Raw genomic sequence first — 57,671 nt, 5'->3', positions numbered from 1 at the left:
GGCCGCCACAGCGGCCAATACCGTGATCCGCAACACGGTCACGGTCAATTTCAAAGACACCGCGGGTACATCGATGACCGCCGTAACCGACACCGTCGATATTACGGTTGAATTAGTTTACGCTACGGCGACGCTGAGTGCGCCTGGAGACGGGACAACAGATCCCAACACAGCCGAAGTTTACAATTACACCATAACTTCCAATGCCAATGGTCCTGATACGTATGCGCTGAGCGCGGCTGTCACCACCGACGGCACTAATACGACCGGTTCTACCGCTGCGACCTCAGTGGCCAGCGTAACTCTGGGAGCCACCACTGTGGCAGCAGCTGTAAGTAGCAGCACGACTATTACCGTGCCCAGTGACGGAACTTCCGACTCATCGATTAACGGGATAGAGGACGAAGATACTGTCGTCATCGGTGGTGCTGAATACCACGTCGATTCTATTACCGATAACGCTACCGGAACATCCACAATTGTTTTACTGACTGCTGTTACCGCTTCTGCCGGTGACGGAATCTTTGAGCGGAAGACCTTCACCACGACGGTAACTCCCGGTACGATCGCCGCCGGTGCAACCGCCGATCAGACGATTTACGTTACAACCACAGCCGATGGAGGAGGAACGCCTGCCTCCGCGACAGACGAGACCATAACCACGGTATATATCGCGAAAATTACCGTAGATAAGAAGGTAAATGACGCCAAGACGACCTCATGCAACGGATCCTGGATGGACACCCAGACTTCTGTGAAATTTAAGAAGGATGATTATGTCTGTTATCGCGTTACAGTAACCAACAGCGGAAGCAGTGCTGTCAATACCGTGGTTATTACCGACCCGCAGCCGCCATACACCACCTACGAGGCCGGGACTGCCAGACTGGCCGCCTCCGGGACGGGAAACAGTTACGGAGGGACAACTCTTACTGACTCAAACGCGGCCGACGATGGCTATGATTACAATATTACAACCGGCAATACTGTTACATATAGTGTCAGCACCCTTGCTGCGGGCGCGTCGGTAGAGTTGTTTTATATTTTCAAGGTCAACTGATCTTGGCCCTATGCGGGACGGCCGGTAATCCTGCCGTTCCGCAACCTGCACGATTTTGTATTGTGTAAGGATTAAACTGTGTCTATCCGGAGACTACGGACAAGACACGATGAGTTTGTAATTAGGAAAGAAGGTTTTTTCTCCTTGGCCGATAATTTATGGATTGTGCGTAGGTGTACTTTAGTACGCCTACGCACTAATTTCGTAGATTAACATAGGCGGAACGGAAAAGAATCCTTGTTTGAGATTTAAACCAACTAAGGTTGACCATAACCTTGGCTGAACAGAATAAGCCATTGAGCGTTTAATGAAACTGGCTAGAAACATTATATTGATTCAACTGGCGTTGCTATGGACATTGCTGTTCATATCCGCACCGGTCTGGGCCAACACGGCCGCCAATACGCAGGTTACCAATCAGGTGCAGGTGACATACTTTGACGGTACTGCCACCTATACTGTCACTGCCAGTGTTACCATCACCGTCGACCTGGTTGCCGCCGCGCCGAATATTGTCACGGGATCGGCTCAAAGCACCTCGTACGCCGGCGCCGGGACGAACCTTACAGACAGTTTTGCCATCACAGCATCATCCAATGGTCCGGATACCTATAATATTATTGTACCGACGCCAGCTGTTACCAACACCACCGGCGCCACAGTCACTACATATGTCAATGGTGTTCCTGCCTCCAGTGTTGTCCTCGGTGCTTCGGTTACCACTTCCGGCAGCACGGTTACGAACATTGTAGTTCCTGCAGATGGAGCATCTAACACTAGTATCAACGGTATAGAGGTCGGCGACACGGTAGTCATCAACGGTGAAACAAGAATGGTTCAGAGTGTCACCGATAATACCACGGGAACTTCAACCATTGTTCTGGCCTCTGCTTTGCCATCTGCACCTACTGCGGGTGTGCTGGTGGCTGAACAGAAAATTGTTACCGCTGCGGTTACCGCAGGAACCATCGTTACCGCTGGAACCGATGTGACAGTTTCCGCGGCTATTACTGCCACATCAGTCAGTTCATCAGGGGCTGCGAAGACATCAGACGCTATCCTTAACACCTTTTATAGCGGTCAGGCGACGATTGCCAAGTATGTCCGCAACATCACGACATCCGCCGCCGGCACAGGCACTGTCTACTCTTACAACTCGATTAACTACTATCCGGCCGGTGTCACAGCAAAACAGGGCGATATTCTCGAGTATATTCTGGTTTCCACCAATACATCGGGAACTATCTCGGCTTCTGTTGTTACCGATGTTCTGCCCGCCAGTTTCGTTGTCCTCCGGGACAATGCCTATGGCAGTGGCAAGGAGGTTAAGTATGTGAGTGACACGAATGTTGTCACAACCCTTACTAAAGTTTCCGATGGAGACCAGGCCGATTACAATATAACAATGCCAAATACTCTCACGATATATGTCGGTACGGGAGCGACAAATGTCGCTGGCGGGACGATTCCCACCGGCAAAAGGGTTCTTGTCCTTTACCAGGTTAATGTTAATAATCCGGTACAGGGGGATAAGATTGTCAACAGCGCACAACTTTCTTCACCGGATACAACACCGGCAACATCAGCGGTGGCAGTCACTACTGTCATCCGGACAGCATCTGTCCTGGAATTGCTCACCTATGCGCCGGTTCTTCCTGCAGCCGAGCTGGTCAATGTGTCGCAATCGGCGTACCGGAATGGCAGCGTCACTGGTCCGTTTGTCAATTATACTTCGTATCCGGTTCCTGTAGGAAGCACAGATCCTATTGACTTCAGCCATCCGGTGCCGCTTACAGCAGCCACCCAGATCCATCAGGGAGATCAGGTCTTCATCCGTTTAACCGATGGTGATCAGAATCTGGATAAAATAGTTGCTGAAACGATATTTGTTACAATTACAAATTCCGCTAACGGCGATGTGGAGATCATCCGCCTGACGGAGACCGGCCCCGATAAAGGCGTATTCACAGGATATCTGCTCACCGACGGTGGTCCGATTAACTCATACAATGGTAACCTGTCCATCAAAGCGGGAGATAATCTTACTTTCAACTATGTTGATATAGCGGACAGCAGCGACCATCCTCCTGCGAAAACCATAATGGTTGATCCTTACGGAATTGTGTTGGACACCAGTACCGGTCTGCCGGTCAATGGCGCCACCATTACCATGCTCAATAACGCCACGGGACTGCCGGCTATGGTTTATGGCGATGACGGGGTCAGTACTTACCCGGCAACAATCATCAGCGGCGGATCGGCTACCGACAGCAGCGGGAAGGTGTATCATTTCCCGACAGGCGACTACCGTTTTCCCTTTTTACTGCCCGGAAGTTACCGGTACCAGATTACGCCGCCGGTTGGCTACGGTTATCCCAGTACCGTAGCGACCGCAACGATTCAGGCTCTGCCCGGCGGGCCGTTCACAATTCTTGACGGCTCCCGCGGTGAAGTATTTGTCATAAATGCAGGTCCAGCAAAGCGCATTGACATTCCACTCGATCCGTCTACCGCTTCCTCTTTATGGCTGCAGAAGAGTGCCAGTAAGGATTCTGCGGGACACGGTGATTTCATTCCCTACCGATTGATTGTTAACAATACAAACGCGCAGGTTGCTGTCGGTGGCGTACGCGTGGCAGATACTCTGCCGGTTGGTTTCCGGCTCCGCAAAGGATCGATCAGATTAAACGGTGTTGCTACCGGCGATCCAAGTATTTCGGCTGACGGTAGAACCCTTACTTTTAATATCGGAACTCTGGCGGCCAGTACTTCAGCTACAATAGATTATATAACTGAAGTAACTGCAGGAACGCACCTCGGTGATGCGATTAACAGCGCCATAGCCAGTTCCGCTGCCGGAGCAAGATCAAATACCGCCAGGTTCACAGTTAAGATCAAAGACGATTTTATGCAGACCAAATCGATCCTGATGGGACGCGTCTCCACCGGAGCATGCAATGAAAAAACCGGTGACGGACCGGACGGTGTTGAAGGTGTGCGGATTTATCTTGAAGATGGGTCTTTCGTTATTAGCGATAAACGAGGAATGTTCCATTTCGAAGGCGTGCGTTCCGGTCTGCATGTGGTGCAGATGGATCTGGATTCACTGCCGGAAGGTTACGAAGCCTTTGCCTGTACCGAGAACAGCCGTTTTGCCGGGCGGGCATTTTCGCAGTTTGTCGAAACACAGGGCGGTACATTGTGGCGCACAGACTTTCATATCCGTAAAAAACAAGTTGAAAAAAAACAGGCTGTTTCTGAACAGGCAAAAGGAGAACTGGTTCTTCAGCTTGCCAATACAATAGAAAAAGGAAACATTACTTACGCGGTTTCCATGCGCAGCAGCACTGTTCCTGTTACAGCGGCAAGATTAAATGTAATTCTTCCGGAGGGCGTACTCTATGAAAAGGGCAGTTCTATGATGAACAGCGCGGCGATTGCCGATCCGCAACCGGTAGGAAAAACAGGAATGATTTTCAAGCTCAATGATCTGCCGGCCGGCTGGAGTAGTGAAATTACTTTCCGGGTAACACCGTCTGGCGATATTAAAACCGGATCGCTTGTCACACAGGCCTATCTTGCCGCTGACGGCAATGGCACAGCGCAAGTTCTGACGCCTCCGGCTGAAACAGTTATCCACCTGAAAAAAAATGTAGAGGTATCCCGGATGCCCAAGATTGCTCTTACTCTACGGCCGCGATTCCCGATTCGCAGTGCTGAATTGAATGCTGAAGACCGTAAAAAACTGGATGAAATCGCCAAAGCGCTGTCCAGTCTGCGTACAGAAAATATTCAGGTGACAGGATACACGGATAATATGCCTATCGCACCGCAGAACCGCATTTATTACGCTAATAATCAGGATCTATCTCTGGCGCGCGCTAAAAGCGTCGGCCATTATCTGATGAACAAACTTCAGCTTCCTCCGGAAAAACTTTTGATGGAGGGAAAAGGAAGCGAAAATCCGGTTGCCGATAACCTTACAGTGGAAGGAAGAGCGCTCAACAGGCGTGTGGAAATTAGCATTATCTCCAGTCGCATTATTGATCATTCCAGTTTGAATGTTGTTAAAAAAATAAGTGGAGAAAAACGGACGGAAATTTCCGCGGTTATAGTTCCTCCGCAGTCATTATCTCCGGAAGTTGGAATTTCTACCGTAGCGAAAGGATCGGAGAAAGCCATCAAGGAGAAGGAGGGGATACTTTCTCCTGCAGACAAAGCAATTCTTGTTAACAAGATAAATGTAGTCCAAATCTGTCTGGCTTCCAAGCTGACGCCGCGGCTGCTGGTGGATGACAAAGAAGTGCCAGCAAAGCAAATCGGCTTTAGGATGATAGATGCAAAGTCTGGCCAAGCTATATACAGTTATATCGGCGTGGACTTTGGAAAAACAGGGAAGCATATTGTTGAAATTCAGGGCATTGATCCTTTTGGCAATACACGATTCAAGAAAACAATATCCGTAACACGCAGTGGAGAGATTGTTTCCATCCGGTTTAAATCGGCCCAGGGTAATGTCGCTGACGGTAAGACGCCTGTAAAAATGCGTTTGGAACTCTATGATGCCAATAACACTATTATCCCTGCCGGAGCGGAACTGGAAATTCGCGAAGGTACGCTCAGTCCGTTAAAACAACCGGACATTTTTGCAGCACCGCCTGCCGTAGGCAGTCATCCCCGCGTCCAGATAAGCAGGGAAGGAGAGGTCCTGTTTCAGCCGGTTAGCCAAAGCGGTCCCTATCGTGTCGTTCTCGGTTATAACAATGCCACAGTCGAAGCGGAAACATATGTGCAACCCCAGATGCGCGACTGGATTCTGGTTGGTTTGGCCGAAGGAACAGCCGGTTATAATACTGTGTCGGGTAATATGGAAAACCTGACAAGCGCCGGGGTTGACGAAAATCTTTATAAGGATAGTCGTGTAGCTTTTTATGCCAAAGGTCGTATAAAAGGTAAGTGGCTTTTGACCATGGCCTACGACTCTGCCAAGACAAAGGGAAACGACACTAACGGATTGTTTCAGACGATCAATCCCGATACCTATTACACGCTCTACGGTGACACATCACAACAGCAATACGACGCGGCCAGTTCCAGAAATCTTTATATTAAGATTGAGAGGGAACAGTTTTATGCCATGTTCGGAGACTATGACACAGGGCTTACCGTGACGGAACTTTCACGCTACAGCCGCCGCATGACCGGTATTAAAACAGAATTTCAGAACAAAAACTTTGAAATCAACGCTTTTGCCAGCGAAACTGAACAGATCTATGCCCGGGATGAAATTCCCGGCGATGGTACTTCCGGCATTTACCGGCTGTCCCGTCACAACATTTTGTCCAACTCGGAAAAAATCACCATTGAAGTGCGGGATCGTTTCCGCAGCGAAGTGCTGATATTATCCAGAATCATGACCCGCTTTACGGATTATTCTATTGATTACGATGCCGGAACGATAATCTTCAAGGAACCGGTTTACAGCAGGGATGAAAAATTCAACCCGATTATGATAGTCGCGGAATATGAAACCATTTCTGAAGGCGGCAAAGATTATACCTACGGCGGCAGAGCCGGAGTTAAACTGATGGACAATAAACTGAAGGCGGGCGGAAGTTATATTCGTGAAGGGCAGGGCGACCGCAGCAGCAATCTTTATGGAGTGGATGCATCGTACAAACTGGGTCAAAACACCAAAGTACGTGGTGAGTATGCGAAAAGCGATTATGATGCCGGTTCCGCGAGCCGCAGCGGCAACGCTTATCTGGTGGAAGCGTCGCATTCCAGTAAGAAAATAGAAGCGAAAGCCTATATCCGTGAACAGCAGGAAGGCTTTGGGATGGGACAACAGCCGGGCAGCGAGGCAGGCACCCGTAAAATAGGCGCTGAGGGAGCTTATCGTTTTACTGATATTATCAATGCCAGCGCGAATGTCTATCGTCAATATAACTTAATGACTGACGCGACACGGGATATGGCCGAAGGCAAGTTCGGCTATTCCGAAAAGAACTATGGCGCGTCTGTGGGCTTTTTGCATGCCAATGACAGTTTAGGAGACGGCAGCAGGAAAGAATCCAATCAACTGACACTGGGCGGGAAAGTGCTGACCCTGTATGACCGTCTGACCTTGTCGGCAAATCACGCTCAATCCATCGGAAGCAACGACAACATCGATTTCCCGACCCGCACTACAGTTGGCGCCGAATTTGCTGCAACCAAAAACCTGATCCTGCTGGCTGCTCATGAATTTACCTGGGGCTCGGGAGCCAATACACAGAACACCAGAGTGGGCATGCGTTATTCACCCTGGAACGGCGCCACCATCAACAGCAGTGTTGAACGGCAGTTCAACGAAAATGACGAACGTGTTTTTGCAAATGTCGGAATGAAACAAAACTGGCAGGTGAACAAAAACTGGAAAGTCGACGCGGGAGTGGAACGAAGTCAGACGGTGGCCAAGTCCGAGCACTATCAGTTCAACACAAATGTTCAACCCGCGTCAGGCAATGTCACTTCAGCGTCGGGCAACCATGAAGATTTTACCGCTGTTTCCGGAGGTGCAACCTATCAGATCAAAAATCTTACATGGGACAACCGTCTGGAGTTCCGTTTTGCCCAGAGTGAGAATAAATGGGGTTTAATAAGCGGTTTTGTGAAAGAGGTGAACAGCAACTGGGCCTTGTCGGCGCGTCTCCAGTACTTCCAGACTTCCGCTGTCACGGGGATGAACACAGTCAAAGCCGATTTACGTCAAGGCCTGGTTTACCGTCCGCCGCAGACCAAATTAATTGCTTTGAATCGACTGGATTTTATTATTGATAATCAAAGCGGTTCCGGCACCAATTACGATACCTGGAGACTGGTGGACAATTTGATGGTTAACTATCATCCAAGGAAAGACATGGAAGCTTCGCTGCATTATGGCGCCAAGTATGTGCAGGAAAAAATATACGACAGTGACTACAGCGGCTATACAGATCTGTTCGGAGCGGAAGGACGCTACGATATCAGCAAAAATTGGGATATCGGTGTACAGGGAAGCATACTTCATTCATGGAACGCATCAGTGTTTGATTACTGTACCGGTGTTTCCATTGGCTATAACATAGCACAAAATGCCTGGCTTAGTCTGGGTTATAATCTGACAGGCTTTGAAGATAAAGATTTTTCCGATGCAAATTATACTGCCCAGGGTCCTTTTGTCCGTTTCCGCTTCAAGTTTGATCAGAACTCTGTTCAGGATGCCGCAAAATGGGTTAACGGAAACTGATTCCACCTATAAAGATTTGCATTTTGACTTCATTGAAAACAAAAAGCCGGTTGATGATAATATCATTCAAGCTTCCGCGAGAAATGTGAGGATACACTTTTAAAAGTTAGTCGCTAATGCGAGTGTAAGTTTTCCACCCTTCTTTCATGCCAACTTGCTTATATATCACGCGCATTTGGTCGCTGGGGAATTTAAAATAATACTGGTAACTTCCTTTCTTGATTTTGCGAACTTCCACTTTTGATGGTTCTTTCGTTATCCATTCGCCGTTTTGGGTGATGTCGCGTGCGTAAGTATCATAGGATACCAGTTGTTTATTCTCTATCTTGAACTTACCTTTAATTTCTTCGACGGCCACGCCATTATTAAAGTTTGTCGCTTCAAAAGTCCCGTTGGAGTTATACCGTACTCTTTGTTTGGCTGAGAGTGACTGCCCTCCATAATCGAGTTTGAACTCAATTTCATACAGACCGGGATTTATCGACGGCAGATCCTTATCACCACAGGAGACAATAGCTAAGACTATCGCGATAGTTAAAAAACAATATAGCATTTTTTTCATAGGTATTTCACTCCTCGGAAAATACTATATATCAGTGCGTGTTAAAAAAACAAACAAATGTATATTTGTCAAGAATTAATTTGGATGATGTTCTTTGATATACGGTTAATGATCAGATAATTATTTCAGATTGATGTGAGTATCGCGCAATTGTTAAAAAATCGTTTCGACTTGTTCTTGTAAAATCAGTTTAAATACTTTAATTTTCAATAAAGTACTACAGTCAATCTGTACAATACAATTTCTAAAGGAAGTTTTCGCCATGCTGGCGAAAATTCTCGGCAATGAAATTTTTTATTTAATATGCGCCCCCTAAAGGGGGGGGGGATGCGCTCCCGATTAAAGATGATATTGAGACGGCTAGACGGAGGCGACGAGGCGTATTATACATACGTTGAGGAAGCCGACAATCCCGATAGATCGGGACCAACAAAAATAGTGCTTTGATTTAGAATTGGTATTATTAAACAATTTGCTTTTTGCCGTTTAATGTAATAAATTTTCCAAATAAATTAAACTTGACCCAAGTACTGCCATGTGCAGTAAAGAGACTTTATGTCAGCTTTTATTTAGGAAAATTCCGTGTATCAAAAAATAATTATAGTTAGTGGCGGCCGTCTGGTTGATCCTGTATTTTTTCAGAAGAAGATTGCGGGAATGGAGAATCACCTGGTTATTTGCTGCGATGGCGGTGCGCGTAATTTTCAATATTTGGGAATTAAGCCCGATGTAATCATCGGTGATATGGATTCGATTGATCCTGCTCAACTGGCAAGTTACTCTGACCAGGGAATAAAAATTATAAAATATTCCACAAACAAAGATTTTACCGATACAGAATTGGCACTCGATTACGCGTTGAATTTGAATCCGGAAGAAATATTTATATGGGGTGCTTTGGGCGGCAGGGTTGATCACACCCTGGCCAATGTGTTCTTGCTTTGCAAGGGACAGGAAAAGGGAATTAATACATATTTGATTGACGAATACGGTGAAGCTTTTGTGCTGGATAAAAAAGCTATCTTTATAAACGAATCAGGGAAAACAGTTTCTCTTCTTGCACTCAGTCCCCGTGTTACAGGAATAACTCTAAAGGGTTTTCTTTATTCTCTGGAAAAAAGTACTTTGAAAATGGGTGAAACCCGTGGTGTAAGTAATATTATTAATGAAGATCGTGCCAGCATTAGTGTACGGTCGGGAAAACTTCTTGTCATTGGATATTGGCAAAAAGATACTTTCCCGGAGGCGCTTTAATATATGGTGCCGGTTAAAGTATTATGTATAGGCGGTTCCGATTCCAGCGGCGGCGCGGGAATTCAGGCGGATTTAAAAGCCGTGAGCGCCTGTGGTTGCTGGGGACTCGGTGTGATCACGGCAGTGACTGCGCAGAATACTCAAGGCGTACAGTGTATTCATCCCGTCCCGCAAAAATTTATTTTGGCGCAGTTGGATTCAGTGCTCAATGATATTGGTGCTGACGCGGTAAAAACAGGAATGCTTTTGACAGCGGGGGCTGTAGAATCTGTTGCCAGGAAGGTAAAAGAATATCATCTGAATAAGCTGGTAGTTGATCCGGTGATGGTTGCCAAGGGTGGTCGGTCTTTGATGCAAGACCGGGCAAGGAATGTGCTTATAAAAAAATTACTGCCGCAGGCTTTTATTCTGACGCCGAATATTCCAGAAGCGGAAATTTTAGCGCAATGCAGAATTAATTCAGCTGTCGCAATGGAAAAAGCGGCCGTCAAAATTCATAAACTGGGCGCTAAAAATGTGCTGATTAAAGGAGGGCACCTTGCGGGAGGCAAGCGCTTAGGTGCCTTGGATATTCTCTTTGACGGCGATCATTATTATAAGTTTTCGTCTCGCTGGATTAATTCGCGAGATACTCACGGTACCGGTTGCACTTATGCATCGGTTTTGGCCTCAGCGCTTGCCCGGGGAAAAAATATTGTCGATGCCGCTTGGCAGGCAAAAAATCTGGTTACTGCCGCTATTGAAAATGGCTTAACTCTGGGGAAGGGGTATGGATCGGTCAATATTATTGGAAAAATATTTTAACAAAAAAACGCGGATGAATTTCGCGATTTAAGAAGTTGCTTTAATGTTTTGGAGGACATCATGACGCAATTAGAGAAAGCCCGCAAAGGCTTAATTACTAAAGAAATGAAAATAGCGGCCAGGGAAGAAGGGGTGACGCCCGAATATATACGCCGGGGAATCGCAAAAGGGACAATCGTTATTACCCGCAATGTAAAACATACTACCATCAAACCGCTGGCAATCGGGAAGGGATTGCGTACCAAGGTTAACGCCAATATCGGAACATCAAAAGATCATATGGATTTAAATCTCGAACTGAAAAAACTGCGGGTTGCCGTTGATGCCGGTGCCGACGCCATTATGGATCTTTCCACCGGTGGACATCTGGCCGCAATCAGAAAAAAAATCATGAAAAAATCAACGGTAGCTATCGGAACTGTGCCGATTTATCAGGCCGCAGTTAAAATTATAGAAAAAGGCAAAGCCATATCGGAGATGACAGCCGAAGATATATTCGATGTCATCGAAGAAAACGGCAAAGACGGAGTGGATTTCATTACCGTCCACTGCGGTGTGACCCTCCTTAGTGTTGCCGCGTTGAAAAAGCAGAAAAGAATTTTGGGAATTGTCAGTCGTGGCGGCGCGATGCTTGCCAATTGGATGAATTGCAACAAAAAAGAAAATCCTCTTTATGAAGAATATGACCGGCTTTTGGAAATAGCCCATCGCTACGATATGGTCTTGAGTCTCGGCGATGGACTGAGGCCGGGAGCAATAGATGACGCCACGGATCAGGCGCAACTGCAGGAATTGATAATCCTGGGGCAACTGGCTACCCGCGCCCGTGCCGCTGGAGTTCAGGTGATGATTGAAGGCCCCGGTCATGTTCCTTTAACCGAGATTGAAGCCAATATCGAGTTGCAAAAAGAAATCTGTCAGGGCGCGCCTTTTTATGTGCTGGGACCTCTGCCCACTGATATTGCGCCGGGCTATGATCACATTACTTCGGCTATCGGCGGAGCGATTGCCGGAGCTGCCGGAGCCGATTTTCTGTGTTACGTTACGCCTGCCGAACATTTACGTCTGCCCACCCTGGCTGATGTTCGCGACGGAGTCATTGCCGCGCGCATCGCCGCTCATATTGCAGACATAGCCAAAGGCGTGAATAAGGCGCGCGAAAAAGACAGAAAAATGTCCCAATGCCGAAAAAATTTTGACTGGCAGGGGCAGGTGGATTTATCCATCGATCCTGAAAAAACAGTTTCGCTTCTGGAGAAAAGCAAAAGCGCCAGGGATGAAGGCTGCACCATGTGCGGCGAACTCTGTGCTATAAAATTAGGGAAAAAATAATCATAAATGCTTCCGCATTTAAAGAAATGAATAGTGAATGGTGAAGAGTGAAAAGGGGCAATGAATCGGGCAGTGACACCTCATTTTAGTCATTCCGTCGGAGGACGGAATCCAGGAACGTTTAATGATTTTTAGCGGATAAAAAATAATGGGAAACGACAATCGTTGGAATGCGGAAGCAATCGTCCGTCTTTTGAAACAATCGGGTTATGAGGCTTATTTTGTCGGCGGTTGCGTGCGGGATTTTATTCTTGGTTCTGTTTCCAGTGATTACGACATTGTTACTTCGGCGCGTCCCGATGAAATAGTTTCCCTGTTTCCCAATACCATAGCCATCGGCGCGCAGTTTGGCGTAGTTGCCATAATTGTGGAAAATCATCTTTACGAAGTTGCCACCTTCCGCGGCGATGATGCATACGAAGACGGCAGGCATCCTTCCCGAATTCATTTTTCTTCAGCCAGAGAAGATGTGTTCCGGCGCGATTTCACAATCAACGGGCTTTTGATGGACCCGGACTCCGATAAGATAATCGACTATATAGACGGCCGGACTGATATCGAAAAAAAAATAATTCGTACTATCGGCGATCCCGAAAAACGCTTTAATGAAGATTTTCTGCGGATGCTCAGAGCAATTCGTTTTGCTGCTAATCTTAATTTCGTCATCGAACCGGCCACGCAACAGGCAATCAGCAAAAACGCAGCGAAAATAAAACAAATCAGCGCCGAACGCCTGCGTGAAGAACTCGGCAAAATTCTTACGCGTGGCGGCGCACGCCACGGCTTTGAATTAATGGCCGGCACGGGTATCTTGAAAGAAATTCTTCCCGAAGTGTATAAATTGAAAGGAGTGGAACAGCCGCCGCGTTTTCATCCGGAAGGCGATGTCTGGCGACATACAGTGAATATGCTGAATCTGTTGCCTCAAAGCGGAGAAACCGATGAAAATCTTTGTCTGGCCTGGAGTGTGCTTTTACATGATGTTGGTAAAGCTGTAACCAGAACTGAAGATGAAAATGGTGTGCATTTTTACGGACATGTTCAGCAGGGAGAGAAAATCGCTGACGATATAATGCAGAGGCTGAAGTTTTCCCGTGCGCAGAAGGAAAAAGTGCTTAATCTTATTCACTATCACATGGTATTTATGAATGTTCAAAAAATGCGTCCGGCTCGTCTCAAACGATTTTTACGCATGCCGGATTTTGATTTACATTTGGAACTGCACCGTCTTGATTGTCTGGCCAGTCACGGCATGCTGGACAATTATGAATTCTGCCGTGATCAGATTCAGTCTTTGGATCAAAACGATTTGCACCCCCCGCGCTTATTAACCGGTGATGATTTAATTCTCATGGGCTTTGCTCCGGGAAAAGTTATCGGGAAGATTCTGCTGGCTTTAGAAGAAGAGCAGCTGGAAGGAAGAATAGTTACAACTGCAGAAGCCAGGGATTATGTCCGCACAAAATGGATGAAACAATGAGAAACTACAAAACGATCATAATCTTTTTTCTCATTACTTTGCTAATATTGTCATGTTCTCATGCTCGACGTACTGCGCGTTGGGTACGGCCATCTTCTCCTCCGCCAGTGCGGCAAAAACTTGCGCTGGAGTTAATGGGGTATACGATTCAGGCTGGAGCGTTTAAAAAAGTGGAAAATGCGGTGCGTTTAACGGAGAGATTAAAAAACAATCATGGTCTCGACGCTACATACTTCCTTGCCTCCGATAAATTCTTCAAAGTTCGCTTCGGTAATTTTACGACAAAGGAACTGGCCAGAAAAAGAGCGCAAAGTCTGAAAGAGGCAAAAATAATTGAAGAGTTTTATATTGTCCAGCCTGAAGATTATTCAGTTGCCAGACAAAAGCAATATGGTACCAATTATCTGAGAGACGCTTTAGTGAAGACTGCGAAAGATTTCATCGGGGTTCCTTACCTCTGGGGTGGCGCTTCTTTCGATGACGGATTTGATTGCAGCGGATTGACAATGACGGTATATCAATTAAATGGTCTTAATCTTCCCCGCAACTCAAGGAAACAATTTGATGCCGGCGCTTCCATCGGTAAAAATGATCTGCAAAAGGGTGACCTTGTGTTTTTTTCTTTGAAAGGAAGAAGCAGTGTTTCTCATGTTGGTATTTATATAGGAGAAGGAAAATTTATTCATGCTTCATCTCAGGGCAAAAAAATACAGGTTGATTCTCTTTCTTCCAATTATTTTACGAATCAATATATCGGCGGAAGAACTTATCTCTGATTAAAACAATGCTGAAGCATTCGTGAGGATAATATCTGTAATTTTGTGTCGAATATTAAAAAAATTGAAATAAATATTTTTGCTATGAGTGAAAATAAAAAATATTTTTACTCGGCATTTTAAATTATTTATAAAATATAATCACTGTTCGTTGCATAATCATGCATATTATTCTTTGTATTAATTTTTATCATCACCGGGAAACCATTGCCAGCACTGGATTTCATCAACTATCGTTGCGATATTAAAAAAGCATGATGTTTTGCCAACGGTTGCGGGATTATTCTTTTTTGTAAAAATAAACAGCGATATGCCATAAGAAATAAATTAAAAATATTTTATATTTTATTGTCTTTTTTGTTGACGAGGTGAAAAAAATAAAGTAAAATTTAATCAAGAGATGGAATTGGAAGTATTTTTAATCCAACAATTTTTATAAAGGAGGCTTCACCTAATGGCAACGGCAAAGAAAAAAGTGGTAAAGAAAGCAGCGCCAAAGAAAAAAGCGGTTAAGAAAGTTGTAAAGAAAAAAGCGGCTCCGAAGAAAAAAGTAGTTAAGAAAGTTGCAAAGAAGAAGGCTGCTCCCAAAAAGAAATAGCAAATAAATTATTGTTGTTTAAAGTGTAAACGGGACAATTGGCGGTAACTGTGCATTAGACGGTTACCGCCATTTTTTTGTCTAATTATAAATAGGCTCTCTGACGTTGTAAATAAAGCTCCACCAGCGGAAGAATACTTCATTGTTTATATTACATCATAATATTTGAATGGAAAAAACTTGCAAGTGCATAAATAAAAGTATTAAAAGATTAACAGAAGATTGGATGCACGGTATGAATTATACGGGATTCAGTACATCTTTCATCTATGCCGGCATTCCTTCTGTTGTATCAATTATCCGGAACGTTAAGGATAAGTCCAAGGCTAACTTTATGGATATTATTTTTAGTATTCTTAAAAAGAATAAAGTTATTGCCGATTCATTAAGCGCTGCTCAAATCGAATCCGTAATGACTAATAAAAAATAGTTGGCAAAGCTTTTTGTTGACTCCGGCTATGATTAAAGATTAGTATTTGACACCAGTGCTAAGGAGCAGTTAAAGATGAAGATCAAAAACAGAAGTAAAATTGAGCTCAAGAATTTGTTGGTAACGGGTGGCAGCGGATTTATCGGCAGTAATTTTATCCGTTATCTGATTAACAAAAAAGATTTCTACGGCAGAATAATTAACATGGATTGTTTGACATATGCCGGCAATCCGGAAAATCTGGCTGATATAGCCGCTGATTATTCAGAGCGATATATTTTTCAAAAAGTTAATATAGGCGATGTCGAAAAACTTCAAAAAATATTTGCGAAATATGATGTAGACGCTGTCTGCCATTTTGCTGCCGAATCACACGTTGACCGTTCCATAAAAACTCCCGGTGATTTTATCCAGACCAATATAGTAGGAACCTTTAATCTTCTGGAGGCTGCCAAAGCTCGTGGCCATAAATTCAAAATCTTCCACCATGTAAGCACAGATGAGGTTTACGGCAGTCTTGGAGCCAAAGGCTTTTTCCGTGAAGACACGCCGTATCGTCCCAATAGTCCATATTCGGCATCCAAAGCGTCTTCCGATCATCTCGTACGCGCTTACTATAAAACATTTAGCTTGCCCGCAACTATTTCCAACTGCTCCAACAATTACGGACCCTATCAGTTTCCGGAAAAACTCATTCCGCTGATTATTCTCAACGCTCTTGAGGGAAAATCTCTTCCGGTTTATGGTGACGGGAAAAATGTCCGCGACTGGCTTTATGTTGAAGACCATTGCAAAGCAATCTGGAAAATTATGACAACCGGAAAACATGGCGAAACATACAATGTCGGCGGTAATGCAGAAATGGAAAATATTATAATTGTGCAAATGATCTGCGATATTCTCGATGAAATCAAACCCGCCAGGGATGGAAAGCCGCGGCGTAATTTGATTACTTTTGTCAATGACCGTCCCGGCCACGACCGCCGTTACGCGATTGACTTTGCCAAATTAAATAAAGAACTGGGATGGTCTCCGCGGGAATCATTTAACTCCGGTTTACGAAAAACTGTCGAGTGGTATTTACATCAGAAAAAATGGATAAAAAATATTAAAACCGGCGCTTATCAGGCGTGGATTAAAGAACAATACGGTTCATAGCGTTTCACGATATTAATGAGACCCATGCTTCAGAAACAGAGTGCTCTGTGTATTATAAAAAAATAGGAGGTAAATTGTATGTCTAAATCAGAAGAAAATTTGAAAGAAGCTTTTGCCGGAGAGTCGCAGGCAAACCGTAAATATCTGGCTTTTGCCATCAAAGCCGATCAGGAAGGATTTTCGCAGGCGGCGAGGTTGTTTAGGGCGGCAGCAGAGGCGGAAACTGTTCACGCTCACGCTCACTTGCGAGCATTAAAAGGAATTAAATCCACTAAGGAAAATCTGCAGGAAGCGGTAGCCGGAGAAACTCATGAATTCAAAAGCATGTATCCGGCAATGATTGAAACAGCCAAGGCCGAAGGAAATAAAGAAGCGGAGCGAACTTTCCATTTCGCCAATGAAGTGGAGAAAATTCATGCCGGACTCTATCAGCAGATGCTTGATAATCTGGATGGCGCGAAAGAAACATACAGCTATTACGTTTGTCCGGTATGCGGTTATACATCAGAAAAGGAAGCTCCAGAAACTTGTCCGGTATGCGGTGCTAAGGGGAAAATGTTTAAAAAAGTTGATTGATATAGAGTTGCTTGGTGAATAACTAGTTAATGAAAGAAATCATTATTGTTATCAGTGGCATTATTTTATTTCTGATCGGCATGATTAATCTTTCGTCTGCCGTTCGAAAATTAATTGATGTCCGCATAAAAGAATACATTAAATATGCCGTGGAAAAACCCCTGTACGGGATTCTCACCGGCATAATATCGACCATTATTTTTCAAAGCTCCTCTGCTTCGACAGCGCTGACCGTAGGATTAGTAAGTGCAGGATTGATCAGTTTTTATAATTCTCTGGCGATTATCTTAGGTACAGATATCGGTACTACTTTGACTGTTCAGTTTGTTGTTTGGCATTTCACAGAAATATCGCCGCTTATTATTTCCGTTGGTGGACTTTTGTGGTTAATTTCCCGGGGTAGATGGCAAATTACCGGCCAGATAATATTTTACTTTGGATTGCTCTTCTTTGGCCTAGACTTGATTAGTCAATCAATAGAGCCCTTAAAAAATTCTCCGGCTTTTTTGAATTTGTTTACACAGACCCAAAATCCATTTTTAGGCATTGGTTTGGGAATTGTCGTTACCGGCATTATTCACGCTTCGGCTATACCTATCGGCATTATGGCGCTTTTAGCACAGCAGGATCTGGTTTCTCTGGAAAATGCCCTGCCCGTGGTCATGGGAGCAAACATCGGTACTACTGTCACAGCTCTGTTGGTCGGAACGGTAGCAACGGTAAGTGGTAAAAGAACCGCCGTATCTCACTTGATCTTCAAATGTATCGGCGTTTTTCTGTGCCTTATTTTGATGCCATATTTACTGGTTATATTGAAAAACCTTTCTTCCAGCGTCGCTCAGCAAATTGTTCTGGCGCACTTTTTACTTAATTTTGTTATTATGGTCACCTTTGTTTTCTTTCTGAAGCCTTTTGCTGCTTTAATGCAGAGAATATTAAAGGGAGATGATGAAACGCTGCCTATCTGGCCGGAATTTCTTGATCGCAGAAATTTATCCAACGAGGAAAAAGCTCTTGATAATGTAGAAAAAGAATTGCATAGAGAAATCAATCTTGCGCAAAAAATGTTTTTAATCGCTACAAAAATGATTGTCTTCGTTGAAGAAGGCAGGAAAAGAGACATTTCCTATATCGAAATGGTTGTCAACAACTTACGTGCGCAAATAGTAAGATATCTGAGGAAAATATCGTCACAAAATAAATCAACTCAACTTTCGAAAAAAATATTTGCTTATACGGCAATCGCCGGCGATATCGAAAGCATCGGCAATCATGTGGTGTGGATAGCCGAATTAGCCACGCAAAAAGCCGAGAGAAAAATCAAGTTTACTGAAAACGGTAAAAAAGAATTGCAGGAAGTCATATCTTTGGTGAGCCGAAATATTGATGAAGCTATATCTCTGATCGATGTTTCCGATAAGGGGAAAATCGTTAGTATTATTCAACGGGAAGAAGAAATAGATGATAAAGTGAAAGAAGCTCGTAATAATCATCTCAAGAGATTTCATAATCGTCTATGCAGCACCGAAGCGGGACTGGTTTTTGTCGAGATGCTTATTCATCTGGAACGAATTTCCGATCATTGTAACAACATCGCCGAATATGTCTTAGATATTAAGGAAAAATTTGAATAAAACTGACTGCAATGTCTTGGAATCATCCGCCAAGAGTTGCAGGATTAAATGACATTCTTACCTATACATTCAATATAATATAAATACGTATTGCTCTAATCATTAATATCTTCTATAATAATACCAATGTATTTATTTGAACATTCGCGTAAGGAGGCATCAAAATGAATAAAAGAATGAATGCCCTTAAATTCGCTCTGGAAAATGAACAGAAAGAAAGGGATTTTTATCTGGCTAATGCCCGCCGGACAAAAAATATGGCCGGTAAGAATATGTTCAAACAAATAGCCGATGAAGAAAAAGAACATTACGAAGTATTAAAAAAATTACATGATCAGTGGGAAAAGAAAAAGAAATGGCCGGCAACTGTTCCTCTTAAAGTAAAAAAATCATTAGCTGGAAGTATTTTAAAATCACTGTCGGAGAAAAAAGCCGCCCGTATCAAAGGCAATGAAGATGACCTGAAAGCGATTCGCACGGCAATTGATTTTGAAGCAAGGGGTGTGGCTCTTTATACTAAATTGGAAAATGGGAGCACCGATCCCAAGGAAAAAGATTTTTTTAATTTGCTAGCCAGCATTGAGCGTCAGCATTTTCTTTCTCTGCGCGATACGGAAGAATTTCTGACAGATCCGGCGTCCTGGTATCAGAATGTGGAAAAAACAACGATGGACGGGGCTTAGAAAGATAGCCTCTCACTGTTTTTCAGTATTTGACAGAGTTATCTTTTCCAGATCCGAATTCAGTTTCGTCCAGATGTTATAAGAGCGTTCCAGTTCCTCGTTAATGTTTTTCAATTCCAGATTAATGGTTTTAATTTTAACTGAATCCCTGTGTGTTTCCGGATCGCACAATGCCGTTTCGTGCTGATTCTTTTTTGTTTCCAGCAATTCTATCTTTTGTTCTATTGCCGTCAATTCTTTTTTGCAGGCACTCTTCATTTTCGACAGCTTGTTTCTGTCTTCCGCTTCCTGTCTCTTTTGCTCTTTAGTTTTAAAAACTGTCTCTTTGGTGTTCTTCTCATTTGTTTTTACATTATCTTTTTGCGTCGCTATTGTCTGGCCGCGTTTTTCGATAAAGTATGAATAATTGCCGTGATAGTCGTTGATTGCCCCATCCTTCAACTCGAAAACTTTATTGACCAGATGATCAAGAAAATAGCGATCATGCGAAACGATGGCCACAGTGCCGTGATAGTTGATCAGCGCGTTTTGAAAAATATCTTTGGTTTTTATATCAAGATGATTAGTCGGTTCATCAAGAATCAGAAAGTTGGTGTCGAGAAGCATGATCTTTAAAAGAGCCAGACGTGATTTTTCTCCGCCGGAGAGCACGGATATTGATTTGAAAATGTCATCTCCCGAAAACAAGAACGCGCCCAGAAGGTTGCGTTTTTCCTGATCTGAAGCTTTGGTCGGCATGGAATTTATTTCTTCCCAGATGGTGTTTTCGTAATTTAAGTTTTGCGAACTTTCCTGAGAAAAGAAAGCCATATTGACGCCGTCGCCGTATTTTACTAATCCGTGAGAAGGCTGTTCGGAGAGGCTCAGCAGCCGTGATAAGGTTGATTTACCGGAACCGTTCACACCGACAAAAGCCACTTTGTCACCGCGGAATAAAGTAAAATTAAGACTGCTGAAAACATTTAAATCGCCGTAACTATGACCCAAATCAATTGCCTTAACGACCTCCCTGGCGCTTTTTTTCCCCTCGGGAAATTTCATGGCGACGCTTTTGCTTTTCCCTTCGAGAGTTACGGTGGAAAATTTTTCCAGCATTTTAACGCGGCTTTGCACTTGAGAGGCTTTTGTGGCCTTGTAACGGAATCGTTCCACAAATTCTTCGATTTTTTTGATTTGCGCCCTTTGCAGTTCCATTTCTTTTTTCAAAGCGGCGTGCCGCTTATCTTTTTCAGTCAAATAGTAGGAATAGTTTCCTTTATAAATATGAATGTTGCATGAGGAAAGCTCGGCAATCTGCATAACTATTTTATCGAGAAAGAAATGATCGTGAGAAATAACGATAATTGTCCCGGGGTAATCCTTCAGATAAGATTCCAGCCACTCCATGCTTTCCGTATCCAGATGATTTGTCGGCTCGTCCAGAAGCATGATGTCCGGCTTGGCCAGGAGAATGGATGTCAGCAGAATGCGCATTTTCCAGCCGCCGGAGAATAGTTCGCAATTTTGAGTAAAATCGCTTTCCTTAAACCCGAAACCTTTGAGCAGTTGTTTGGCCCGGGCTTCAAAAGCATACCCGTCCATGGCGCTGAAATGAGCCAGCGCGTCGGAATATTTTTGTGAAACCTCGCCGTACTCAGCTGTGTTTTGTTTTATCCGCGATAGGCGATGCTCCAAATCCCTGATAGATTCTTCAATAGCGGCTATTCCGCTTTTTTTCTTGAGGAACTCGATCAAAGGTACAGGTTCAAGCTCCACCAGATCCTGCGGCAGATAACCGAACACTTTCTGTTTTCTGCCGGGAATTTCTATCATGCCGGAATCAAGATGTATCTGATCAAGTATCGCCCGAAACAGAGTCGTTTTACCCGTGCCGTTATCACCGACCAGGCCGATGCGGCTTTTGGGATGAATTGTCCAGTTGATATGGTCAAACAGTTTTTTATCTAAAAAAGACAAACTTACGTTGCGGAAATAAATCAAAAACCAATCCTCCATGATATACTTTTACTTTCGTTGGCGAACTTTGTTGGCTGCGTCGTCTGCTTCCTCAACGTATTATCATATACGCCTGCGGAACCTCCTCCTTGCCGCCTCGGTATCTTTTAAAAGCAAAAGGATATAAAGTGCGGCGGCTATATTGACAAATTTATTTTAAAACTACAAGGTCAATAATTGACAGGGGATAGATTAGAATAAGTGACTGGTATAAGATGTAATGACTCAACCTACAGTTCATCACCATGAATGCAAACTTAAAACTTAAGATAACAGGTCCAAGTAATCAGGGCCCATTATTTGTAATAGATAAAAATTAATTACAATACTTTAAGGTCATACAATTTATTAAATTACCTTATTCCAGGATAAGGGCCTCTTTATGGAGACATCGCGGAAGATTAACTTAAACTTAATATACAGCAAAAGTCAGGAACAGCTACCAATTAAAATGTTACTGCTAATTTACATCCAATTTCCGTAGAGTTATTACTCGGCTCTATACCATAAACCACAGGTGTTCCGTAATAAGTAAGAAGTTCAATACCTGAATCTTCAATGTTCCAGTATCTTATATAAGGTTCTACTACAAACCCAGCATTTTTATATTTCTTTGTAATAGATATTGAGCCCCTGAAACCATAACCACTCGTTTGCTTATTTTCGACGTCATTAAAACCAGGATCAACATCACTAAGATAAGATTTTTGTGTTCCCCATAAAAAACAATCATATTCTACATTAGCTCCCAAAAACCAATTATTGCCTAGATCGGCAACAGCTTCTATACCTGCCGGAATATAGAAATAATTTGCTTCTCTTTTATAGCCAGAGGGAGATTTATTTTGCGAATTGTCCTGTAGCCATCTATATCCAATCCCTAAATGGGGAGTAATCGTGATGGTTTTTACAAAGTAATTATAACCTACTAAACCTCTGAATTCCAACATGTAATCGGGTATACCTGATATTGTCAACGGGATGTCGTCCCAGGTGGAGCCGTTATAATCTACCTCTCCATAGGCGAACTTTCCTTCTGCTTTCATCATTAGTTTGTTGTTGTGATAATTATATGAACCTACTAGACCGTACATCATACCCTTTTCTTCCACACCGGTTTCTTCATATTTGATGTAAGATATTTCTGTGCCCAAAGCAAAAAAATGCTTTGGTGGCTTTTTTTCTTCGTCAGCCTTATTGATGAAAAAAGCAACATCGTTAAACTTCCTTGTAATGGAGTTATTATCCTTTGTTACTATGATCACTTGATCAGAATCTATTTCAATGATCTTGCCATATATTATGCTTCCATCTTTTAATTGAATGCCGCCTAAATTATCGGCTATTATGAAATTTTCTACGTCATCAAATTTACGGGATATTATTTTGCCATCTTTAGTTTGAATTTTGATCTCATCAACACTCATTTTTATAACTTTTCCGTATATTGTACTTCCATCTTTAAACTGAGTAGCTTTAATCTCTTCGTTTTGCGCAAAAGACAACGTATAATAAAACAAAATGAACACAGTTATCACCAAGCTAGTTAGAGCAATCTTACGGCATGATTTCATATCCATTTACACCCCTTTATTTAATTGATTACTGAAATTATCTTATGGCTTAACAATACGTTAATTATTACCGCGTTCAATTATGCATATTTCTTAAAGAAGTTCCAGCAAAAAAGTAAGACTAACGCTTCTAAAAATAAATTAATAATCGACCCTCCAAAAAATTGCGGTTATAAAAATGGATTTAATTTAAAAACCACAAAAATAATAAGCGGGGTTTTATACGGCAGGAACCGGAGGAATTTCATTAGTAAGTATTATGTGTGTTATACCAATTCCAAAGGAAGTTTTCGCCATGCTGGCGAAAATTCTCGGTAATTAAATATTCTATTTAATATGCGCCCCCTAAAGGGGATGCGCTCCCGATCAAATATGATATTAAACTGACAGCGACGCCAGCAAAAATAGCGCTTTGATTTAGAATTGGTGCTAGTATTTTGCGAGCCAATCGATCACCATAGGGAAGTGGTCTTTTACCGCATCCTTATGCGTGAGCATGGTGACATGATCATAATTGTGAAGATTCCCACATTTTTTGCCAAGCAATACATATTTAGACATGTGTTTACCGGATTCATTTATGGTTAAAAGCACATCTTTTCGATGTCCAAGACATTGGTCATTTAGAGCTGCAAAATATAATGTCGGAGGAAGAACTACATCCTGTGCGGCTTTGCCGTAATTAAAGCCGTCAAATGGATCCACCCAGTCTTTCATCCTTATCCAGATCGCTGTGCCCTTGCGAGTTAGTGCCGGCTCGTCCTCGCTCATAAAGCGAGATGAAGGGAAATACCCGTGTTTACGAGCTAACAAACTGCCCAGAAAAGTATAAACGATGTCGATTTGAAAGATTCTTGTTAGATTGATGGCGCTTACTCTTCGTTTTGATCCGAAGTAAACCATACACTTCACGAGGTCACGATATTTTGGAAACCGCAGCAGATGCGAAGATGTTAAAACTCCCCCCCATGAATGGCAAACCCAACGCTGCGGCGTATTTCCGCGAAGAGAAATAATCATTTCAATAAAAGCCGGTATATCTTCGGTAATTGCTTCCGTTTGTCCGTATTTTGAATTCCTGCTAACGTGCGGTTTACTTTCGCCCCTCCCGCGCAAATCTCCCACATATACATCGTATCCGTATTTTGCTAAATACGGCCCGAGTCCGCCGCTGCCGGTGTTTGAATAAAACATCCGGCCGTTTTCTACAGAACCGTGAAGCATGAATATTGGAGGACCATCGGGATTGATATAGATGTGTTTAAGATGAAGATTATCAGTAGAATTAACAGGTACCATCAGCGATTCCATCTTGAGATCGCCATTGATTTGCTCTGTGAGAGGGCGTTGTTCCTTCATGTATAATTTATAAAAATTATGGCCCTGTATGTCAAGAAAATATTTACCAGAAAATGGGGGATAAGATGCTTTTAAACACCATACGCATTATGAAAATAACCAATCCAACACTTGATAAAAATTATTTGTAGTGATAATCTCACGCTAAATAATCTGGAGACTGATAACTTGATTACCAACAAGATAATTCAGATAATGAAGTCTTCTGTTGAGAAACTGGAAAAGGAAAAGAATTCTCGAATATTCAGATATTTCCTTATCAGCGCCTCTTTTGTTTTTATTATATTTGTTGCTTTTTTGATTTATTTTTTTATTAAATATGGTCCCATTGTACTGAGTTTATATGAACAAAGATATATTTATAAGAGAATCATAACGGCTACTGTCGATTCCAACCTCCCGGTTTCAGCTTCTATCGATCACACGTTCCATATTCCCATTAAGAATGAATTCGATTATGCTGTACCTGTGAAGACGGTCATCAAATTACCGGTAAATCAGAAATTTAATGTTACTTTTGATAAACCTTTAAATATTCCCATTGATCATGTGTTTCATGTGGATGAAAAACTTAATATAAAAACAGAGTTTCCTTTTGAAACCAAAGTTACCATTAAAATTCTTGGCATAAACACGGACGTGCCTGTGAAAGGAGTAATTCCTTTGAGCCTGGTTATTCCTTTAAAGCATGATTTCCATATTAAAGATACCCTTGCAGTCAAACCTCAAGAGGCTCTGCCCTTTCCAATTAATAGTGTCTTCGATGTGCCTCTTGATTTCGTGTTGCGGGGGAAGGTACCAATTGACGGAATGATGTCTGTACCGATTAAAGATAAGGTCAATGCAGACGTGATATTGAGAGACAAGCTTCCGGTAACACTACAATTTAGTTCTTTTTTCGATCAGAAAAAAATGATTGAAAGCGATAATGTCAAACAAAGTATACCAGTTGTTCCGAAGGCAAATGTAAAAGGTCAATAACAATAACGTAATTTCTTTGTTAACACAAAAGAAAATCCATTAGCGAAAAGGTAACAGTCTCGATTGACTTTACAAAAATCCTTGTAGATAGATCGAGCAATTGTTTCTCAGGAAATAAAATCTAACAAATCTTTAATAAATGCATCGTGCGCCTGACTAATAAAGCCATGACTGCAGCCCTCGTATTCTATTAATTTCGCGCCTGGTATACGATCAGCAAGAATCCGGGAATTCTGATGTGGTATGAGAGGATCATCCGTACCGGTTGCGATCAGGGTGTGATTCTTAATTTCAGGCAGACGATCATAGGTGTCGGCTTTTGCGCAGGCTATAAATTGACGCAGAGTGTTTGCATCGCTGATGGGTGCCCTTAAATAACGCTCTTTAAAATTTTTCACGTAATCTTCATTAGCATCAAGGAAGTCTTTTGTGAACATCAGCTTAAGCGTTCTGTCAAACAGGCCGTCAAGGCCTCCACTAAGGTCCGTCATTATTTTCATAACCTCGTCACTTGCCTGGACCATGTGTTGTCCACCGCAAAAAGTACAGGCGAGGATAAGGTTGTTTACTCTCTCGGGATATTTAATCGTCAGTTCCTGGGCGATCAATCCGCCCATAGACATGCCCAATATATTCGCATGCGTTATTCCCTTGGCGTCCATCAATGCGACTGTGTCGTCGGCTAACATTTCGCAGGTAAACTTTCCTTCATCAGGAGTAACTGTGCGCCCGGAGCCACGGTTGTCGAACATCAGTACCCGGTATTGCCTGGAGAGTGCAGTAATCAATTCAGGATCCCACCAGTTCATATTGGCGGTGAGTCCCATGATAAGAACTATCGGGTATCCATTGCCTACAGACTCACAGCAGATTTTAAGATCTCGAACTGTTATCAGTTCCATTATTGCCTCCCATCATTAGATAAACTATTCTTAATCTATTCGCCTGGTGTGCCCTTTTTCATGAACAACCATTGCACATTTAATTGATGAATTATTACGTGCTTTCCGTATATTATAAGAATGGAACGGGGAGAAAAGAGGCCAACTTGCCGGTGAAATAATCGCCTCTTTAGGACATTTCATCTCGCAGTAGAGACAAAACAAACAATTGCGTCCCCAGACCAGATGTCCTTTCTGATTTTCTTTTATATTCCCGGCAGGACATATCTTCATACACAGCCCGCAGGAATTACATTTTTTCGATTTCACGAAAAACAACAAACTTAAATTGAATTTAATAAACCATCTGTTTGTCAAAAAACGCTCAAGACGGTATACAAACGATGGAGAATCATCATCTTTTTGTCTATTGTATTGGGCACCTGCAATTCTGTCAGAAACAATTCTTCCAAACTCCTTGGCAGCATCCAGTTCCGTGGTAATCGGATTGTCCGGTGAAAACAGATATCCTTTTTTAAGATATCCCACATAGTAGTCTGCGCCTCGTGCTTTGAAATAACCTGTATCTTTTCCTCTTTTACGAGTCAAACCCCTCCTCACTATATTACCGGCATCTCCCGGAAGAGTGCCGTATAGCAGGAAGACAAAAAACGGTAATCCATTGAGTTCAGGCAGGCTTTTTATATAATCCATTACCTTAAATGGCGGTCGATAGATATATGTCGGTAATCCAACGCCGAGCAAATCATAACCATCAATTCCTGGCGGTTTCCCATCATTCATGTTGTGCATATCCACTTGATGATTTTTGCTGCGCAAACCGGAGGCAATAGCTTCAGCTACTTTAGCTGTTGTTCCACCCTGGGAAAAGTAAACAATCAGGATTTTTGCCATAGAATCTGTTCCTCCTTTTCATTTCAATTTATCTTTTGGTGTTTTCCGATAATTTATCGTTTTTTCCGGAAAATAAGCTTCAGCGGCACACTGTCAAAGCCGAAAGTTTCGCGGATTTGATTCATAAGGTATCGCTCGTAAGAAAAATGGATGCCTTTGGTGTTGCTGATAAAGAAGACAAACGTGGGCGGTTTTATATCTGTCTGGGTTGCATAAGAAATATGCATCTGTTTGTTCTGATAACGCGCCATAGGGTTTCTCTGCATGGACTTTTCCACCAGATCATTTAAAGGGGAGGTGCCGATCCTCTTTGTATATTGATCGTAAACTTTATCAATCACCTCAAAGATCTTGGGCGCACGCTGTCCTGTGACTGCCGAGATAAAAATAATGGGAGCAAAATCCATGAATTTGATTTTATCTTTAATATCCTCAACAAATTTCCCCACTGTGGAGTTATCCTTTTCAATTTTATCCCACTTATTTACTACAATGATGCAGGCTTTTCCCCGCTCATAAGCGAGGCCGATAATCTTTGTGTCCTGATCGGTCAGCCCATCTTCGGCATCAATTAAAACAAGCGCTATATCACAGCGATTGATTGATTTGAGTGCCTGAACAACGCTGTATTTTTCCAAGGTCAGGCTGATTTTACTTTTTCTGCGGATTCCCGCCGTATCAATTAGCAAATAATTTTTGCCTTGAACTTTTACCGGCATGTCAATAGCATCACGAGTTGTACCGGGAGTTGGGTTGGCGATGCTTCTTTCCTTACCCAGGATTCTGTTGACGAGTGATGACTTGCCCACATTGGGTTTGCCGACGATGGCTATCTTAATTTGTGTATCTTTTTCGTCTTTATCGTCTACCGCTTGGGGGAAATCACGGACAATGATATTCAATAGTTCATCAACCCCCGCGCCATGCTGCGCGGAAATCGGATAGATTTCATCAATACCCAGACGGTAAAAATCGGTGAGCATTTCTTTGTGGCGGTCTCCGTCAACTTTATTAGCAACATAAAAAACCTTTTTACCCTTGCCTCTTAGTTGTTTGGCAATTTCCATATCCGAGTGGATAAGCCCGTCTTTTCCATCCATTAAAAAAATAATGACGTCTGCTTCTTCAATAGCCAGATTACTTTGTTCGCGCATTTGTACCAGGATTTTTTCTTCCGATGCCGGTTCAAATCCTCCGGTATCAATAAGCGTAAAAGCTTTATCCCGGAAAACACAATCCATGTAGTTGCGGTCACGGGTGGCTCCGGGTTCGTCAATTACGATAGCCTTTTGTTTTCCTGCAATTCTGTTGAAAAGCGTTGATTTGCCGACGTTGGGACGGCCGACAATGGCTATAACCGGTTTAACTTTCATCCATTCCTCTTAATGTTTTAATAAGCCGAACTCTTCAAGCATTTTATCAGAACTGGTCCATTCCTTTTTCACTCTAACAAACAATTCCAGATAAACTTTGGCGCCGAATAATTTTTCCATTTCCAGTCTGGCCTGGGTGCCGATTTTTTTGAGCATCGTTCCTTTTTTGCCGATCATAATCGCTTTCTGCGATTCTTTTTCCACATTGATTGTTGCGCTGATACGAATTAGATTTTTTTCTTCATCTTCTTTAAACAAATCAACCTCAACGGCGGTGGAGTAGGGGACTTCCTGCTGAGTAAAAAGAGTTATTTTTTCACGGATGAATTCGGCAGCGATAAATCTTTCGGTTGCATCGGTAATAATATCATCAGGATAATATTTAGGCCCTTCCGGTAGAATTTCTTTAATGGCGTTTAGCAAAGACTCAATGCCGTCTCCTTTTAACGCGGAAACCGGAAAAATTTCCCGATAGTTGTATAGAGTGCGGAATTTATCAATAAGAGGTAAAAGAAATTTCTTTTCGATAAGGTCAATTTTATTGATAACCAGAAAAACAGGCACTTTGACCTGCGCCAATGATTCGATTAAAAAAAGATCATGAGGATGAACGTCAGTATTGGCTTCAATAAGCATTAACAATACTTCAACACTGCTGATTGTTTCCCGTGTCGTCTGTACCATCGCGCGATTCATGGGAGTTTTTGGTTTATGCATTCCGGGCGTATCCAAAAAAATGAGCTGCGCGTCAGGGCAATTTCTAATGCCTGTTATTTTATTTCTGGTCGTTTGCGGTTTATCGGTGATGATGGAAATTTTGTCGCCGACAATAGCATTGAAAAGTGTAGATTTTCCCGCGTTAGGGCGGCCTATAATGCCGATAAATCCTGATTTAAACAATTAAATTATCTCCCTTGAATTAAATAATTCCCGGAATCTTAAGATTAAAAGATTTCCCCGAATCGGCAGTCACGGAAATTTCGCCGCGCTTCTGACCGATGTTTGATTCTACAATTAAATTTGTGCGAGGGTAAAGCTTTTTTATTGCCCTTATGTTCATGTTATTCAAACCACGAAAATTAGAAATATCACGCTCAGATAAGCTGAAGCGAAGTTCTTTGGTATCCGGATAAACCTTGTCTAATAGATTAATTGTGTGATCATAGAAAATAGAAGAGAGAACAAGATTCCCCAAAGCAGGATGAACAGGGCCTGCCAGTACCGCGCCGTCTTTTTCCATTTCCTGAGTCAACTGCACGCCCATTCTGATGACGCGAATGTCCGCTATGGATAGTTTTTCCCAGGCTATACGGCATAATTCAACGGCTTCGGAAATTTCCAAAGGTCTATATTTCCCTTTTTGAAATTCTTCCGCGAGAAGTGTGCCGCTTAAGACAATTACCGGATGAATCCTTACGGTATCAGGTTTGAGTTCAATTGTCTTATTGAGGGAATAAATAAAGCCTTCTTTTGTGTCTTTAGGTAAACCGGCCATAAGATGCAACCCGGTCCGGAAGCCATTGTGCTTTAAAATAGTCAATGCCTTGACTATTGCATCAGCATTATGGCCTCTTTGAGCAAATCGCAGCACTTCATCAATAAACGACTGTGCACCGATTTCTACTGTGGTAACCCCATATTTATTTAGTGCCGGCAAGTTATTCTCTTCAATATAATCCGGCCTTGTCGAAATTCTGATGGAAGTAACAATACCTCTTTGAATAAAAGAGTGTGCCCAGGAAAGAAGTTCCTCCTGATAAACCGAATCAATTCCGGTAAAACTGCCGCCATAAAAGGCAATTTCCGCCTTTCTGGATTTGTCTTTGTTCCAGGACAGATAAGAGTTGACTTCCGCGTCGAAGAATTCCTTTGTTATTTTACGAGGAAAATTTCCGGCGGTAATTTTTTGATTGCAAAAAATACAACTATGCGGACAACCGCTGTTCATGATGAAGATGGGAATAATTAAAGGGTTATTGTTACTATTAGATTCATGATTAGTCTTCTTCATTGTGCAGTATTTCCCAAGCTTTTTGCGCAGCTTGTTTTTCGGCTTCCTTCTTGCTTTTGCCGGTTCCGGTTTCCGTTAATTTATTCACAATAACTACTTTTACTTCAAAATTTTTATCATGATCGGGGCCTGTGGAACCGGTAACCGTGTATAGAGGCGTTGTTCTATACCTTTTTTGACAGAGTTCCTGCAGAGCGGTTTTATAGTCGAAATATTCAGAAGATGAATTGTCATCTTTCAATAGCGGTTCGATTAATTTTGTTATAATTATTTTTGCGTTGTCAAAATCAGAATCAAGATATATAGCGGCAATAACCGCTTCAAAGGCGTTAGCTAAAAAAGAATCCTTGGTGCGGCTGCCGGAACTCTCTTCACCGCGACCCAGTAAAAGACAGTCGCCAATTTGTAAATTGCGGGCGAGCTGGGCTAACTGTTTTTCGTTCACCAGCGCGGCGCGAATTTGAGTAAGTGTACCTTCAGGAAAAGTAACATATTTTTTAATAATCAGGTCACTTACGCAAACGCCTAAAACAGAGTCACCTAAAAACTCGAATCTTTCATTATCGGAAACAGCCAGTTGCTTATTTTCATTGACATAAGAACGATGAGTAAGCGCGGTAGAGAGAAGATTAATATCGCGGAAACAGTAAGAAAACTTTTCTTCTAAATCGTGTAAAGTATTAAGTCTATTTTGATCCATTGACGATCTTTTCCTTTGTTTGAACCAGAAGAGTTATATTTCCCACGGCAAAACCGGCAAATAAATCTGTGAAAATAATTATATTATATCCGGTTTTTTATTCTTTGCTTTTTCAAGGGGACATTAAGCTTTTGATTTAAAAAACATAAAACAAATGATCCTTTTGTGTATTTGTATAAAATACGAAAAAAAGCGCAGATAAGCAACAGATAAATTATGAAGGTTAAATAATAATGGATTTCATAATAAAATTAATATAAATTAGGTCTTACCAGACAAATGCAAAGGAGATTTTATAATGGATGCAATTACCGGTTATATATCTGCTCACCCGGGAGTACTTATAATGATCGTTGTCTTCATTATAATATTAATTCTGCATTTTATGTTTAAAAGCTTGATTAAATTAGCGTTGATCTTATTGCTAATTTTATTAGCGGCTTTCGGTTATTACTATCTGGAAGATCCAAATAAAATGCCGGAAAAAATTGATAAATCAATTAACATGATGAAGTCCGGTGCCAATGAAATAGTGGATAAAAGTAAGGGCTTTTTTAAAGACACCAAGGAGCTATACAAAGAAAGTAAGGAAGTTCCTGGCGATGTCAATAAATTACTAAAAGAATCCAACAAGCAAGCAGGGAAATAATACTCCGGTTTTCTTCAATGCTCTAATATGTCAACTTCATCAAAAACGATAAGCTGGGTATTTTTATTATTACTGGCTATCTTTATTGTTCTGATTCTCATTTCTATTCACAATTCTAATCCCTGTAATGTGCCAATAACCTACCGTTTAGGCAAGATTGATGAAAGGTTTAATCTAAGCCGTGAAGAATTCAATGCAGCCGTAAAAATGGCGACGGCAATGTGGGGAAAACCGTTTAATCGCGATTTATTCCTTGAGGATGTTGATGGCGAGATAGAGGTAAATATTATTTACGATTATCGGCAGGAAGCTACCGACAGATTGAAGAACCTCCATTACAAAATGGACCGTTCCAGAAACTCATACGAAGAATTAAAATTACGTCTGAAAAGTTTAAACGCTGAATATGAGACCAAAAGAGTAGAGTTTGATAGCATTCTTAATGATTATAATAGAAAAACTAATGACTTGAATAATGAGATTGAGTCGTGGAACCGGCGTGGTGGGGCTCCGCAAAGTACTTATGTACGGCTGATGAAAGAAAAAGATGAATTAGCTTCTTCGCACGAAAATCTGAATGCACGTCAGGAAGAAATAAAAGCATTGATGGAAACAATAAATAGTTTGGTAGTTGTAATCAATGAAATAGCTTCAAATAATAATCTGGATTTGTTTGATCAGCAAAATATAGGAAACACATTAGGCCGTGAGTTTTGTGAAGGTTTTTATGAATACAAAAACGGCAAGCGGTCAATTACTATTTATCAGTATGACAACGAGTTTAGGCTTGTGCGTGTTCTTGCTCATGAATTTGGTCACGCTCTCGCTTTAAATCACAGTAAAAATAAAGAATCTATAATGTATCCTATAATTCAATCTGATTCGCTGGAACTTACAGCGGATGATATCGCTGCTCTCAAGGAGCGTTGCAAGAGTTATTAGCTGGAAGAAATAATTATTTATCAATCAATATAAACACAATCCGTTCATCATATTTTGATGTTATTATTCATTGACAAGAAAAAAGCTTCTTCGTATACTCGCCACCATGAAAAATGAAACTTCTTTCACAAAAGAAAGCGCGATGTTTAGGCGTGGATTCTCCGCTGAAAAATGCAACCAATGCGGGAAATGCCTTGTCGGATGTAAATATGGAAACTTTACATCAGTGCAGGCCAAGGAAATAGTTAAAAAAATCAGGGTAAAGCTCCAGTGGTATCAGGAACTTAGCTTCTGTATCAGGTGTGGCAAATGTGACCACCGCTGTCCAGTGGGTGCCAATCCCAGTTATCTAATGCGTGAGTGTCTGGAACATAAACGGCGAGCAGAGATTAAAATTCCTTCTTCCATGGCGTATAGTATTAATGGTTTGGGAGTCGAAGGTTGGAATGCAAATTTCTTTAGGGATGCATACAAAGGTCTTGGCACAGTGGATAAGAGAATCCTCCACAATTGGGCGACTCCCAAGAAGAGTAAAGACATTCTTTGGATAGGTTGTACTGATCGAATGATGCCACGTGCAGTAGAGGAATCCCATGCCCTTCGAAATGCAGCGAAATTCGGAGGCCCTGACGATTGTTGTGGCGTATGGGCTATACAAGCGGGGCTCTTTGATGAAGGCTACCGGATTGCGAAAAGGTTCGTGAATCGTATTATGGAAAACCGGTTCGAGCGCCTCATCGTGGGGTGCGGACATTGTCAGAAAGTACTGACCAGTATTATGCCCAAAACTTTAGGCGTGAAAGTGCCGTTCCCTGTCATAAGTATATACGACTATTTCCTGGATATGATAGAAACAGGCTCCATCCGTATTACAAAACCTGTCAATATGGACGCGGCCATATCAGATCCGTGTTTCGGATACGAGAACGGAGATGATTATTTGAATGCTGTACGTCGTCTTGCAACCGCCATAGGCATGCGCATTTCCGAAATGCCGCATAATCGCGAAAAAGCCCTTTGTTGCGGATATGGCGGATTACATACGGACGGCAAAATCGCCAACGTCGTGAGAGCGGCTTCAATCAAGCGGAAAGACATAGCCGCCAGCGGAAAAAAACACATCATTAGCTATTGCCCTGGATGCCATTTAGTGAACTATTATTTCCAGCCCGGATACAAATCACATTACTTGCTCGAAAATGTGCTACTGGCCTTGGGCGATAATGTGACAAAACCATTTTCCATTTTTTACAGGCGACTCGTTCATCCCCATATGGCATGGAATCTTCTACGCGTTTCCAAAAGCGCTCTTCTGTAAATTTCAATTCTTAATAGAAGATTCTTAATTCACAATTGTGAGGGTAAGAGTATTCGCAGCGATTAAAGAAGATTGATTTCCATGGCGCGGACCGGGCAGGCGGAGACACAGAGCTCACAACCGTTGCATTTTTCGGCGTCAAATAATACCTTGAGGGATACTTTTTCAAAAGCCAGCGCTCCTGTGGGGCAAAAAGCGGTACAGGCACCGCAGTGAACACACTTATCAGCGTTTTGACTTACGCTTTTGGACAGGGGTTCTACTTTAAGACCCATTTCCTTCAAGAAACGAATTCCCTGATCGAAATTGTCTTTTAACCCGCTTAATTCCAGCACTATGACGCCCTCGCGGCGCGGGAAAATCCTTGCTTTCAAAATATTGAATACAAGATCATATTGTTTAACAAGCTGATAAATTACAGGCTGTTGAACTATGTCCGGAGTATAGCGGATTACTATTTTTTTCGAATACATAATATTATCAATCTGATAGAATTTGCGTAAGAGACTAAAATATCGGAAAAAGATTGTCAAGGTAATTTAAAGCAAGCGGCTGTCATTATTATAGAATATTTTAATTATCAGACGGACGTAAGAAGTTTTTTCCAATCCAGCAGCGGAAAAGTCTTATGCAGGGGATGGTCATCATCAACCAGATGATGTTCAAGATTGCTGAAATATTCTGTTGCGATTTGTTTCACAATTTGGGGATTAACAACATCATCGCCGGTTCCGTGATATATGATAACGGGAATTATTAATTGTTTACAGGTACCGGACTTGAATTCGGGAAGGTTTAAAGCCGGTGCAAGTAATATCAATTTTTTCACCTTGCTTTCATTTTCCATGGCATAGCGAACTGCCATTAAACCTCCGTAACTTGACCCTACAATTATCAGTTCAGTTTTTCCGGCAAGGATTCCATTTAGTTTTTTCATACGTGTGTTAAAATCTCCCGTATAATCTTCAATAATCATTTCCGGGAAATATTGAGAAAAAAATTGTCCTTTGGCGCCCTGAGCCGTACTTTCCAGACCATGGATAAAAACCAGAGTATTTTTCATATATTCTTCCTTCTTTTCAATTTTATATTGTGTAGATTATGACAGTATGTTATCAATTTCGCAAGAAAAGTAAACACAGGAGTTTATTAATTATGGCATTAGTTTTACCTTTTAAAGCGGTGCGACCACAACAAAAATTCGTTTCTCAGGTCGCGGCGCTTCCTTATGACGTTATGACCAGGGAAGAGGGACAAAAAGCTGTTTGGGGCAACGCTTTGAGCTTCATGCATGTGGAAAAATCAGAAATTGATGTTCCCGATAATACGAAAAGCAATGACGACCTTATTTATCAGACAGCGAAACGCAACTTTATTCAAATGCTGGAAAAGGGTGTGCTGATACAGGACAAATCGCCCTGTTTTTATATTTACAGACAGAAAATGGGTTCTCAAGTGCAAACAGGAATAGTAGGATTGATGAGCGCATCCGAATATGATGCGGGAAAAATTAAAAAACATGAATTGACAAGAAAGGATAAGGAAGAAGATCGCATCCGGCATGTTGATACAGTCAATGCACAAACCGGCCCGGTATTTATAAGTTATCGGGAACGTAAGAATTTGAATAAGATTGTAGATGAAATAACGGTAGCCTCTCCGGAATATGATTTCACCGCGGAAGACGGGGTTAAACACACAGCCTGGGTTGTAGACGACGCAAAACGAATCGATAAAATCAGAAAAGAATTTTTTGAGGTTGCATCTCTTTATATTGCCGATGGACATCATCGCGCTGCCGCAGCCGCCACAATTGCCAGAAACAGACGTTCTCAGGATGAATCCAATGATTCTGGAAAAGAATATGAATCCGTGCTGGCGGTATTTTTCCCTCACACTCAACTTAAAGTTATGGATTATAACCGCGCAGTTAAGGACTTGAACGGTCTGACTCCAGGGGAATTTATCGAAAAAATCAGTGCCTGCTTCACGGTTAGTAAAAATTTCACGGCCCGATCGCCCGAAAAACTTCATGATTTCGGCATGTTTTTGGGGGGTGAGTGGTACAAAATAACAATTAAAAAAGGTGTTTATAACGAAAACGATCCAGTAGCCAGTCTGGATGCAGCCATATTGCAGGATCATCTACTGTTTCCTGTTTTAGGAATTAAAGATCCGCGCGTAGACGACCGCATTAAATTTATCGGCGGCATAAGGGGGATGGATGAACTGGAAAAGCTGGTTAACAAAGATGGCTTTGCCGTTGCATTTTCTCTCTATCCCACGAGTATGGAACAAATAATAAAAGTTGCCGATGCCGGAGCAATAATGCCGCCGAAGTCAACGTGGTTTGAACCGAAACTGCGTAGCGGTATTTTTATTCATAAACTGGATTGAAAAATAATTGTATTTATAATTCGATACCAAGTTGCAGTCAGAAGTATACCGCGGCGGCGAGGAAGAGGCGACGCAGTCGTATACTATCATACGTCGAGGAGCCGATGACGATGCCAACAAAGGTAGGCGAATGAGGGCGACTTGGTAATTATGGAAGAAGAAACCCTGGATGAAATTCTTGAAGGACGTTTAAGGGTTTTTCAAACCAAACGAGGATACAGATTTTCTCTGGACTCAATTCTACTTGCTCATTTTGTATCCTTAAAACCGCGCGCCCGCGCTATTGATATAGGATGTGGCAGCGGCATTATTCTCCTTATTCTGGCAAAGCGTTTTCCTCAAAGTAATTTCGCCGGTTTGGAAATTCAGAAAAATATTGCGGCTCTCGCCGAAAAAAGTACAAGAATAAATGAATTGGAAAGCCGTGTTAAAATATTTTCCGGAGATGCACGTGATATAAAAAACGTCTTCCCGGCGCGTTCCTTTGATACAGTAATCTTTAACCCTCCTTATCGAAAATTGAATTCAGGCAGAATAAATCCACATCCTGAAAAAGCCATCGCCCGCCATGAAATAAAAGGTTCTTTAAAATGTTTCTTAACCGCGGCAAAATATTTACTTAAACCTGCCGGTACCGTTTTTACTATTTATCCGGCAAAACGATTAGTTGAACTTATTTGTCTTTTCCGGGATAGTGATATTGAACCAAAAAAAATGAAGTTGGTTTTTTCTGATAATTTTTCTAAAGCGGAATTTGTTTTGGTGGAAGGGAAAAGCGGCGGTCATGAAGAACTAAAAATTGAATCACCACTTTTTATTTATGATCAAAACAAAAAATATACTCAGGAGATGGAAGGTATCTTCACCGAACTTTCTCTTTTTCCAGCTGACGGCGGCGACTGATTTCTATTTGCATAATACGCTTTAATATGGATGCCAATTCATGGTCAGCTAAAGCCGCTGTGCAGTCAGCAATCATTTTTTTGTCTCTTTCTTTCAATACTATTTTTTTTGTTGAAGAGATATTTTCTCCGGATTTTACCTGTACGGGTGTGTGGCCAACCAAAAAGCGGATTTCTTTTATGACATTTTTTCCGGCAAGTTTGTTTAATTTATCCCGAATTTCTTCTTTCATGAAATGAAGTTGTTGCACCCAAACTGAGGAAACTGTTTTAACAAATAAGATACCACCTCGTAAACAATCTGGATGTGTTTTCGAAGCAATTTGCGGTCCCACAGCTTTAGGCCAAAGTTTCAGCAGGGCATTTTCTTCGATTTTTAAGGTCAGGCCCTTTTTCTTCAAGGCAGAAAATAAAACTTCGCCTATTGATTGCAACTGAGTTTGTTGTTTTCTTCTTCGCATTTTTTTCTTTTGGCACAAATAAGATAATTGGTCAAGAAACTGAAATAAATATTCATAAATCAAAATCCAGTTCTAAATCAAAGATAGCGCTTTGATCGGATGCGCATTTCCGTAAGGAGAGCGCATAATAAATAGAATCTTACATTGCTGACAATTTTCGCCAATATGGTGGAAATTCCTTTAAAATTGGAATAAAAAAGCGGGGAGGCTTTAAGACCTCCCCGCACAGAATTACTCTTTTTACGAGTTTTTATTCACCAACGAAAGATTCTATTGGAATGTTCATTGCACTTTGTTCATCTTTTTTCAGATTTTCCAGTTTGGCAGGTACAAGTCCTGTAATACGATTAATGAAGAACCTGGCTCCTTCGATCTTACCACGATAGAAAGCTTTTTCTTTTTCGTTCGTTGACGCATCAAAGAACTTCTTAAGGGCTTCAGTTGCCATTCTGAGATGCAGCCAGCCAACAAGAGCATCACCCAGACAGTTAAGATAATCGCAAGCTCCAATCAATGGAACGAAAGGCGTCGTGCCAATCATCTTGGAAAAATCCTTGGCTGTTAATCCGCAGGCAGTCAAAGCATCTTTGACGATGGCTGCTTCTCCCTTGAGAGCGTCGATCTTCTCGGCTTCGTCAATAGCATCTTTGGTATAGTTGAGCAGGCTGATGAAATAAGCACCTTTTTTCATGCCCAGCTTGCGTCCCAGAAGGTCGAGAGCCTGAATACCGTTAGTACCTTCATAGATAGCGTTGATTTTCTGATCCCTCATCATCTGTTCAACAGGATACTCACGGCAGTAACCGTAACCGCCGTAACTCTGCACGGCCAGATCGCAACCTACCATGCCCATATCCGTAGCGTAGGATTTGACTATGGGAGTGAGAATTTCGAGCAAGCCTGCCCAGTACTCTTGCTCTTTTGCCAATTCTTCTTTATTGGCATTGGGGTCTAAAACAGCGGAGAACATCGCGCTGAACATATTATCCATGCAGAAATAGCAGAGCAGACACAAAGCGCGAAGACCTTCTGAAATTGACTTCATTTTGATCAGCATTCTGCGGATATCGGGATGATCAATGATGGGAACGGCAGGAGCGTTTTCATCCTTTAAGGCCATGGCGATGACGTTTTGTCCCTGAATTCTTTGTTTGCAATAATCGAGCGCATGAAGGTAAGACGCACCGGCAAGCGCCGCGCCAATCAAGCCGACGTTCTGACGCTCTTCGTTCATCATGTGGAACATAATCGGCATACCCTGGCCTTGTTCACCCATCATATGACCGATACATTTGCCGTTGTCGCCGAAATTAAGGGTACAGGTGGCGCTGCCGTGAATACCCATTTTGCTTTCAATGCCGCTGCAGTATACATCATTTGATTCACCCAACTCGCCTTTTTCATTGAATCTGATTTTGGGAACCATGAAAATGGAAATACCTCGCGTTCCTTTCGGATCACCTTCGATTCTGGCCAGAACCGGATGAATGATGTTCGGAGACAGATCCTGATCGCCGCCTGAAATAAAACTCTTGGTGCCCACGATGGAGTAAGTGCCGTCAGCATTTTTCTTGGCGGTTGTTTTTAAAGCACCGACATCGGTGCCCGCGCCAGGTTCGGTCAGACACATTGTGCCGGCCCATTCACCACTGTACATTTTTTGCAGAACGACATCACGCAGAGGATGTTGGAAATAATCCTCCATCAGTCTTGCCGCGCCGTGAGTAACGCCGGGGTACATCATAAATGCCGGATTACAGGACAACATCATATGGCCACAGGACGCTGCTATAATTGCCGGGAATCCCTGACCGCCTACTTCCGGCTGATCGGCCATAGCCACGTAACCTGCTTCACAATAAAGTTTCCACAGTCTCTTGTATGCTTCCGGTGTTGTTACCTTGCCGTCCTTATATGTTGCTTCGATCGGTTTACGATGAACTTCGTCAGGATAAGTAGGGGCAATCTCAAGCTCGGCAAATTTTGCAGCCTGGTCAAGCGCCATCTTGCACGTATCAGCATCAAAGTCCACATAACGTCCCTTACCCAGTAAGGTTTCTTTTATCTTGAATACTTCAAACAGTTGGAAATTAATATCTCTTAAATCAAACCAAAGACCCGCCATACAATCCTCCTTACTATTTCTATTCGTTATATTATTTGCTCGTTTATGACCGAGCGTCAGTTTTTATACATAATATATTACCCCTGTCAATATATTTGCTATAGGATTGCAAAAGTATTTTACAATGGTATCATTGTCGGTTTTTCTTAAAGTAGAACTTAATACCATAAATAATCAAAAATCACTGGGTATCAAAAGAGTTTATAAGTATATAATACGCCATCGTAGTGTTACCCTTTGACATCAAAATGGTATAAATAAAAAAAGCGGGGAGGTAATATTACCTCCCCGCCCAAAGTTTATTTTACCAAGAATATTTAATCGACAACAAATTGGTCGTCAGTAATATCCATCGCACTCTGCTCATTTTTCTTGATGTTTTCCAGATGAGCAGGAACAAGCCCGGTGATACGATTAATGAAGAATTTGGCACCTCGGATCTTGCCCATATAGAAATTTTTATCCTGTTCGCCTGTTACCTCGAAATATTTCTTGGCGGCAACATTGGCCATTTTGAGGTGCAGCCATCCTACAAGAGCGTCTCCCAAAGCGTTCAAATAATCGCATGCTCCAATCAGTGGTACGTAAGGCGTCGAGCCAATCATCTTGGAGAAATCCTTTGCCGTTAATCCGCAGGCCGTCAAAGCATCTTTGACAACAGCCGCTTCTCCCTTGAGAAGATCGAGTCCATCGGCTTCGTCAATTGCTTCTTTGGTTAAGTTGAGCAAATCAATGAAGTATTTACCTTTCTTCATGCCCAGCTTGCGTCCCAGCAAGTCAAGGGCCTGAATTCCGTTGGTTCCTTCATATATCTGGTTGATCTTGTTATCTCTCATCATCTGTTCGACCGGGTATTCACGGCAGAAACCATAACCACCGTAACACTGTACTGCAAGTTCAATGCTTTCCTGGCCCTTGTCTGTGCAGTAGGCTTTTACTACCGGTGTCAGCACTTCGATCAAGCCCTTCCAGTATTCCACTTGTTCCTCGTTACCATCAACCATAGCGCTGAATTGATTGTCCATGCAGAAATAGCAGAAGAAACACATCATACGAAGACCTTCCGAAATGGATTTCTGTCTGAGCAGCATTCTGCGAACATCAGGATGCTTAATGATAGTCACTTGCGGCGAGTCTTCAACCTTCATAGCCATCATGATGACATCTTGTCCCTGAAATCTCTGCTTGGCATAATCCAGAGCATGCAGGTAAGCGGCCATTGACAGAGAAGCGCCCATCATGCCGACGCCCTGACGCTCTTCGTTCATCATGTGGAACATGATCGGCATACCCTGACGTTCTTCGCCCATCAGATAACCGATGCATTTGTTGTCAGAACCGAAATTCAGAGTACAGGTTGCATTGCCGTGAATGCCCATTTTGCTTTCAATGTTGCCGCAGGTAACATCGTTGGCTTCTCCGAGTTCGCCCTTCTCATTGAATCTGACCTTGGGAACCATGAAAATGGAAATGCCTTTTGTTCCTTTGGGGTCGCCTTCGATTCTGGCCAGAACAGGGTGAATAATGTTCGGGGTCAGGTCATGATCACCGGCGGAGATGAAGCTCTTGGTGCCGACAATTGAGTAGGTACCGTCAGCGTTCTTTTTGGCGGTTGACTTCAAAGCACCGACATCGGAACCGGCACCCGGTTCAGTCAAACACATGGTTCCCGCCCATTCGCCTGTATACATTTTTTCCAGAAGGATATCACGCAGCGGATGCTGGAAGAAATCTTCCATCAATCTTGCAGCGCCATGGGAAAGACCGGGATACATAACAAAGGCCTGGTTGCAGGCCAGAAACATATTTGCGGCAGAAGCAGCGATTACTGCGGGGAAGCCCTGACCACCTACTTCCGGCTGATCGGCCGTAGCCATATATCCAGCTTCACAATAAAGTTTCCAAAGCCTTTTATAAGCTTCAGGTGTCGTTACTTTTCCATCTTTAAATGTTGCTTCGACTGGTTTACGATGAACCTCATCAGGATAGGTAGGAGCAAGTTCCAGCTCTGCAAACTTTGCCGCCTGGTCAAGAACCATGTTGCATGTATCAGCATCATAATCCTTATAACGGCCTTTGCCCAGCAATGTCTCGCCTATCTTTAAGACTTCAAACACTTGGAATTTAATATCCCGTAAATCAACCCACAAACTTGCCATAAAATCCTCCTTACTTTTCTATTTGTTATATTTCTTGCTCGTTCATTAATGAGCGTTTATCTTGAATATTTATGCAATTACACTTTTAAATATATGTAAATTAGGTGATTTAAATATTCATTTGAAAATTGTTCCAATGGCCACATATTTATTGAGAGCTTTTAACTCGAAACTAAACGTAGTGACTGAAGGTCATTTTTTGACTTTTATACATCTCAAAATCAACTCTGTCAATATATTATATAAATTTTAAAAGATTTATTTACTTGTTATTGCACTAAAATTCTATGATAATTAATAAAATCAATTATTTATGATTATTGAATAATACTAAGAATTTAATGACTGAAAGTCATTTACTTGGCAATTCATCTTCCAAAGTGACTTTCACTTCAAATTTCTGTATGATGCTCTAAATTATTGTTATTAAAATTATTTATAATACAAAGATGAAAAATTTCATTTTTCTTAAGGAAAATGAATGAAAAAAAGCCTATGCACACAGGGCATAGGCTTTCAGGTCATATTATATTTTGTGAACTTTTATCTCTGCTTAAGATTTTAGATTCTTACTGCTTATCAAGATAATACTGCGTGATCTCATATACTGCGTAGTCCATCATGAGCATAATCCGCATGATACTGTCGATGGCTTGATTGTGTTCCAATGCGTCAATAAAAATTGCCTGAAAATCTGCATAGAGCCACATGTGGCGTCGCATCAGATTTAATCCATAAATGGCTTCATGTAATGGAATCCCGATATCATGACATTTTTTAGCGTATTTCAGAAAATATTTCTGGGTAAATTCAATACGATCATCGGGAACCAGCAATTTTTTTAAATTGCGGTAAAAATCGATTGCATAAACTACCAATTTTTCTTTCTTTATGTTTTGATAATGTGTAGTCCTTTTATTTTTTTGAACCTCCATTGCCCAATGCTCGGCAATTTCCTCGGCGTTTTGTTCGGTTACATCAAGAAGCCTAATAGAATCTACCATAAGAATATTCTCCTTTCTCTAAGTTCAAATCTGATATAAAAATACAGATGTATTAATTGATTAAATTTTATTTTTTACTTTTCTTCATGAGTTCCTGATACTCTTTAGTCACCTCATAAGCTGCGTAGTCGAACAATAGTATTGTCCGGCTTAGTGTATCAAGCGCCTGCCGTTGATCAATACCGGAGCTAAATATCGCCTGAAAATCTGCATACAACCAAATATGCCGTCTCATAAGTATCAATGCGTAAATGGTCTCTTTCGCCGGGATACCCATAGCATAACTTTCCTGAGCATAACTTCGAAAATATCTTAATACATCGTCTGTGATTTTTTCATCAAGAAACATCTTGCTGAAATTTTGATAAAATCGAACGCATTGATAGATGATTGCTTCTTCATCCAAGCTTTTATATGTTGGTGTTTTAGCATTTTTTTGAACATCCTTTGCCCAAGCCTTGGCTATTTTCTCCGCGTGATTTTCAGCTAGTTCTAAATATTTAATTGCGTACGTTTTCATTATAATCTCCTTTCCAGAATAAATTAGCTCGAATGTTTGATACTAATATAAAGCATGACGCTGGAATTGACAATATATTTTTAGCAATTATTCGTTAAAAAAATATGCCATCAAAAGAATGTAGCCACAGGCAATAATAATACATAAAAAAGGCGTACAGCATCAGTACACTAGATGCATATCTTGCCTTGCATTTTATCGCCAAGATTTCCTTGACATGGAAAAGCTAAATTCTTATAGTCCCGCCATCGGAAAGGTAATGTTTTGCCGGTATTAGGAAAAAAATCTTGAGGAAAGGACTGAAATGATGAATGTCAAACATTTCGTTTTAATCTTTGTGGCCTGTATGATCGTCTCAACAATGGGTTGCACTTCGTTGGGAATGACCACCATACCTCTTGATAAGCTGAAAGCGAAATACGCGGATGTTAACTCGAAGATCATTGAAATTGACGGTATGAATATTCATTACAAGGATGAAGGTCAAGGGCCGACATTAATTTTGTTGCATGGTGTATGCGCATCACTTCATACATGGGACGGATGGGCTGAACGGCTTAAAGGACATTACCGTATTATCCGGCTGGATCTTCCTGGATTTGGATTAACAGGACCGCCTTCCAATCCTTCTCTCTCCGATCCATCTTTTTACAAAAAAGATGAAGCTGTTAAGTATTTTAACAGAGTGTTTGGAGAATTTGTAGACAGGTTGAACTTGGAAAAGTTTTCTATAGCGGGGAATTCTTTGGGCGGCTATATCGCTTGGAACTATACTGTGAAAAATTCAGATAAAGTAGAGAAACTTATACTAATAGACTCGTTGGGATTTCCGCAAGGAATGCCTTTCATAATGTCCTTCGCGAGCAATCCCGTTATACGTCCATTTGCACGGTACATCATGCCTCGATTTTTAGTTAATATGGCCGCAACCGAGGCGTGGGGAGATAAATCAAAAATTACCAAAGAGATCAAAGACCGCTATTTCGAGCTTATGATGAGAGAAGGCAATAAAGGCAGTACTGTTGATGTGTTTACCATATTTAAAAAACTGAACAGTGATAAAAGCATTTCCGAGGGAATAAAAGATCTCAAACCCCCAACTTTGGTTATGTGGGGCACCAAGGATGTGTGGACTCCTTTTAATCCATCCTTTGAAAACTGGAAGAGGGAATTACCCACGGCAAAATTTATTCAATATGAAGGTGCAGGACATACTCCTATGGAGGAGATACCTGATATAACAGCACGTGACGCCGATTTATTCCTTTCAAATAAAAATTAGCGTCAATACCTGACAATTAAAATAAACAATAATATATAAAAATGCATTGAGTCCGGCTCAGGAAATTCCGATGCCGGACTCAATGCATTTTACTTTCAGAGTATTCAAAAAAAGGGGGGGGCTATTCAATAGAAAAGCCCCCCCTTGTAAAAAAAATTGTTAATAAAAGCTATAACAATTATAGTTCTTACGCTTTACTGAGCATGATAGCACCGGCATTGCCGAAAGCGCCGCAAAGTGTACCAACACAGTATTTAGCGTCGGGATAGTCGGTCTTCATGATGGTATTCAGGGTGACCACCAGACGGCAGCCGCTTTCGCCCAATGGATGACCAAGCGCCAAAGCGCCGCCCCATACGTTGACGTTTTCAAAAGGCGCGTTCTGGGCGATTCCCAGATCTCTGACGCAGGCTAAGGACTGGCTGGCGAATGCTTCGTTGAATTCCCAAATGGCGATATCACTTATTTTTTTACCTGTGCGAGCCAGAAGTCTCTTAACAGCGGGAACGGGACCGATGCCCATGATTGTCGGATCGCAACCGGCTAAAGCACCGGCTTCATATTTGAGGTGATAAGAAAGTCCCAGCTTATCGGCCTTGGAACGTTCCATTAAAAGAACAGCAGCCGCGCCGATTGTAAGTGGCGAGGATGTCGCTGCAGTCAAAAGTCCATCGGGTTTGAAACCGGGTTTCATTGTAGCCATCGATTCTCTGGAGATGTCACCACGGATCCACTGGTCGATATCAACCACAAAGGACGTGCCGTCATCTTTAAGGCCTTCGATCGGGATGATCTCTTTTTTGAATTTGCCGGCTTTGGTGGCTGCATCGGCTTTCTTATGGCTCCAGAAAGCCATGTTTTCCATATCGTCACGGGTGATTTTCCACTGTTCGGCCACTTTTTCAGCAGTAGAACCCATAGGGATGTCCGCAATGTTATATCGCTCCATCAGACGTGGCGAAAAATCCATATGCATGGCCATGAAGACCTTCTGCATATCTTCCACACCGGAAGCAATGTAGGTATCGCCTTCACCACACATAATAGCGCGGGCGGCATGCTGAACGGCTGCCATACCGGAAGGACATTGCATGGTCAGGGTATTGGTAGGAACCGATTCCGGAAATCCGCCGGCCAGCCAGGAAAGGCGACCGATATCATTCTGCATGCCGGTAATATTGGCACAACCTACAAATACTGATTCGATATCTTCAGGTTTTACTTTGGGGTTACGGGCAAACAACCCATCATAAACTTTTGTCAAGACCTCATCCGGTCTCAACATACGAAACCATCCCTTTTCGTTGTGCGCTCGGGAATTGGCTGATCTTACACCGTCGATAATTACACACTCACGCATTGTATAGCCTCCTCTAATTTAATGTTTTAAATTTTATCAATTGTTACAATGATAAAGTATTAATTTAGACTACTCAATTTGATAAATCAAATATTTACATTAATAACATTGATATTAGATGAACATAGGTCATTACATGACCACAGGTCAAATCTATTAACGATTTCCTACCTTCATATAACGTTGATGTCAAGAAATATTTATAATCAAATAATTGCCGGAGTATAAAATTACTGATGTGAAAAATGAACAACGGGGGAGGACAATATATTCATCTTTAGTGTTATTTTTTGATGGTTTAAATGTAATTATTTATTATTTTAATATTTTTTTAACTTCTTCAACACGTCTTTATCTCTTGAAACAAGACGGAGATTTAATGCACCTATTACTTATTTTTTATCAAGAGTGCAGAAAAGATTAATTAAGGAAGAAACAATAGCGGATTGCACGCTTTGCCCTGCAGGCGTATTTCAAAATTTACATATGCTTCACCGGTATCGTTTGTTTCCGCCATCAGGGCAATTATTTCTCCTTTTTTGACACTTTGGTCTATCCTGACGTATCTTTTTTTCAGATGTGTATAAACTGTGGCAAAACTGTTCTTATGTCGAATAATAATTGTTTCTCCGTAATTTTTTAACTCAGAAGAGAAGATAACGGTTCCTGATGCCGCCGCTTTTACTTTTGATCCTGTATTGGAAACAATTTTAATCCAATTATTGTAAGTCTTGTTAGGCTGGAGACCAAAACGAGTCTTTACTTTACCTCTTACCGGCCAAATAAATCTGTTTTTATCTATTTTAAAATATTGCTCTGATTTTTTCAGTTCGGATTTTGGTTCCACTCTTTCTTCGGGAATATTTTTCTTCGAAGGGGTTTTTAGCGGCGCAGTGTTTGCAGAAACAACTGCTTTCGACTGTTGCTTTGCAGAAGATTTTGTATCCGGCAAAGAGTTTTCTTTATATATTGCAGCAGGCGCCTCTTTTGAGGGACTTACCTCTTTTTTTGCATCTTGATTTATAACAGGATTTTTAAATTTTTTGGGTAGAGCTTTCTTTATTTCCACATCTGATTTCGTAGCCGTAGCTTTTACATTTGTATTGATATTGTCTATTATCCGGTTTGCTTCAGGTATAAATAGAACATCACCTTCCTTAATGGAATTGAGATTAGTTGCATTATTCATCTGGGCTAATTTCTGTAAACGGACTTGATAAGCGTTGGCGATCATCTGGGCTGTTTCATTTTTTTTAACCCGGTGGTAAACGCCCATTGTTTGTTCTTTTTGCATTTGCGGACTGAAACAAGAAAGAATGATAGGTAGTTCAGATAAAATAAAAAAAATTAATATCAGGGTGGATGGTTTTATTTTTCCCATCCGCTCTCCCCAATCAGGCTGACAAATCGGCATCCGCCCAGATCTTCTTTGATGATTTCTTGAGGATTTTCTAAAGAACGAGTAAGTTTATACAAAGTTTGCACATCGCGACCGCCGACGGGAAAAACCATCTTTCCACCGGCGGCAAGCTGTTCGACTAAATACTGTGGAATTTCCGGTGCTGCAGCTGTGATGATGATCGCGTCGAAAGGAGCTTCATCTCTCCAGCCGTAAGAACCGTCGCCGACTCTTAAGGCTACATTGTAAAAATTAAGCTTATCAAGAATCTTCCGCGCGTTTGTAGACAGAGAAGCAATGCGTTCGATAGAAAAAACACGATCGGCAATAGATGCCAACACAGCCGTTTGATAACCGGATCCGGTGCCTATTTCCAAGACCCTTTCTTTTCCTTTTAACTCCAATGCCTGCGTCATGAGTGCGACTATGTATGGTTGAGAGATGGTCTGATGTCCATCAATTGGCAGAGGACTGTCATTATAAGCCTGATCAATCAACCCTTCATCAATAAAAAGATGACGTGGAATAGTGCTCATGGCTTTCAATACTCGAACATCAATTATATCGCGCGCTTTTAATTGCGTTTCAACCATCCGCGTCCGCTGCTTCTTGTATCTATCCATTAAATTGCCTTTATTTTTTCTTTTTTTTCCGGAATCCGGTAAATTTCCTGAATCATTTCATGCCGCCGCAAACCCAGTGCTTCACGAGTAACAATCAGATAATAATATTGCAGTTGAGCTTTTTGGCGGATAGTATTGAATCGATCAATGCTCAAATTAATTTCTTCATGGATCAATTGTTTTTTTTGCAATATCTCCGCGGTGTGCTCATTTCCGCTCAAAGCTTTTAAAAGTGAAATCTTTCCTTCGATTTCCCGATTCACACACGTCAATTGCCCGATGGCATCATCTACAGCCATGCCGGCACGACTCAATACGGCCGCCTTCTCCCGCAGTAATTCTTCCAGTAAATTATCTTGTTGGTCGTTTTTTCTTTTCTGCGATATTTGCATGATATTTTCTTATGCTCCAACAAAACGAGCCTCTATCATTGAAGAGCTTAATTTTCAACAAAAATAGTTCTTTATCGCTTCGCTAAAGGGTTGAATAAAGGGGTGAACAGGTTACTTTTTCTTGATGGAAGAATGGTTTTTCGCATTTTTGGATAAGAGTTTTTTAATAATCGTATATGGCTTGTAAAAAACATTCTGTTCATAATGATTAAGCCAGAAGTATAGCTAGCTTTAAATAGCTTTCTGCTTGATAAAAAAAATCATTGTGGACGGCAACACATGTTCGCCCGCAGGATATTTCTCTGAGTTATGTTTATAGTAGCGGAAGTATATGTAATTATCAGCATCCGGTGATAGATTAGTTAGTTTCCAATAAAAGATTTAAATAGTTTCGTTCTCTCTGTTAATTAAGTATTTGGCAATAACGGCATTAACCGAATAATCCAGCTTTCTGCCTTCTTTTAGCTGTCGCAGCACTTTTAAATCGGATTTCCAGACTATATCTCCGGGCGAGAGGAAACAGAAACTACCCCTTTTGGGGATTGTAGTTATCACAGAGTCCTTATAATAATAATAGTCTTCGTTAATTTCTGTGGGAAAGCTGCGCATAATCGGTGGTATATCTGTGGGTAGGAACCAGAGTTTGATTTCTCGCTCCGCATCTTCCGGGTTTGCTGAGGCATGAATGAGGTTATCCGTTCTGTTCCCGATGAATTTACCTTTTTCATCGTTTAGAGGAACGACAGTTCCGAGTGCGCGAATACAGCCCGGATTTTTCTGCCTTGCTTCGTGGGGATTTGTTGGCCCGCAGATAGTTCTTATAGTCTTGATGGCATTTGGTCCCTGATATAAAATCGCGATAACCCTGCGTTTCCCCGGATCATCAGGAAAATGGATAAAACCTCGGATATATTGCAGGAGCGAAGCGTAGAAAAATTTGCCTTTATGTTCTGCATAGTGCTCTTCGGCCAAGGTATGGTTTACGGAGACAACCTTTAAGGCTGCAAAACGCAATCCGGCATGAAAATGAGAAAATTGTGAAAGTATGTATCCGGTTAATGAGTTTTTAAGAGCATCTGGCTTTATAAGCACAAGCGAGCTGCGAAAGATTTGCATTGGCATTTAAGTTCTCCTTGATATTGAAGTATATGGTAGTTTAACAAAGTTGTTATTAGATAAAAACTTGTTGTTGGATCTGTATAATATAAAGGAAATCGTTTTGTATGTCAATAGAATATGTATTAATTTAAAAATTGAGCGGTCGTCCAATCATTCAAAGACCGTAATGCCTGACTTACATAAAGAATATTTTTGTCTCTTTTTCTTAATTTTTTACCACGTAATGTATCCAATAGACCAAAATTAATATTCATGGGCTGAAAGTGATCGGCAGATTCGGCAGAAGTTATATAACGGAGCAATGCTCCGATGGCTGTTTGAGCTGGTGGTGGCTGGAGTTTTTTCCCTTCAACAATGAAGGCGGCATTCAGTCCGGCCAAAAGTCCCATGGCTGTTGATTCAGTATATCCTTCCACGCCGGTAATCTGACCGGCAAGAAAAATATTTTCATTGTTCTTTAGTTGCAGGGAAGGCGCGAGAAGAGAAGGTGAGTTGACATAAGTATTGCGGTGAATACTACCGTACCGGGCAAACTCGGCGTTTTCCAGGCCGGGAATCAGGCGAAAAATACGTTGTTGCTCAGGCCAGGTCAGTTTTGTTTGAAATCCGACCATGTTAAAAAGAGTGCCGGATGAATTTTCCCTGCGTAGTTGAACAACGGCATAAGGCATTACACCCGTGTGCGGATCGATCAATCCCACCGGCTTCATCGAACCGAAGGCGAGTGTGTTTTCACCGCGAGCGGCCAGCACTTCTACAGGCAGGCATCCTTCAAAATGTTTGACATCTTCAAATGCTTTGGCAAGAACTTTTTCTCCGGACAGCAGCTCCTGATGAAAGCGTTTGTATTCTTCTTCGGATAAAGGGCAATTTAAATAATCCGGCGTGCCCTTATCATAGCGCGAAGCCAGGAAGACCTTGTTCATATTAATTGAATCGGCTTCGACTATTGGAGCAATGGCATCGTAAAAATATAAATAAGAGCTCTTTAGTATACGGGATATTTCCTGCGCCAGCGCGTCGGAAGTAAGCGGGCCGGTAGCAATTATCGTTAACACTTCTTCCGGAATTTCCGTAATTTCAGTTCTGTGAAGTGAAAAGTTTTTTTGTTGATTTAGTTGCGTTTCCACTTCCCGGGCGAACAAAAATCGGTCTACTGCCAGAGCGGAACCCGCGGCAACGGCGGTGCTGTCTGCCGCAGATATTATTAAGGAATGGAGACGGCGCATTTCTTCCTTGAGCAGGCCGTGTGCGTTGTCCAGAGAGTTGGATTTAAGAGAGTTACTGCAAACCAGTTCCGCCAGATTTTCCATCTTATGGGCTGGCGAAAATTTTTGCGGCTTCATTTCATACAGATGAACCGTATGACCCCGCCGCAGCAGTTGCCAGGCAGCTTCGCAGCCGGCCAATCCTCCGCCGATGATTATGACCTGATCAGATTTACTCACTGGGTTTGTTCTTTGGTATTTTCTTGATGTTTTTGCATTCGGGGTAACCGGTGCAACCCAGGAACTGTCCAAAACGTCCGCGCTTAACGGCCATGGGTTTGCCGCACAGTTCGCAGTTTTCGTCCGACAATACGGGTTCCTGATTTGTTACTTTGCCGTCCTTGCCCATTTTTTTGATATTTTTACATTCGGGATAACCTGTGCAGCCGAGGAACTGACCGTAACGTCCACGTTTGATGGCCATGGGTTTGCCGCACTTTTCGCAAACCTCATCGGTTGTCGGCGCTTCCTGAGCGACGATTTCGCCATTTTCGTTTTTTGTTGCAGTCATTGTGTTTTTACATTCCGGATAATTCGAGCAGGCCAGAAACTGTCCGAAACGTCCCTCTTTGACAATCATATTTTTACCGCATTTATTGCATTTGATTTCCGTTGTTTTTGTTTCCACGTGCGTTACCTTTCCGTTTTCGTCATGGGTGAAATTCATAGTGTTCTTGCATTTGGGATAATTGGAACAGCAGAGGAATCTTCCGTTTTTCCCCCATTTAATCACCATCGGAGAGTTGCATTTTTCGCAAACCAGATCGGTTGGAGTCTCCTCTTGTTTGAGGTTTTTCATTTCCGTTTTGGCTTTCTTCAGTTCGTCGGCAAAAAGAGTATAAAACTCTTTGAGTGTTTCCACGCGTTTGCTTTCGCCGCTTTCGATGGCGTCGAGTTTGTTTTCCATATCCGCGGTGAAGGCCAGATCCAGAACCGTCGGGAAACTTTTTACCAGAAGTTGAGTGACCGTCATTCCCAATTCAGAAGGGTGGAATTTCCCTTTTTCCAGACTGACATATTCGCGATCCTGAATGGTGGAGATAATGGTCGCATAAGTGCTGGGACGTCCGATTCCTTTTTCCTCCAACTCGCGCACAAGCGATGCTTCCGAAAAACGCGGCGGCGGCTGCGTGAATTTCTGTTCCGTATTCAGCTTAAGTAGCTTGAGTTTTTCTTTTTCGCTGACTTCCGGCAGAAGTTTATCGTTGCCGTTACCATTTTCTTCTTTATCGTCCTTGCCTTCGGTATAGACAATGGTAAAGCCGGGGAATTTCATGATCTGTCCCTGAGCGCGGAAGATGCAACCGGCGCCCGCTATGTCAATGGTAGTCTGATCAAGAATTGCCGGGTTCATCTGGCTGGCAACAAAGCGGTTCCAGATGAGCTGATAAAGTTTAAATTGATCTGCAGACAGATAGTTTTTTATATCTTTTGGTTTGTACGTCATTTTAGAGGGACGAATCGCTTCATGGGCATCCTGAGCTTTTTGCGAGTTTTTATAAAAATGAGGTTTGTGCGGCAGATAATCTGAAGAATAATTTTCTCTGATATAATCGCGCACGTCTTTAATAGCCTCTTCAGCTATCCGGAAAGAATCTGTTCTCATATAAGTGATCAGACCGACGGAACCTTCTTTACCCAGTTCTATTCCTTCGTATAATTTCTGAGCAACCATCATGGTTTTTTTTGCTGAAAAACGCAGCCAGCGGGAAGCTTCCTGCTGGAGTTTGCTTGTTGTAAAAGGCGGCGGTACGGAACGTTTGACTTCTTTTTTTTCCAGTTTTTCGACACTGAAATCCGCTTCCTTGAGTTTCGCGGCCAGATTTGCGGCCTGTTCGCCTGTAGTTACTTTGGCTTTTTTGCCGTCAACTTTAAGAAGCTTCGCTTCAAAGGGCGGCGGATTATTGCCTTCGAATTGCGCTACCAGATTCCAGTATTCTTCGGGAACAAACTTGTTGATCTCTTCTTCACGGTCGCAAATCATGCGCACGGCGACTGATTGCACGCGTCCCGCGCTCAGGCCCCTTTTGACCTTGTCCCACAAAACAGGGCTGATCTGATAACCAACCAGACGATCGAGAATACGTCTTGTCTGCTGAGCTTCATATTTATTAAAATCAAGTTGCAGTGGATTTTTGATGGCTTCGATAACGGTGTTTTTGGTTAAATCGTTGAACAGAACGCGATAAATATTTTTATTCTTAGCGTTGATGATTTCCGCTATATGCCAGGCGATTGCTTCTCCTTCCCGGTCAGGATCGGGGGCGAGGTAAATATTTTCCGCGCTCTTCGCAGCTTTTTTCAGATCATCGATGGTTTTCTTTTTTGTTTCGATTACATTGTATGTCGGTTCGAAGTCTTTTTCCAGATCAATGCCCAGAGTGCTTTTCGGTAAATCTTTCACATGTCCCATAGAAGCCACAGCATTAAAATCGGCTCCGAGAAACTTTTTTATAGTTTTAACTTTAGTGGGAGATTCCACAATAACTAAAGAATTCGCCATAAACACCCTTTCAATTTGAAAAAAACGGGTATGAAACCCTCCGCTTTTAGCGGAATAATTCGACTATAACTCCAAACTTCATCCCGACTCGTCGGGATTCGTTTCGGCTAGTCTCGTTACGACTCACAAACTTTAACGTGTGACATTTAGGTCATGCCCTTCGCTTTTAAAGTTTGATTCTCACAAATAAAGTGCCCCTATAAATGGAAGAAAATGTTTTGTAAAGATAAATTTTATCATTTCAATGACGATATAAATATAAATAATTATTTTTTTAGAGAGAAAAATTTACCCGGATGCTGCTCAACAATTCCTCGCAATTCCATCTTTGTCAATGCGCTCAAGATACCGGCGGATGGCAAGCCTGTAGAAGAAATCAAATCATCAATATGAATGCGGCCTTGGGAAACAAAATCAAATATCTTCTGATCAACTTCATCCAGTATTTCATGGCTTTTTTTCTCAATTATTTCAGCGCCGGAAGCCTTGGGTATTTTCAATGCTGTCGTAAATTCAAGCTGCGGCATGATTTCATCCAGGATATCATCGATATTTTCAATTAATATTGCACCCTGTTTAATCAATTTATTTGTTCCGCGCGAACCTGCGGAATCGATACTTCCGGGAACAGCAAAGACTTCCCGTCCCTGTTCCAGTGCGAGTCTTGCCGTAATAAGGGAGCCGCTTTTTTCTCCGGCTTCTACAATTACAACGCCGTAGGACATGCCGCTGATTATACGATTACGTGTCGGGAAATTGGCTGAAAGTGGCGGTGTTCCTGGCGGAAATTCAGAAATAACCGCACCATTTTGAATAATATCATCAAACAATTTTTTGTTTTCCGGCGGATAAATAACGTCCAGTCCGCTGCCCAGAACAGCAATAGTTCTGCCGTGTGCTGTTAAAGCTCCACGGTGGGCTGTGGAATCAATACCCCGGGCCATACCGCTGACTATTGTTAAACCTTTAAGAGCGAGTTCGCGGCTGATTTTTTCTGTTGTGTATTTGCCATATGTGCTGGCCATTCGTGAGCCGACTATAGCGATATTTATATCTTCGTTCTTTAAATTGCCGCGAACATATATTAAAGGAGGACGATCATAAATATTCAATAGTTTCGCTGGATAAAGTTTGTCCTGGCAAGTAATTACATTGATTTTGTTTTTATCCAAAAGTTCAAGTTCTTCTTTAACCTTGTCCCAGTTTTTGAAACCGGCAATAGCTGTAGCGGTATTTTGGGAAATTCCGGGAATTACTCTTAATTCTGAAAGGGGTGCGGTAAAAATATCTGATATAGAGTCAAACTTATCCATTAGTGCCAGAAAAGTAATATTGCCGACGCCGGAGATAGATTTTAGTGCGATCCAGTATTTTAGAATACTGTAATTCATAATTACCTGATCTTTTAAATCAGAAATTTTGTTTTGTGGATTTAGTTTTTTACCCCGTTTGAAGAACTTTGCACTTCTGACGGGATAAACGAAAAATTGGGAGAAAGCTATATCTTGTTTGCCATGTATGTCAAGTCTTTTAAAAATGATATTACACTTTAATTATAAAACTATGGACATAGGATAATATAATCTTAAAATTTAAACCTGATGATTTTTCCTGCCAAAAGTTTTAAAATAGTTGCGCAATTCAGAGCTTTGAGTTAGGAACACAACAGTGTTTTTAAGGAGTGTTTATATTGAAGATAAAAAATTATTTTATCATTATAACTTTAGTAATGATTGTTTATCCTATGACTGTCTTTGCCCAAGACAGTTTAAGTCAGAAAAAGAGTCATCCGGTTATAAAGCAAAACATTCAGAAACCATTGGATAAGGATGAAAAACAGTCCACACAGCAAATATTGACGGTAAAACCGCAGGAAATTAATTTAGGAACTATTAGTGCAGATAAGTCAAGCGAAGGAGTATTTACATTAAAGAGTATAAGTTCTGATTTTGTTGATTGGTCAACAGATGGTCCTGGTGGGTGGAAAAAATTAGAAAACCGTAAATTATCAGGCGTAATAAAAAATAATTCCGGTTCCCTGCAAGTGGGAATTCGGTTGCTGCCTAAAGAATCAGAGGACGAACAAAAAAGTACATCCAGTTATGTGGAAATGAAACTTGAATCAGGAAGTGAAAAGCTTATCTGCCGAAAAGAATTTCAGGCAGGCGCGCATAAAACAGCGATAGAAATTAATTCTTCAGATGGTCAGAAAACAATCTTTGCCATGTTTACAATAGGTTATACTCAGAAAAATCCTTCAATTAATCTAAATCCTTTACGACTCGATATGGGAAGCATCCTGCAGGGGAAAACAGTTTCCAAAAAAATAATGGTAAGCAACAGCGGTAAAGAAATGTTGAAATGGTCGGTAGCGGCAAGAAAACATGCGAAAGAAGATTTTCCTGATGATTTTCATCAGGGCAAATATATATCATTTATCAATGAAGAAGTGCGGGGACACGGTGTATATAATGTTCCAGTTAATTTAAAAGATAAAATTGAAATAATGGGCCAGTGGAAGGAAAGCAATGGCTATCCTTCTGGTGCGGAAGGTGAAAACTTTATCAAGGTTAATTTCAATGGAACAGGAATAATTCTGTATTTAGCAACTTATCAGGAAGATGAAGTCAATATATCCATGTCCATTGATAAAAATTCGATTGAGAATATTGAGTTGTTTGAAGACATGGAAGAAAATAAAGGAGAACTATTGGTGGCGGAAGGACTTGCCGATGGTCCACATGTTTTTACTATAGTCAGTAAAAACAGCCGTTTGGTATTTGAAGGAGTGAAAATACTGGGAGGACGTACGGCTTATTTCCCCGAAGGAAGTATAAAAATTGTGCCCAATTCCGGTGCGACGACCAGACAAACAAATTATCTCAACGTTTCTTTCAATGCGGGGCAAATCGATCCGGGCAATTACGTTGATGATATTGTATTTGATACAAACAGGGGTGAAGCTTTAGTTGAGATTTTTGCAGAAGTGCTTCCAGAAAATATATTGAAGGTTGTGGATATTTACAGATATTACAACGGGACTGATTATCTGTTTACGGCTGATCCTCAGGCGGAAACAAAAAGATTGATTCAAAATAGATATGTGAAAGAGGGAATAGCTTTCCGGTTATTTAAGCCGGACAATCCTGGAACAGTCTCTTTCTATCGCTGGTATAATCCGCAGAAAAAAAGTCATTTCTACCATTATAATTATACTGGCGGGGGAAAAGACCTGCGGGGATATATATATGAAGGCATGATAGGTAACATTGCGACATCAAAACTTACCAATACCAGAGAGCTTTATCGCTGGTATAATGCAAAAACGGGTCACTATTTTTATTCGACGGATCTTCAAGGAGGAAAAATTAATAAAAGAATATATAAATTTGACGGCATAGCAGGTTATGTTAAATAACCGATGATTTTTTAACAGGATTTTATTATTCGCGAAACTCCAAATCCGAAAGCGAATAACCTGAAGGTCACTTTAGGCGCAGCATATTGGTAAGTTGAATCCCGAAGCGGTGGGGACAAAGCGTAGGGTATTATGTCCGTGATATAGTGTCCGGTAGTAAATACAAGTTTAAGATTGTTTAAATTTCATCAGTATTATGTCTTGACAAAAGAAGGCTAAGACGATAAGACGCTAAATCTTTTTGGCACATGGTTAAAAAAATGCGCCTGTAGCTCAGTTGGATAGAGCAACGGACTTCTAATCCGTGGGCCGAGAGTTCGAATCCCTCCAGGCGCACCAAAGCGAAAAATGGTGGGTGTAGCTCAGCTGGTTAGAGTGCCGGGTTGTGGCCCCGGAGGTCGAGGGTTCGAACCCCTTCACTCAC

The 57,671-nt window shown here is 41.8% G+C and carries 45 protein-coding genes and 2 tRNA genes (1 of these 47 only partly in view); 22 read left to right on the top strand and 25 right to left on the bottom strand.

Annotated elements, in window-relative coordinates:
• A protein-coding gene (locus CVU62_06640; protein PKN38507.1) for a hypothetical protein crosses the window boundary here: on the top strand, nucleotides 1-1,060 show its 3' portion. Its footprint begins 104 nt before the window's first position; the window shows 1,060 of its 1,164 coding nt (coding positions 105-1,164); its start codon lies beyond the left edge, outside the window; the stop codon is at nucleotides 1,058-1,060.
• A gap of 307 nt (nucleotides 1,061-1,367) precedes the next feature.
• The gene (locus CVU62_06635) at nucleotides 1,368-8,330 is read left to right on the top strand and encodes a hypothetical protein (protein ID PKN38506.1); all 6,963 of its coding nucleotides are present in this window, start codon (nucleotides 1,368-1,370) and stop codon (nucleotides 8,328-8,330) included.
• A 106-nt stretch (nucleotides 8,331-8,436) separates the two neighbouring features.
• Here CVU62_06635 and CVU62_06630 read toward each other — a convergent pair whose 3' ends face one another.
• Nucleotides 8,437-8,892, bottom strand: a complete 456-nt coding sequence (locus CVU62_06630) for a hypothetical protein (protein ID PKN38505.1) — start codon at nucleotides 8,890-8,892, stop codon at nucleotides 8,437-8,439.
• A 582-nt stretch (nucleotides 8,893-9,474) separates the two neighbouring features.
• On the opposite strand from CVU62_06630, the gene CVU62_06625 reads away from it, so the two are divergent.
• The 10 genes from CVU62_06625 to CVU62_06580 all read left to right on the top strand — a co-directional run bounded on the left by CVU62_06625 (nucleotide 9,475) and on the right by CVU62_06580 (nucleotide 19,617).
• On the top strand, nucleotides 9,475-10,146 hold the full coding sequence (locus tag CVU62_06625; protein PKN38504.1) for a thiamine diphosphokinase: 672 nt from the start codon (nucleotides 9,475-9,477) through the stop codon (nucleotides 10,144-10,146).
• A gap of 3 nt (nucleotides 10,147-10,149) precedes the next feature.
• Nucleotides 10,150-10,950 (top strand): bifunctional hydroxymethylpyrimidine kinase/phosphomethylpyrimidine kinase, encoded by an 801-nt coding sequence (gene thiD, locus CVU62_06620; GenBank protein PKN38503.1) that lies wholly within the window; start codon nucleotides 10,150-10,152, stop codon nucleotides 10,948-10,950.
• Between the two features lie 60 nt (nucleotides 10,951-11,010).
• The gene (locus CVU62_06615; protein PKN38502.1) at nucleotides 11,011-12,282 is read left to right on the top strand and encodes a phosphomethylpyrimidine synthase; all 1,272 of its coding nucleotides are present in this window, start codon (nucleotides 11,011-11,013) and stop codon (nucleotides 12,280-12,282) included.
• Between the two features lie 148 nt (nucleotides 12,283-12,430).
• The gene (locus CVU62_06610) at nucleotides 12,431-13,762 is read left to right on the top strand and encodes a phosphohydrolase (protein PKN38501.1); all 1,332 of its coding nucleotides are present in this window, start codon (nucleotides 12,431-12,433) and stop codon (nucleotides 13,760-13,762) included.
• Between the two features lie 134 nt (nucleotides 13,763-13,896).
• Complete coding sequence (locus CVU62_06605; protein ID PKN38500.1) at nucleotides 13,897-14,538, top strand: hydrolase; 642 nt, start codon at nucleotides 13,897-13,899, stop codon at nucleotides 14,536-14,538.
• A 767-nt stretch (nucleotides 14,539-15,305) separates the two neighbouring features.
• The gene (locus CVU62_06600) at nucleotides 15,306-15,566 is read left to right on the top strand and encodes a hypothetical protein (GenBank protein ID PKN38499.1); all 261 of its coding nucleotides are present in this window, start codon (nucleotides 15,306-15,308) and stop codon (nucleotides 15,564-15,566) included.
• Nucleotides 15,567-15,641: 75 nt separating this feature from the next.
• Nucleotides 15,642-16,724 carry a dTDP-glucose 4,6-dehydratase gene (rfbB, locus tag CVU62_06595; protein ID PKN38498.1) on the top strand — a complete coding sequence of 361 codons (1,083 nt, stop codon included), beginning with the start codon at nucleotides 15,642-15,644 and terminating at the stop codon, nucleotides 16,722-16,724.
• Nucleotides 16,725-16,802: 78 nt separating this feature from the next.
• The gene (locus CVU62_06590) at nucleotides 16,803-17,300 is read left to right on the top strand and encodes a rubrerythrin (protein ID PKN38497.1); all 498 of its coding nucleotides are present in this window, start codon (nucleotides 16,803-16,805) and stop codon (nucleotides 17,298-17,300) included.
• A gap of 29 nt (nucleotides 17,301-17,329) precedes the next feature.
• Nucleotides 17,330-18,934 (top strand): hypothetical protein, encoded by a 1,605-nt coding sequence (locus CVU62_06585; protein ID PKN38496.1) that lies wholly within the window; start codon nucleotides 17,330-17,332, stop codon nucleotides 18,932-18,934.
• Between the two features lie 164 nt (nucleotides 18,935-19,098).
• The gene (locus CVU62_06580) at nucleotides 19,099-19,617 is read left to right on the top strand and encodes a hypothetical protein (GenBank protein ID PKN38495.1); all 519 of its coding nucleotides are present in this window, start codon (nucleotides 19,099-19,101) and stop codon (nucleotides 19,615-19,617) included.
• A 12-nt stretch (nucleotides 19,618-19,629) separates the two neighbouring features.
• Here CVU62_06580 and CVU62_06575 read toward each other — a convergent pair whose 3' ends face one another.
• From CVU62_06575 to CVU62_06565, 3 genes are all read right to left on the bottom strand, one after another.
• Nucleotides 19,630-21,597, bottom strand: a complete 1,968-nt coding sequence (locus CVU62_06575) for an ABC transporter ATP-binding protein (GenBank protein ID PKN38494.1) — start codon at nucleotides 21,595-21,597, stop codon at nucleotides 19,630-19,632.
• 461 nt (nucleotides 21,598-22,058) lie between these two features.
• The gene (locus CVU62_06570; protein PKN38493.1) at nucleotides 22,059-23,192 is read right to left on the bottom strand and encodes a hypothetical protein; all 1,134 of its coding nucleotides are present in this window, start codon (nucleotides 23,190-23,192) and stop codon (nucleotides 22,059-22,061) included.
• Between the two features lie 423 nt (nucleotides 23,193-23,615).
• Complete coding sequence (locus tag CVU62_06565; GenBank protein PKN38593.1) at nucleotides 23,616-24,410, bottom strand: esterase; 795 nt, start codon at nucleotides 24,408-24,410, stop codon at nucleotides 23,616-23,618.
• A gap of 303 nt (nucleotides 24,411-24,713) precedes the next feature.
• On the opposite strand from CVU62_06565, the gene CVU62_06560 reads away from it, so the two are divergent.
• A complete protein-coding gene (locus CVU62_06560) occupies nucleotides 24,714-25,526 on the top strand; it encodes a hypothetical protein (protein ID PKN38492.1) in 813 nt (270 codons plus the stop codon).
• Nucleotides 25,527-25,633: 107 nt separating this feature from the next.
• Here CVU62_06560 and CVU62_06555 read toward each other — a convergent pair whose 3' ends face one another.
• From CVU62_06555 to rnc, 6 genes are read right to left on the bottom strand one after another with little or no spacing between them, the layout of a single operon-like run.
• On the bottom strand, nucleotides 25,634-26,428 hold the full coding sequence (locus CVU62_06555; protein PKN38491.1) for a hypothetical protein: 795 nt from the start codon (nucleotides 26,426-26,428) through the stop codon (nucleotides 25,634-25,636).
• A 30-nt stretch (nucleotides 26,429-26,458) separates the two neighbouring features.
• Nucleotides 26,459-27,322: a hypothetical protein gene (locus tag CVU62_06550; protein PKN38490.1), complete on the bottom strand. Its 864-nt coding sequence runs from the start codon at nucleotides 27,320-27,322 to the stop codon at nucleotides 26,459-26,461.
• Between the two features lie 53 nt (nucleotides 27,323-27,375).
• Nucleotides 27,376-28,695 carry a ribosome biogenesis GTPase Der gene (locus CVU62_06545; protein ID PKN38489.1) on the bottom strand — a complete coding sequence of 440 codons (1,320 nt, stop codon included), beginning with the start codon at nucleotides 28,693-28,695 and terminating at the stop codon, nucleotides 27,376-27,378.
• 9 nt (nucleotides 28,696-28,704) lie between these two features.
• On the bottom strand, nucleotides 28,705-29,595 hold the full coding sequence (locus tag CVU62_06540; protein ID PKN38488.1) for a GTPase Era: 891 nt from the start codon (nucleotides 29,593-29,595) through the stop codon (nucleotides 28,705-28,707).
• Between the two features lie 19 nt (nucleotides 29,596-29,614).
• Nucleotides 29,615-30,706 (bottom strand): radical SAM protein, encoded by a 1,092-nt coding sequence (locus tag CVU62_06535; GenBank protein ID PKN38487.1) that lies wholly within the window; start codon nucleotides 30,704-30,706, stop codon nucleotides 29,615-29,617.
• On the bottom strand, nucleotides 30,693-31,406 hold the full coding sequence (gene rnc, locus CVU62_06530) for a ribonuclease III (protein PKN38486.1): 714 nt from the start codon (nucleotides 31,404-31,406) through the stop codon (nucleotides 30,693-30,695). The genes CVU62_06535 and rnc overlap by 14 nt, the downstream gene beginning before the upstream one ends.
• A 298-nt stretch (nucleotides 31,407-31,704) precedes the next feature.
• On the opposite strand from rnc, the gene CVU62_06525 reads away from it, so the two are divergent.
• From CVU62_06525 to CVU62_06515, 3 genes are all read left to right on the top strand, one after another.
• Nucleotides 31,705-32,055, top strand: a complete 351-nt coding sequence (locus tag CVU62_06525) for a hypothetical protein (protein ID PKN38485.1) — start codon at nucleotides 31,705-31,707, stop codon at nucleotides 32,053-32,055.
• Nucleotides 32,056-32,082: 27 nt separating this feature from the next.
• A complete protein-coding gene (locus CVU62_06520; GenBank protein PKN38484.1) occupies nucleotides 32,083-32,997 on the top strand; it encodes a hypothetical protein in 915 nt (304 codons plus the stop codon).
• A 106-nt stretch (nucleotides 32,998-33,103) separates the two neighbouring features.
• The gene (locus tag CVU62_06515; protein ID PKN38483.1) at nucleotides 33,104-34,315 is read left to right on the top strand and encodes a hypothetical protein; all 1,212 of its coding nucleotides are present in this window, start codon (nucleotides 33,104-33,106) and stop codon (nucleotides 34,313-34,315) included.
• Between the two features lie 62 nt (nucleotides 34,316-34,377).
• Here the strand turns inward: CVU62_06515 and CVU62_06510 are convergent, their stop codons facing one another.
• A complete protein-coding gene (locus tag CVU62_06510; GenBank protein ID PKN38482.1) occupies nucleotides 34,378-34,788 on the bottom strand; it encodes a (Fe-S)-binding protein in 411 nt (136 codons plus the stop codon).
• 107 nt (nucleotides 34,789-34,895) lie between these two features.
• A complete protein-coding gene (locus tag CVU62_06505; GenBank protein PKN38481.1) occupies nucleotides 34,896-35,378 on the bottom strand; it encodes an alpha/beta hydrolase in 483 nt (160 codons plus the stop codon).
• A 92-nt stretch (nucleotides 35,379-35,470) separates the two neighbouring features.
• On the opposite strand from CVU62_06505, the gene CVU62_06500 reads away from it, so the two are divergent.
• Nucleotides 35,471-36,712 (top strand): DUF1015 domain-containing protein, encoded by a 1,242-nt coding sequence (locus CVU62_06500; GenBank protein ID PKN38480.1) that lies wholly within the window; start codon nucleotides 35,471-35,473, stop codon nucleotides 36,710-36,712.
• Nucleotides 36,713-36,853: 141 nt separating this feature from the next.
• Nucleotides 36,854-37,615: an SAM-dependent methyltransferase gene (locus tag CVU62_06495; protein PKN38479.1), complete on the top strand. Its 762-nt coding sequence runs from the start codon at nucleotides 36,854-36,856 to the stop codon at nucleotides 37,613-37,615.
• Here the strand turns inward: CVU62_06495 and CVU62_06490 are convergent.
• The 5 genes from CVU62_06490 to CVU62_06470 form a co-directional block, all read right to left on the bottom strand.
• Nucleotides 37,575-38,075, bottom strand: a complete 501-nt coding sequence (locus CVU62_06490; GenBank protein PKN38478.1) for a hypothetical protein — start codon at nucleotides 38,073-38,075, stop codon at nucleotides 37,575-37,577. The genes CVU62_06495 and CVU62_06490 overlap by 41 nt on opposite strands.
• Nucleotides 38,076-38,325: 250 nt before the next feature.
• A complete protein-coding gene (locus CVU62_06485) occupies nucleotides 38,326-40,200 on the bottom strand; it encodes an acyl-CoA dehydrogenase (protein PKN38477.1) in 1,875 nt (624 codons plus the stop codon).
• Between the two features lie 317 nt (nucleotides 40,201-40,517).
• A complete protein-coding gene (locus CVU62_06480; protein ID PKN38476.1) occupies nucleotides 40,518-42,359 on the bottom strand; it encodes an acyl-CoA dehydrogenase in 1,842 nt (613 codons plus the stop codon).
• 569 nt (nucleotides 42,360-42,928) lie between these two features.
• Entirely contained in the window at nucleotides 42,929-43,363 is a 435-nt protein-coding gene (locus CVU62_06475; GenBank protein PKN38475.1) for a hypothetical protein, read from the bottom strand.
• A 67-nt stretch (nucleotides 43,364-43,430) separates the two neighbouring features.
• The gene (locus tag CVU62_06470) at nucleotides 43,431-43,883 is read right to left on the bottom strand and encodes a hypothetical protein (protein ID PKN38474.1); all 453 of its coding nucleotides are present in this window, start codon (nucleotides 43,881-43,883) and stop codon (nucleotides 43,431-43,433) included.
• Between the two features lie 346 nt (nucleotides 43,884-44,229).
• On the opposite strand from CVU62_06470, the gene CVU62_06465 reads away from it, so the two are divergent.
• A complete protein-coding gene (locus tag CVU62_06465; protein PKN38592.1) occupies nucleotides 44,230-45,165 on the top strand; it encodes an alpha/beta hydrolase in 936 nt (311 codons plus the stop codon).
• Nucleotides 45,166-45,352: 187 nt separating this feature from the next.
• Here the strand turns inward: CVU62_06465 and CVU62_06460 are convergent, their stop codons facing one another.
• The 8 genes from CVU62_06460 to dprA all read right to left on the bottom strand — a co-directional run bounded on the left by CVU62_06460 (nucleotide 45,353) and on the right by dprA (nucleotide 55,220).
• The gene (locus tag CVU62_06460; GenBank protein ID PKN38473.1) at nucleotides 45,353-46,525 is read right to left on the bottom strand and encodes an acetyl-CoA C-acyltransferase; all 1,173 of its coding nucleotides are present in this window, start codon (nucleotides 46,523-46,525) and stop codon (nucleotides 45,353-45,355) included.
• Between the two features lie 424 nt (nucleotides 46,526-46,949).
• Nucleotides 46,950-47,939: a hypothetical protein gene (locus CVU62_06455; protein PKN38472.1), complete on the bottom strand. Its 990-nt coding sequence runs from the start codon at nucleotides 47,937-47,939 to the stop codon at nucleotides 46,950-46,952.
• On the bottom strand, nucleotides 47,894-48,547 hold the full coding sequence (locus CVU62_06450; protein PKN38471.1) for a protein-L-isoaspartate O-methyltransferase: 654 nt from the start codon (nucleotides 48,545-48,547) through the stop codon (nucleotides 47,894-47,896). Before CVU62_06450 ends, CVU62_06455 begins: the two co-directional genes overlap by 46 nt.
• The gene (locus CVU62_06445) at nucleotides 48,547-48,939 is read right to left on the bottom strand and encodes a hypothetical protein (protein PKN38470.1); all 393 of its coding nucleotides are present in this window, start codon (nucleotides 48,937-48,939) and stop codon (nucleotides 48,547-48,549) included. Before CVU62_06445 ends, CVU62_06450 begins: the two co-directional genes overlap by 1 nt.
• 381 nt (nucleotides 48,940-49,320) lie before the next feature.
• Complete coding sequence (locus CVU62_06440; protein PKN38469.1) at nucleotides 49,321-50,061, bottom strand: hypothetical protein; 741 nt, start codon at nucleotides 50,059-50,061, stop codon at nucleotides 49,321-49,323.
• Between the two features lie 119 nt (nucleotides 50,062-50,180).
• Entirely contained in the window at nucleotides 50,181-51,506 is a 1,326-nt protein-coding gene (locus CVU62_06435; protein PKN38468.1) for a methylenetetrahydrofolate--tRNA-(uracil(54)-C(5))-methyltransferase (FADH(2)-oxidizing) TrmFO, read from the bottom strand.
• Nucleotides 51,499-53,829, bottom strand: coding sequence for a type I DNA topoisomerase (locus CVU62_06430; protein PKN38591.1), 2,331 nt, complete (start codon nucleotides 53,827-53,829; stop codon nucleotides 51,499-51,501). Before CVU62_06430 ends, CVU62_06435 begins: the two co-directional genes overlap by 8 nt.
• Nucleotides 53,830-54,095: 266 nt before the next feature.
• Nucleotides 54,096-55,220 carry a DNA-protecting protein DprA gene (dprA, locus tag CVU62_06425; GenBank protein PKN38467.1) on the bottom strand — a complete coding sequence of 375 codons (1,125 nt, stop codon included), beginning with the start codon at nucleotides 55,218-55,220 and terminating at the stop codon, nucleotides 54,096-54,098.
• Between the two features lie 299 nt (nucleotides 55,221-55,519).
• On the opposite strand from dprA, the gene CVU62_06420 reads away from it, so the two are divergent.
• From CVU62_06420 to CVU62_06410, 3 genes are all read left to right on the top strand, one after another.
• Nucleotides 55,520-57,247: a hypothetical protein gene (locus CVU62_06420; protein PKN38466.1), complete on the top strand. Its 1,728-nt coding sequence runs from the start codon at nucleotides 55,520-55,522 to the stop codon at nucleotides 57,245-57,247.
• A 262-nt stretch (nucleotides 57,248-57,509) separates the two neighbouring features.
• Nucleotides 57,510-57,586 (top strand) — tRNA-Arg (locus CVU62_06415).
• A 12-nt stretch (nucleotides 57,587-57,598) separates the two neighbouring features.
• Nucleotides 57,599-57,671: transfer RNA gene (locus CVU62_06410), tRNA-His, on the top strand.

The organism is Deltaproteobacteria bacterium HGW-Deltaproteobacteria-2 (assembly GCA_002840505.1).
GTDB lineage: Bacteria > Desulfobacterota > Syntrophia > Syntrophales > Smithellaceae > Smithella.
The sequence above is the reverse complement of the archived record's forward strand: the minus strand, read 5'-3'. Positions and strand labels throughout refer to the sequence as shown.

Bases quoted from the DNA above. Each gene is read 5' to 3' on its own strand.
- CVU62_06635 (PKN38506.1), top strand. From the start codon at position 1,368: ATGAAACTGGCTAGAAACATTATATTGATTCAACTGGCGTTGCTATGG.
- CVU62_06630 (PKN38505.1), bottom strand. From the start codon at position 8,892: ATGAAAAAAATGCTATATTGTTTTTTAACTATCGCGATAGTCTTAGCT.
- CVU62_06535 (PKN38487.1), bottom strand. From the start codon at position 30,706: ATGAAGAAGACTAATCATGAATCTAATAGTAACAATAACCCTTTAATT.
- CVU62_06520 (PKN38484.1), top strand. From the start codon at position 32,083: ATGTCAACTTCATCAAAAACGATAAGCTGGGTATTTTTATTATTACTG.
- rnc (PKN38486.1), bottom strand. From the start codon at position 31,406: ATGGATCAAAATAGACTTAATACTTTACACGATTTAGAAGAAAAGTTT.
- CVU62_06590 (PKN38497.1), top strand. From the start codon at position 16,803: ATGTCTAAATCAGAAGAAAATTTGAAAGAAGCTTTTGCCGGAGAGTCG.
- rfbB (PKN38498.1), top strand. From the start codon at position 15,642: ATGAAGATCAAAAACAGAAGTAAAATTGAGCTCAAGAATTTGTTGGTA.
- CVU62_06475 (PKN38475.1), bottom strand. From the start codon at position 43,363: ATGGTAGATTCTATTAGGCTTCTTGATGTAACCGAACAAAACGCCGAG.
- CVU62_06570 (PKN38493.1), bottom strand. From the start codon at position 23,192: ATGGATATGAAATCATGCCGTAAGATTGCTCTAACTAGCTTGGTGATA.
- CVU62_06440 (PKN38469.1), bottom strand. From the start codon at position 50,061: ATGCCAATGCAAATCTTTCGCAGCTCGCTTGTGCTTATAAAGCCAGAT.
- dprA (PKN38467.1), bottom strand. From the start codon at position 55,220: ATGAATTACAGTATTCTAAAATACTGGATCGCACTAAAATCTATCTCC.
- CVU62_06430 (PKN38591.1), bottom strand. From the start codon at position 53,829: ATGGCGAATTCTTTAGTTATTGTGGAATCTCCCACTAAAGTTAAAACT.
- CVU62_06515 (PKN38483.1), top strand. From the start codon at position 33,104: ATGAAAAATGAAACTTCTTTCACAAAAGAAAGCGCGATGTTTAGGCGT.
- CVU62_06465 (PKN38592.1), top strand. From the start codon at position 44,230: ATGATCGTCTCAACAATGGGTTGCACTTCGTTGGGAATGACCACCATA.
- CVU62_06510 (PKN38482.1), bottom strand. From the start codon at position 34,788: ATGTATTCGAAAAAAATAGTAATCCGCTATACTCCGGACATAGTTCAA.
- CVU62_06545 (PKN38489.1), bottom strand. From the start codon at position 28,695: ATGAAAGTTAAACCGGTTATAGCCATTGTCGGCCGTCCCAACGTCGGC.
- CVU62_06500 (PKN38480.1), top strand. From the start codon at position 35,471: ATGGCATTAGTTTTACCTTTTAAAGCGGTGCGACCACAACAAAAATTC.
- CVU62_06455 (PKN38472.1), bottom strand. From the start codon at position 47,939: ATGCCGATTTGTCAGCCTGATTGGGGAGAGCGGATGGGAAAAATAAAA.
- CVU62_06610 (PKN38501.1), top strand. From the start codon at position 12,431: ATGGGAAACGACAATCGTTGGAATGCGGAAGCAATCGTCCGTCTTTTG.
- CVU62_06555 (PKN38491.1), bottom strand. From the start codon at position 26,428: ATGGAACTGATAACAGTTCGAGATCTTAAAATCTGCTGTGAGTCTGTA.
- CVU62_06480 (PKN38476.1), bottom strand. From the start codon at position 42,359: ATGGCAAGTTTGTGGGTTGATTTACGGGATATTAAATTCCAAGTGTTT.
- CVU62_06505 (PKN38481.1), bottom strand. From the start codon at position 35,378: ATGAAAAATACTCTGGTTTTTATCCATGGTCTGGAAAGTACGGCTCAG.
- CVU62_06580 (PKN38495.1), top strand. From the start codon at position 19,099: ATGAATAAAAGAATGAATGCCCTTAAATTCGCTCTGGAAAATGAACAG.
- CVU62_06550 (PKN38490.1), bottom strand. From the start codon at position 27,322: ATGGCAAAAATCCTGATTGTTTACTTTTCCCAGGGTGGAACAACAGCT.
- CVU62_06565 (PKN38593.1), bottom strand. From the start codon at position 24,410: ATGCTTCACGGTTCTGTAGAAAACGGCCGGATGTTTTATTCAAACACC.
- CVU62_06485 (PKN38477.1), bottom strand. From the start codon at position 40,200: ATGGCGGGTCTTTGGTTTGATTTAAGAGATATTAATTTCCAACTGTTT.
- CVU62_06585 (PKN38496.1), top strand. From the start codon at position 17,330: ATGAAAGAAATCATTATTGTTATCAGTGGCATTATTTTATTTCTGATC.
- CVU62_06450 (PKN38471.1), bottom strand. From the start codon at position 48,547: ATGGATAGATACAAGAAGCAGCGGACGCGGATGGTTGAAACGCAATTA.
- CVU62_06605 (PKN38500.1), top strand. From the start codon at position 13,897: ATGGGGTATACGATTCAGGCTGGAGCGTTTAAAAAAGTGGAAAATGCG.
- CVU62_06445 (PKN38470.1), bottom strand. From the start codon at position 48,939: ATGCAAATATCGCAGAAAAGAAAAAACGACCAACAAGATAATTTACTG.
- CVU62_06490 (PKN38478.1), bottom strand. From the start codon at position 38,075: ATGCGAAGAAGAAAACAACAAACTCAGTTGCAATCAATAGGCGAAGTT.
- thiD (PKN38503.1), top strand. From the start codon at position 10,150: ATGGTGCCGGTTAAAGTATTATGTATAGGCGGTTCCGATTCCAGCGGC.
- CVU62_06470 (PKN38474.1), bottom strand. From the start codon at position 43,883: ATGAAAACGTACGCAATTAAATATTTAGAACTAGCTGAAAATCACGCG.
- CVU62_06600 (PKN38499.1), top strand. From the start codon at position 15,306: ATGGAAAAAACTTGCAAGTGCATAAATAAAAGTATTAAAAGATTAACA.
- CVU62_06460 (PKN38473.1), bottom strand. From the start codon at position 46,525: ATGCGTGAGTGTGTAATTATCGACGGTGTAAGATCAGCCAATTCCCGA.
- CVU62_06525 (PKN38485.1), top strand. From the start codon at position 31,705: ATGGATGCAATTACCGGTTATATATCTGCTCACCCGGGAGTACTTATA.
- CVU62_06615 (PKN38502.1), top strand. From the start codon at position 11,011: ATGACGCAATTAGAGAAAGCCCGCAAAGGCTTAATTACTAAAGAAATG.